The following is a 57,671-nucleotide window of genomic DNA, read 5'->3' as shown; positions in this document are numbered from 1 at the left end:
ACTTACCCCGTTCTCCGATACCGACCGCGCAATCGCCACGTCGATTGTGGATGCCGTTGACGACACCGGTTATCTCACCGTTTCGCTGGACGACATCCTCGAAAGCATGGGCAATGAAGAGGTCGGTCTTGATGAAGTCGAAGCCGTTCTCAAACGTATTCAGCGGTTTGATCCCGTAGGCGTGGCGGCAAAAGATCTGCGCGATTGCCTGCTGATCCAGCTCTCACAGTTCGACAAAGCGACCCCCTTCCTTGAAGAAGCCCGGTTGATCATCAGCGATCATCTCGATCTGCTGGCGAACCACGACTTCCGCACTCTGATGCGTGTCACACGTCTCAAAGAAGACGTGCTCAAAGAGGCGGTCAATCTGATTCAGTCACTCGATCCCCGCCCGGGTCAGTCGATCCAGACCGGCGAACCGGAATACGTGATCCCAGACGTGCTGGTACGTAAGCATAACGGTCACTGGACGGTTGAGCTCAACGGTGACAGCATTCCCCGCCTGCAGATCAATCAGCACTACGCCGCAATGTGCAACGGTGGGCGTAATGACGCCGACAGTCAGTACATCCGCAGTAATTTGCAGGATGCGAAGTGGTTGATTAAGAGTCTGGAAAGCCGCAACGATACCCTGCTGCGCGTCAGTCGTTGCATCGTTGAGCAGCAACAAGCCTTCTTTGAGCAAGGCGAAGAATTTATGAAACCGATGGTGCTGGCTGACATCGCCCAGGCCGTCGAGATGCACGAATCGACCATTTCTCGTGTGACGACGCAGAAGTATCTGCACAGTCCACGCGGCATTTTTGAACTGAAGTATTTTTTCTCCAGCCATGTGAATACCGAGGGAGGTGGCGAAGCGTCCTCCACGGCGATCCGCGCACTGGTGAAGAAGTTGATTGCGGCGGAAAACCCCGCGAAGCCCCTGAGCGACAGCAAGCTAACGTCGATGCTGTCAGAACAAGGCATCATGGTGGCGCGCCGCACCGTTGCGAAGTACCGAGAATCTTTATCCATTCCGCCGTCAAACCAGCGCAAACAACTGGTTTGACCCAACCGATAAGGAAGACACTATGCAGCTCAACATCACTGGAAACAACGTCGAGATCACAGAAGCCCTGCGTGATTTTGTGAATACCAAGTTCGCCAAACTCGAACAGTATTTTGACAGGATCAATCAGGTCTATATTGTGTTGAAAGTGGAGAAAGTCACCCACATCTCGGATGCAACACTGCATGTAAACGGTGGCGAAATTCACGCCAGCGCGGAAGGTCAGGACATGTACGCCGCCATTGATGGCTTAATTGACAAGCTGGCAAGACAGCTCACCAAACACAAAGATAAATTGAAACAACACTAATTGTCCGGGCAGTTAGCGGGTGCAGGACGGCCTGTTGTGCAGAACAACAGGCCATTTGTACAGTTAGCGCTCCGAATCCGCTCCGCTGTTGTGGGACGGATTCTTAGGTGAAATTATGATAAATAACGATACGACTCTACAACTGAGCAGTGTACTTAACCAGGAATGTACGCGCAGTGCCGTTCACTGCCAGAGCAAAAAACGCGCGCTGGAAATCATCAGTGAACTGGCTGCAAAACAACTCAGTCTACCGCCGCAGGTCGTTTTTGAAGCGATCCTGACGCGCGAAAAAATGGGCAGTACCGGCATCGGCAATGGGATCGCCATCCCGCACGGTAAGCTGGAAGAAGATACCCTGCGCGCCGTCGGCGTGTTTGTGCAACTGGAAACACCCATCGCCTTCGACGCGATTGATAATCAACCTGTTGATCTGCTTTTTGCCCTGCTGGTGCCTGCGGATCAAACCAAAACGCACCTGCATACGCTATCGCTGGTGGCTAAGCGTCTGGCGGATAAAACCATCTGCCGTCGACTGCGCGCCGCACAGAGCGATGAAGAGTTGTATCAAATCATCACTGACACCGAAGGCGGTCAGGATGAAGCGTAACTCCCCTTTTGTCGTGGTGAGGAGAAACAGTACATGGTACTGATGATCGTCAGCGGTCGTTCAGGGTCAGGTAAATCTGTCGCCCTGCGCGCGCTGGAAGATATGGGCTTTTACTGCGTGGATAACCTCCCCGTAGTATTGTTACCCGATCTGGCTCGCACGCTTGCCGAACGCCAGATTTCGGCTGCCGTCAGCATTGACGTACGCAATATGCCAGAGTCGCCGGAAATTTTTGAGCAGGCGATGAACAACCTGCCCGAGGCGTTCTCGCCGCAACTGCTGTTCCTCGATGCCGATCGCAACACGTTGATTCGTCGCTACAGCGATACGCGTCGTCTGCACCCCCTCTCCAGCAAGAACCTGTCGCTGGAAAGCGCCATTGATCAGGAAAGTGACCTGCTGGAACCGCTGCGTTCTCGCGCCGACCTGATCGTCGACACCTCAGAAATGTCGGTGCATGAACTGGCAGAAATGCTGCGGACACGCCTGTTGGGTAAACGCGAACGTGAACTGACGATGGTGTTTGAGTCCTTCGGCTTTAAGCACGGGATCCCCATCGATGCCGATTATGTTTTCGACGTCCGCTTTTTGCCAAACCCCCACTGGGACCCGAAACTGCGGCCGATGACCGGTCTCGACAAGCCCGTTGCTGCCTTCCTCGACAGACACACAGAAGTACACAATTTTATCTACCAGACTCGCAGCTATCTTGAGCTATGGTTACCCATGCTGGAGACCAACAACCGTAGCTATCTGACCGTTGCTATCGGTTGTACCGGCGGGAAACACCGTTCGGTGTATATTGCAGAACAGCTGGCAGACTACTTCCGCTCACGCGGTAAAAACGTACAGTCACGCCATCGTACGCTGGAAAAACGCAAAACATGACCGTGAAGCAAACTGTTGAAATCACGAACAAGCTGGGCATGCATGCCCGGCCAGCAATGAAGCTCTTTGAATTAATGCAGGGATTTGACGCGGAAGTCCTGCTACGAAATGATGAAGGCACCGAAGCGGAAGCCAACAGCGTCATCGCATTGCTGATGCTGGACTCCGCCAAAGGCCGACAGATTGAAGTTGAAGCCTCCGGCCCGCAAGAGGTTGAAGCGCTGGCGGCCGTCATCGCGCTTTTCAATTCGGGATTCGACGAAGACTGAGTTTTCTCGCGCCACGGATACCCTCACAGAAAACGCCATCTGGCGTTTTTTTCGTTTTTGCTCCCCTTAACTGTACAATTCGTGCGCTTTTTCACTTAAGAATTACCTTAAGAAAACCTTAAGATAAGTCGTTTAGGTTTCATTTAACCTGAGTGTTCATACTGGATTATTGTCAGTAAATATTTCCAGGATATCACTCATGATTCGTTTATCAGCAGAGACTCCCCTGGGCACCGGACGACATCGTAAGTGTTATGCGCATCCGGATGATGCCCAACGTTGTATTAAGATCGTTTACAACAGTGGCCAGGGCGGCGACAAAGAGACACAGCGTGAACTGAAGTACTATGCCCACCTCTCTCGCTACCTGAAAGACTGGAGCGGTATCCCGCGCTATTACGGCACGGTCGAGACCGACTGCGGAACGGGTTACGTTTACGATGTGATTGCCGATTACGACGGCAAGCCGTCCATCACTCTCACCGAATTTGCCAAACAATGTCGTTACGAAGACGACTTTGTCGTGCTACGTCATCTGCTGAAGACGCTAAAACGCTACCTGCGTGACAACCATATCGTCACCATGACGCTGAAACCACAAAACGTTCTTTGTCACCGTATCAGCGAATCGGAAGTGGTGCCGGTAGTGTGCGATAACATTGGTGAAGGGACGCTGATCCCGCTGGCGACCTGGTCAAAATGGTTCTGCCATCGTAAGCAGGAAAGACTGTGGCAGCGTTTTATCGCCCAACCGGTACTGGCCGTCGCGCTGGAAAAAGACGCCCATCCGAAAGAACGCAGCGGGCTGTCACTCTCTTCGCGCGAGGCGTAATGCAGATTTAATGCAGGTGGTGGCGGGTCATAAACGACTCCCCACCCAATTGTCGCATTTGACGCAGTATCCACGCCTGACGGCTACGCACATAGCCTGAAGGTGCTGCGGCCTTAAAGCGCAGAGGATTGGGTAATACCGCGGCAAGCAACGCCGCTTCTGACTGAGTCAATCGGCTGGCCGGTTTGCCAAAATAGCGCTGTGCGGCGGCTTCGACGCCAAATACGCCATCACCAAATTCCGCGATATTCAGGTAGACCGTCAGGATCCGCTTCTTGCTCCAGACAGTCTCTACACCGACGGTAAGTCCGGCTTCCAGCCCTTTCCGCAACCAGCTACGCCCATCCCAGAGAAAGAGATTTTTAACCGTTTGCTGTGACAATGTTGACGCGCCGCGAATGCGGTTTTCATTACGTTCGTTATGTGACAACGCTTTCTCGATAGCGGCGACGTCAAAACCCCAGTGATCCGGGAAGGTCTGATCTTCTGCGGCAATCACCGCGAGTCCCATCCACGGTGAGATTTCGTCCATGCTCACCCAGTCAGAATGGGCGACATAACCAAAATCGCCCTGAAGCCAGGCGCCAATCTGACGTTCAGCCATCACGGCGGAAAAAGGAACCGGCATCACGCTGAACAACGCGATGCCCCCGCCCCAGAATACAGCGAGCACCAGCACGACACGTAAAATTATCCGGCGCAGAAAGGCGGCGACTCCTTTTTTCATTCCGCCAGAACCAGCACGCGTGATACCAGTTTTTCGATCCCCATTGCCGCCTGAGCGATGTCCTGCGCCAACATATAGGCCGGCGTGGTGACGATTTTATTGTCTTCATCAACGACGATATCATCGACCGGGCACGGCACATGCTCCGCCCCCATCTCTTCCAGCACTTCCGCTGTATCAATATCGGTCCCGATTGTCAGACGCAGCGGAAAGTCGAAGATTTTCGGCAGCATGGCCGGCGCGATGCACATAAAACCCAGCGGCTTGCCCGACTGATGCATCGCCAGAGCGAGCCCGGCTAAATCCGGGTCAACCCGGCATTCACTGCCCTGACTGGCAAAGTTGCTCAAATTCTTGGCCGCGCCAAAACCACCGGGAACAATCAGCGCATCCAGATCTGCTGAGACTGCCTGAGAAAGCGGACGAATATTGCCGCGCGTAATACGGGCCGCTTCGATCAGCACATTGCGGGTTTCCGCCATCGGTTCGCCCGTCAGATGATTAATCACATCGGCCTGCGCTTTGTCAGGCGCAAAGCAGACGGCCTGCGCGCCGCTGCGGGCAATGGCCAGCAACGTCAGTACGGTTTCATGAATTTCAGCACCGTCATACACACCGCATCCACTGAGAACTACGCCAATTTTTTTCATTCAAATGTCCTTTTCACCACTGTCTGCAGCACATTAATAATTGTGATTAAAATGCTACGCTTCACACATTTAACTGATTCATGTAACAAAGCATTTAAGATTTGCTATCTTAACTGCGTGCGGCCCGAATTTGAGCGCTGCGCCTTTTAAATCACAATTATAACTTACGGCGCAGCCACGATTTCCCTGGTGTTGGCGCAGTATTCGCGCACCCCGGTCAAGCCGGGGTCATTTTTTTCCAGCGTTTGCCACCCAGGCCTTTAATACCGCAACGTCGTGTTGCCACTCCTGCTTCATCTCTTCAATCCATTCACCCACGTTATCTTCCCATGCCGGAAGATCGGGTGACTGGATCTGCTGCCCCAGCTGTTGCAGATGACGGAGGCCAACAGAACCCGCTGCTCCTTTAATTTTATGTCCTTCTTCAACCACGCCTTTTTTGTCTCGCGCGGTCAGATTGGATTCCAGAACGCTTAAATAACCTGGCATCATCTTCTCGAACACCGCCAGGCCATCGGTAATCAGTTTCGGCCCCACCAGCTCTATGTACTGTTCCAGCATCGGAATATCTAATAGCGCTTGCGATTTACTGCTCTCTTCAGATTTCACCGTGCACTCCTCCTCATCTTGGGTATCCCAGTACTTCTTAATCATGGCGGTTAACGCCGGTACCGACAGCGGCTTGCTCAGCACGTCATCCATACCGGCATCCAGATACTCTTTTTTATCTTTCAGGACGTTTGCCGTCAGCGCTACCAGCGGCGGCAGATCTTCACGCGCATAGCGCTGGGTCAGCTCGCGTGAAATATCGAGGCCAGTCATGTCCGGCAACTGAATATCCAGCAGCACCAGGTCGTATTCGCCCGGCGCGAACATCTCCAGCGCCGCTTTTCCGGTCATGGCGACATCCACGCTATTGCCGAGTTTTTCCAGCACCGAGCGCGCCACTATGACGTTCAGTTCGATATCTTCCACCAGCAGGACATTCAACGCCGGCAGCGGTAAATCGTCATCCTCAAATGCATCTTCAACTTCTTCTGCCACCGCTGGCGCATGGACGGTCAGGGTGAAGATCGAGCCTTTACCTGGCTGACTTGCCACGGTGATATCTCCACCCATGTTTTTCGCCAGACGACGCGAGACTGCCAGACCGATGCCTGTACCGGTCGCTGGTTTTCCGCCGTGACTGTCTTTCACCTGATAATACATGGCGAAGATTTTGTCCTGCTCATCCTGCGGAATGCCGATGCCGGAATCTTCTACTTCAAAGTGCAGAATGCTGCCTGCATCGTAACGCACGCGCACGGTCACCTGGCCCTGCTGGGTAAATTTCACCGCGTTGCTGATCAGGTTCCACAGGATCTGCCGCAGACGCGTGCCGTCGGTCACCACTTTATGCGGTAGCGGCAAGGTCGGGTCGAGCACAAAACGCAGTCCTTTCTGCTGTGCCTGCAGGCCGGAGAGATTCTCCAGATCGGCCATGAAGCTGGTGAAATCCACCGGCTGGTTATCCAGTTGAACCTTACGCCGCTCCATCTTATCCATATCAATGATATCGTTGAAGATATTCCCCAGCGTCACGGCGGAGACATGGATGGTTTTCAGGTATTTTTCCTGCTCGGTCGTCAGGTCAGTGTCCAGCAGAATGCGGCTCAGACCGACAATTCCGTTCAGCGGTGTGCGCAGTTCGTGGCTGATAGTGGAAATAAAGGTAGTTTTATCACGGCTGGCGCGCTCAAGCGCATCCTGATAGCGCTTGCGCTCGGTAATATCTCGACCAAAACCCATCAGACCATGACGTTTACCGACGCGATCGTAATAAGGCACTTTGCGGATTTCAAAACAGGCTTTGCGCCCGTCCGGATAATCGAGCCATTGCTCATAGGTCAGCGACACATTATGGCGAAAGACTTTTTCATCGGTCTCAATGACCTTTTCGGCCGCTTCCGGCGAGTACACATCAGCAGGCTTTAAATGCACCAGCTGTTTTTCGCTTTTGCCGGTGAGCAACTCCATCGCCCGGTTACAGCCGGAAAATTCTTTATCTTCGTTGCGATAAAAAACCAGATCCGGCGAGGCATCCAGAAAAGAACGTAAGAAGGAGGATTGCTGTTCAAGCTGGATCTGCGCCTCTTCGCGCTCTTTGATCTCAACTTTGAGCTGCTCAAACGTGGACTGGCGTTCCGCCTCTGCCTTTTCGCGGTCGGCAATCTCCTGATTCAACTGCGAAATATTATCTTTCAGTTGGACATTAAGCTTAAGGTCGCGCTCGCGCATCTCTTCCAGCTTTTGCACCAGTCGGGATAACCGCTGACGGGATTCTTCCAGTTGCTCCACCACCACCGACAAAAAATAGACCGCCCAGGGGGTGATTAACAGACCAAAGAAAATGGAGCGGATGACATCGATCTGTTCGACCCGTCCATGCAGCACCATGGTGACCGCCATCTGCACCACAATTGCCAGCACAACGAGCGCTAACGCCAACAACAGCGAAAAGCGCACCAGACCCAATTTCATCATCAGGTCCACATAGTACTGCGCCAGCATACGAATTTGCTTCATCAGGGATTTCCTTTACGACAACCTGGCACAATAATACTCAATTCTGGGCAAGACGTTGAAGAATGTGCAAGAAATGCGAATGCCCGTCATAGTTCAGGCGTCAGGCGGAACCCATGCCCGTCCGAGCGCAGAACCCTGTACGCCATGCGCATTCAGATAACGATCCAGTTCCACCATCCCGGTCCAGCGGTTTTCGCACCACAACGGCGCCAGCAGCGTGGGACGGCGCGCGCTGGCTGAAATACGATGATAAATCACCTCCGGCGGAGTATGACGGATCATCTCGCCTGCGGTTCGCGTGTAGTCATCCAGTTCAATCCCGTTCAGACGCCCTGCTTCCCACGCCCTGGCCATAATGCTGCCCTTCACGATGTGCAGCGGATGCAGTTTGATGCCATCCACTCCCGTCTCTACCACCCGCTCAAGCGTTTGCAGGCATTCCGTTTGCCCTTCTCCCGGCAGGCCGACAATAAGGTGCGAACAAACTTTCAGGCCGCGCTCACGGGCAAGGCGGGTCGTGCGCTGATAACAGGCAAAATCGTGACCACGATTAATACGGTGTAGCGTTTTGTCATGCGCGGTTTGCAGCCCCAGCTCCAGCCACATTTCATAGCCCTGGTCTTTATACTCACAGAGCAGATCGAGAACCGCCTCCGGTACGCAGTCGGGACGCGTTCCCACGCACAAGCCGACAATACTGACCTGACTGACCGCCTGCTGATACATCGAGCGCAACACCTGCACTTCAGCAAAGGTACTGGTATAGGCCTGGAAATAGGCCAGATAGCGTTTCGCGCGATTAACCAGATGCGCCTGGCGTGCGAGTTGTTCGGCGATCGAATGATGCTGCTGCGCTTCATCCGCAAAAGAGGCAACATTACAGAAAGTGCAGCCGCCGCGTCCGATGGTGCCATCGCGATTTGGGCAGCTAAATCCGCCGTGGAGCGTCAGTTTATGAACCTTTTGCCCATAACGCCGAGAAAGATCCCCACCAAACATATTGACTAATTTCTGTAACTGCATAATCTGATAGACCGCGCCTTGAAAAGAGGCCAAAGCCTGCCATTTTTAGCCCTTATCGGCGATGACCTGGATCAATCGCCCCGGCAGGCTTTTATCAATTGCATATCCAGTCAAAATAAACGATATTTCATTCACAACCCAGCCAATTACTTTTCCTTATCTCCGGCCATTTTTTTTATCTTCTGACGTCGATTGCGCAAAAACAGTATCATGAAATGCCATACCGCAACAAACCAGCATAAAACACTACATCTGACGACGAATAAAGCGGAGACATGAGCTAACAAGCGGTTATGACAGTGAGACAGATCACACTCCCCGTCTCGTTTCCAGTACGTTAATTCAATGTCAAAATGATATTATTCTTAATATTTTCATAAAGATATATGCTCTGTAGCACATTATTAGAGAAATAAGATTGCCATTTGACCTGTGTGTGGATTCCCGATAACGTGGAAATCCGCTGGAAGCTTTCTGGATGAGCGGTGTGCTCATCATATTTATGCAGTAATTGAGATTCCCTCTGACAGCAAGTCCTCAAACTTGTTTGACCTAAGCGAAATGGATAAAGAGGGCGAATGCGAGGTACGCGTATGACACGCAAACCCCGTCGCCATGCTCTTGGTGTGCCCGTGCGCAAACGGTATCGGAAGGGGGTCCCGCAGAGCCTGGGGAGGTTCACTGATATGTTGTACGATAAATCCCTTGAGAAGGATAACTGTGGTTTCGGCCTGATCGCCCACATAGAAGGCGAACCTAGCCACAAGGTAGTGCGTACCGCCATACACGCACTGGCCCGAATGCAGCACCGTGGCGCAATCCTCGCAGATGGTAAAACCGGCGATGGTTGTGGTCTGCTGCTGCAAAAACCTGACCGCTTTTTCCGCATCGTTGCCGAAGAGCGCGGCTGGCGTTTAGCCAAAAACTACGCGGTCGGCATGATCTTCCTGAACAAAGATCCTGAACTGGCCGCCGCATCTCGCCGTATTGTCGAAGAAGAGCTTCAGCAGGAAACCCTGTCGATTGTTGGCTGGCGCGATGTGCCGACCAACGAAGGTGTACTGGGTGAAATCGCCCTCTCCTCCCTGCCGCGTATTGAACAAATTTTTGTGAATGCCCCTGCGGGCTGGCGTCCGCGCGATATGGAACGTCGCCTGTTCATCGCCCGTCGCCGTATTGAAAAACGACTGCAGGAAGACAAAGACTTCTACGTCTGTAGCCTGTCAAACCTGGTCAACATCTATAAGGGTCTGTGTATGCCGGCGGATCTGCCGCGCTTCTACCTGGACCTCGCGGACCTGCGTCTGGAATCGGCCATCTGCCTGTTCCACCAGCGCTTTTCCACCAACACCGTGCCGCGCTGGCCACTGGCGCAGCCGTTCCGTTATCTGGCACACAACGGTGAGATCAACACCATTACCGGTAACCGCCAGTGGGCCCGCGCCCGTACCTATAAATTCCAGACCCCGTTGATCCCGGATCTGCACGACGCCGCGCCGTTCGTTAACGAAACCGGCTCCGACTCCAGTTCAATGGATAACATGCTGGAACTGCTGCTGGCGGGCGGGATGGACATCATCCGCGCCATGCGTCTGCTGGTACCGCCAGCCTGGCAGAACAACCCGGATATGGACCCGGATCTGCGCGCCTTCTTTGACTTCAACTCCATGCATATGGAGCCGTGGGACGGCCCGGCCGGTATCGTCATGTCTGACGGGCGTTTCGCCGCCTGCAACCTCGACCGTAACGGTCTGCGTCCGGCGCGCTATGTCATCACCAAAGACAAGCTGATCACCTGCGCGTCTGAAGTCGGGATCTGGGACTACCAGCCTGACGAAGTGGTCGAAAAGGGCCGTGTCGGCCCCGGCGAACTGATGGTTATCGACACCCGCGGCGGCTGCATTCTGCACTCCGCCGAAACGGACGACGACCTGAAAAGCCGCCATCCGTATAAAGAGTGGATGGAGAAAAACGTCCGCCGCCTGGTGCCGTTTGAAGATCTGGCTGACGATCAGGTGGGCCAGCGTGAACTGGACGACGATACGCTCGCCAGCTACCAGAAACAGTTTAACTACAGCGCCGAAGAACTGGATTCCGTTCTCCGCGTGCTCGGCGAAAACGGTCAGGAAGCGGTCGGTTCAATGGGGGACGATACCCCATTTGCCGTGCTTTCCAGCCAGCCGCGCATCATTTACGACTACTTCCGCCAGCAGTTTGCCCAGGTGACGAACCCACCGATCGATCCGCTGCGTGAAGCGCATGTCATGTCGCTGGCGACCAGCATCGGTCGCGAGATGAACGTCTTCTGCGAAGCGGAAGGCCAGGCACACCGGCTGAGCTTTAAATCACCGATTCTGCTGTACTCTGATTTCCAGCAGCTCACGACGATGAAAGAAGAGCACTATCGCGCCGACCGGCTCGATATCACCTTCGATGCGACGCAAACCACACTGGAAGAGACGGTCAAAGCGCTGTGCGATACCGCCGAGCAGATGGTACGCAGCGGCACCGTTCTGTTGGTGCTGACGGACCGCAATATCGGCAAGAATCGTCTGCCGGTACCGGCCCCGATGGCCGTCGGCGCAGTACAGACGCGCCTGGTAGAACAGAACCTGCGCTGCGACGCCAACATCATTGTCGAAACCGCAAGCGCGCGTGACCCGCACCACTTCGCCGTGCTGCTGGGCTTTGGCGCGACGGCCATCTACCCCTATCTCGCGTACGAAACGCTGGGCCGCCTGATCGACACGCAGGCGATCGCCAAAAACTACCGTACCGTGATGCTGAACTACCGTAACGGCATCAATAAAGGGCTGTACAAAATCATGTCCAAAATGGGCATCTCGACCATCGCCTCCTACCGCTGCTCCAAACTGTTTGAAGCGGTGGGCCTGCATGATGATGTCGTTGCGCTGTGCTTCCAGGGCGTGGTCAGTCGTATCGGCGGCGCGGGCTTTGCAGACTTCCAGCAGGATCTGCTGAACCTGTCCAAACGCGCCTGGCTGGCACGTAAACCCATTTCGCAGGGCGGCCTGCTGAAGTATGTGCATGGCGGCGAATACCACGCCTACAACCCGGACGTGGTACGTACCCTGCAACAGGCGGTACAGAGTGGGGAATACAGCGACTATCAGGAATACGCAAAACTGGTCAACGAGCGTCCCGCGACGACACTGCGCGATCTGCTGGCGATTAATCCTGGCGACGACGCGGTCAGCATCGAGGACGTCGAACCGGCGAGCGAACTGTTCAAACGTTTTGATACCGCAGCAATGTCGATCGGCGCACTGAGCCCGGAAGCACATGAAGCGCTGGCCGAAGCGATGAACAGCATCGGCGGTAATTCCAACTCCGGCGAAGGTGGCGAAGACCCGGCGCGCTACGGCACCAATAAAGTGTCACGCATTAAGCAGGTGGCCTCCGGTCGTTTCGGCGTCACCCCGGCATACCTGGTTAACGCCGACGTGATTCAGATTAAAGTCGCTCAGGGCGCAAAACCGGGAGAAGGCGGTCAGCTACCGGGTGATAAAGTGACCCCGTACATCGCCAAACTGCGCTACTCGGTACCGGGTGTGACGCTGATCTCCCCGCCGCCGCACCACGATATCTACTCTATCGAGGATTTAGCGCAGCTGATTTTCGACCTGAAGCAGGTGAACCCGAAAGCGATGATCTCCGTGAAGCTGGTGTCCGAACCTGGCGTCGGTACCATCGCCACCGGCGTGGCGAAAGCCTACGCTGACCTGATCACTATCGCCGGTTATGACGGCGGCACCGGTGCGAGCCCGCTCTCTTCGGTAAAATATGCGGGCTGTCCGTGGGAACTGGGCCTGGTGGAAACCCAGCAGGCACTGGTCGCCAACGGCCTGCGTCATAAGATCCGTTTGCAGGTCGATGGCGGTCTGAAAACCGGCGTGGATATCATCAAAGCGGCGATCCTCGGTGCAGAAAGCTTCGGCTTCGGTACCGGCCCGATGGTGGCGCTGGGCTGTAAATATCTGCGTATTTGCCATCTCAATAACTGTGCAACCGGTGTGGCAACCCAGGACGACAAACTACGTAAGAACCACTATCACGGTCTGCCGTTCAAAGTGACCAACTACTTTGAGTTTATCGCCCGTGAAGTGCGCGAGCTGATGGCAAGCCTGGGCGTAACCCGCCTGGTGGATCTGATTGGCCGTACCGACCTGCTGAAAGAGCTGGACGGATTTACCGCCAAACAGCAGAAACTGGCGCTGTCCCGACTGCTGGAAACCGCGGAGCCGCATCCCGGCAAAGCGTTGTACTGCACCGAAAACAACCCGCCGTTCGATAACGGTGTGCTGAACGCGCAGTTGCTGCAACAGGCGAAACCGTATGTCGATGAGCGCCAGAGCAAAACCTTCTGGTTCGATATTCGTAACACCGATCGTTCTGTTGGCGCATCGCTCTCGGGATATATTGCCCAGACCCACGGCGATCAGGGACTGGCCTCTGACCCAATCAAAGCGCACTTCAGCGGTACCGCAGGCCAGAGCTTCGGCGTCTGGAACGCGGGCGGCGTGGAACTGTACCTGACCGGCGATGCTAACGACTATGTCGGCAAAGGTATGGCAGGCGGTCTGCTGGCGGTGCGTCCTCCGGTCGGTTCCGCTTTCCGCAGCCATGAAGCGAGCATCATCGGCAACACCTGCCTGTATGGCGCGACCGGTGGTCGTCTGTATGCCGCAGGGCGTGCGGGTGAGCGTTTCGGGGTGCGTAACTCCGGCGCGATCACCGTGGTGGAAGGGATTGGCGACAACGGGTGTGAATACATGACTGGCGGGATTGTCTGTATCCTCGGCAAAACCGGGGTGAACTTCGGCGCGGGTATGACGGGCGGGTTCGCCTACGTGCTGGACGAAGATGGTGAGTTCCGTAAACGCGTAAACCCGGAACTGGTCGAAGTGTTGGGCGTTGACGAACTGGCTATCCACGAAGAGCATCTGCGTGGCCTGATCACCGAACACGTGCAGCATACCGGTTCACAGCGCGGAGAAGAGATTCTGGCTAACTGGTCAGCCTTCGCTAACAAATTCGCGCTGGTTAAACCGAAGTCCAGTGATGTGAAAGCACTGTTGGGTCACCGTAGTCGTAGCGCAGCAGAGCTGCGCGTGCAGGCGCAGTAAGGGGTAGCAGCAATGAGTCAGAACGTATACCAATTTATCGACCTGCAGCGTGTTGATCCGCCGAAGAAGCCGCTGAAGATCCGCAAAATCGAGTTTATTGAAATTTACGAACCGTTTTCAGAAGGTCAGGCAAAAGCGCAGGCGGACCGTTGTCTTTCCTGCGGCAACCCGTACTGTGAGTGGAAATGCCCGGTTCATAACTATATTCCGAACTGGCTGAAGCTCGCCAACGAAGGACGCATTTTTGAAGCAGCGGAACTGTCTCACCAGACCAACACGCTGCCGGAAGTGTGCGGGCGCGTATGCCCGCAGGATCGCCTTTGCGAAGGTTCCTGCACGCTAAACGATGAGTTTGGCGCCGTCACCATCGGCAACATCGAGCGTTATATCAATGATAAAGCGTTCGAAATGGGCTGGCGTCCGGATATGACCGGCGTTCGCCAGACTGACAAGCGAGTGGCAATCATCGGTGCTGGCCCGGCTGGCCTGGCCTGTGCCGACGTGTTGACCCGCAACGGCGTGAAGGCCGTGGTGTTTGACCGTCACCCGGAGATTGGCGGCCTGCTGACCTTTGGCATTCCTGCCTTCAAGCTGGAAAAAGAGGTGATGACTCGCCGCCGTGAAATTTTCACCGGTATGGGGATTGAGTTCAAACTGAATGTGGAAGTGGGGCGTGACGTACAGCTCGACGATCTGCTGAAAGAGTACGATGCGGTATTCCTCGGCGTCGGCACCTATCAGTCCATGCGCGGCGGGCTGGAAAACGAAGACGCCGATGGCGTATTTGACGCCCTGCCGTTCCTGATTGCCAACACCAAGCAGATCATGGGCTTTGGTGAAACCACCGACGAGCCGTACGTCAATATGGAAGGTAAACGCGTGGTGGTGCTGGGCGGCGGCGATACCGCTATGGACTGTGTGCGGACCTCTGTTCGTCAGGGCGCAACGCACGTCACCTGTGCCTACCGCCGTGATGAAGAGAACATGCCGGGCTCCCGCCGCGAAGTGAAAAACGCGCGCGAGGAAGGCGTCGAGTTCCAGTTCAACGTGCAACCACTGGGTGTGGAAGTGAACGCCAATGGCAAGGTCAGCGGCGTGAAAATGGCACGTACCGAAATGGGTGCGCCGGATGCGAAAGGCCGTCGCCGTGCGGAGATTGTTCCGGGTTCCGAGCACATCGTACCGGCAGATGCCGTGGTGATGGCGTTTGGTTTCCGTCCCCACAGCATGGAGTGGCTGGCAAAACACAGCGTAGAACTGGACTCACAGGGCCGTATCATCGCCCCTGAAGGTAGCGACAACGCCTTCCAGACCAGCAACCCGAAAATCTTCGCCGGTGGTGACATTGTGCGTGGTTCGGATCTGGTGGTGACCGCCATTGCCGAAGGTCGCAAAGCGGCTGACGGGATCATGAACTGGCTGGAAGTATAGTAAACCTTTCTGACTCCCCTGCCCCGAGTACTCGCTCAGGGATGGGGAGTCACCCTTGCTTTTCGCAATATCCCACCTTCATTCTTCGAAAGCGGCTCGCAAATTTCGCAGTAAGTGAATGTAATGGGCTGAGAAGAATTGACCGTATTTCCCTGTAAGTGTACTGATAGCGATATATTTTCACACCGTAACTATCATGCATATAAGGGATAATGTGATGGCAGATACATCAGCACAACACGCAGGCGACTATCAGCAAATCCATGACGGCATTATCCATCTGCTGGATTCTGCCAGAACAGAGACCGTCCGCAACATCAATGCGATCATGACGGCGACGTACTGGGAAATTGGCCGGCGCATTGTCGAGTTTGAGCAGGGCGGTGAAGCGCGGGCAGCTTATGGTACACAACTGATTGAGCAACTGTCCGTAGATTTAACCCGGCGCTATAAACGTGGATTCTCAACCGGAAACCTGCGGCAAATTAGAGCTTTTTATCTTTATTTTCAGCATATTGAAATTCACCAGACACTGTCTGGTGAATCTTTAAATCTCATACAACTCGCCAGGATATTCCCGCTTCCCTGGTCTGCTTATGTCCGTCTTCTGTCGGTTAAAAACCCCGATGCCCGCACTTTTTACGAGAAAGAGACATTACGCAACGGTTGGTCGGTACGACAACTCGATCGGCAAATCGCGTCTCAGTTTTACGAACGTACGCTACTGTCTCATGATAAATCCGCAGTGCTGCAACAGGCCGCCCCCACCGCGCCAGAAGTCTTACCAGAGCACGCGATACGCGATCCCTTTATTCTCGAATTCCTCGATCTGAAGGATGAGTATTCGGAATCTGATCTGGAAGAAGCGCTGATTAACCATCTGATGGAGTTTATGCTTGAACTCGGGGACGATTTTGCGTTTGTCAGCCGACAGCGGCGATTGCGCATTGACGACAGCTGGTTTCGCGTCGACCTGCTTTTCTTCCATCGTCGCTTGCGCTGTCTGTTAGTTGTTGACCTGAAAGTGGGTAAATTCAGCTATGCCGACGCAGGACAAATGAACATGTACCTGAACTACGCCAAAGAGCACTGGACAATGCCAGGGGAAAATCCGCCAGTTGGGTTAATCCTGTGTGCGGGAAAAGGGGCTGGAGAAGCACACTACGCACTGAACGGTTTGCCAAATACCGTGATGGCAAGCGAGTACAAAGTGCAATTACCTGACGAAAAATTACTGGCAGATGAACTCATTCGTTCGCAAATAGCACTGACAGCGCAGAAAGCTGAATCCTCAGAAACGTCGCTGACGGAATGATGAACGAACTGAATATGTAAAACGTGTATCCGGATGGTAATACCATCCGGTGTTTTTATGCGACTAACAGGCTGGCGCGAACCTTGACGACAACTTTCGTAATCGCTTTCGGTTCACCCACACTGCACCCCGGTTTGTGCGGCTCTCCGGGCATAAACACCGCGAACATACCTGGTTGTAGGGTAATGCTTTGACTGCCAGCAATCTCACGGCAAAGCTGATAATCCTCCTCAACATGCATCTCTTCGCACTGGCGTGCAGAATCCGCCACGCCGAACTGAATGCGTTCCTCTCCCGCCAGCAGTAGCTGGATATCGATGTACTGCTCGTGCAACTCTGCCTTTTTCTCCGTCGGCGATTGCGTGGCAAACTGCATCACATTCATAAAGACATCGTCCCCACGAAGCTCAACGCGGCCCGGGGTTTTCTCCTGCGGTCTGGCGGTTAACGCCAGCGTCAGTGCCTCTTCCAGCACAGGATGCAGACCGGCAGCAGACAACGTACGAACTTCACCCAATATCATCCTTTCTCTCCTTGTGCTAACAATGCCGCACCCAGCAGTCCCGCGTCGTGGCGGTAGTGCGCCGCGCTGAGTTCTACGTGATAGACCGGGGGCATCTGTTCGAGACAGGCACGGACCTGCGCCAGATACCCTTGCGCCAGTCCAACGCTGCCGCCGACAACCACCCGCCGGCAATCGGTGACCGCTTTCGTATCGGCAATCAGCCGCGCCAGTACCTGTGCGGAGTAAGCGACCAGTCGGCGGGCCTGTTCATCGCCCTCTGCCGCGCGGGAAAAAATGGTTTTTGCATCACATCCGGCAAGTGCGCCTTGCGCTGCGGCAGCAATACCGCGTCCCGACGCGACAGCCTCGACGCACCCCACCCGCCCACAGCCACACACTGGCCCATTAGGGTCCGCGAGGGTGTGGCCCAGGTGTCCGGCCAGACCGCCGGTACCGGTGACTAACTGACCATCGCTGACCACACCGCCGCCCACTCCGGTTGAAACGGTGATAAACACCATATCGCGCGTATCATCGGCAATCGCGTGATATTCCGCCCATGCGGCAGCCTGCGCATCATTGATCGCCAGCGTCGGCAATCCGGTGAGCGTTTCTAACGTCTGCACCAGCGGAAAGTGAAGCAATCCGCCCAGATTTCTCGGGTTAATCGCCAGCAGATTGCCTTCACGAATAATCCCCGTCGAGGCAATCGCCACCCGATGCGCCTGTGCCTGCAACGGTTGCACCAGCGTTTTCAGCGCGTCGCGTAGTGCCTGAGACGTTTTACTGGCGGGGGTGGGCAGCTCGCGACGTTCGCGAATCTGCATATCATCCTCCACCAGCGCGGCGGCGAGTTTAGTACCGCCAATATCAATTGCCAGCGTCGTCATAGCACTGCCCTTTTCAACGCCGTGTTATACCATTCGCAGATGTGCTCCAGCCGGGTAATCGCAGATCCTACCGTTACGGCCCAGGCGCCGTGGCGCATCGCTTCACCGGCCTGCGCCGGGGTGTTGTAACGACCTTCAGCAATCACCCGACACCCGGCCTCGCTCAGCGATCTCACCAGCGCCAGATCCGGTTCATCAGGGGTTTCTGCCGTGGTGTAACCCGAAAGCGTGGTGCCAATAATATCTGCACCGAGTGCCTGACAGGTCAGGCCGTCCTCCTGCGAGGAGCAATCGGCCATTGCCAGCACCTGGTGGTGATGGATACGCGCCAGCAGCGCCGCAACCGGCACCGGACGCACGCGGTCAGTCCCGTCAATCGCGATAATGTCCGCGCCGGCCTGCGCCAGCGCATCCACATCCTCCAGAAACGCGGTGATGCGCACCGGAGAATCCGCAAGATCGCGCTTGAGAATGCCGATGATCGGCACGGAAACCACCGCGCGCGTCGCCTTCAGATTCTCAATCCCTTCAATACGTAACGCGACGGCCCCTGCCTGCTCTGCCGCCAGCGCCATCGCTGCCACAATCTCAGGTTTATCCAGCGGGCTGCCGGGAACCGGCTGGCAGGAGACAATCAAACCACCACGCGCGGCAATGTTTTTATCCAGTTGTGCAAGTAATGACATACTTCTTCCCTTACGAGTATTGCCCGGCGCAGGACCGGGCAAGTGGATTAACTTTTGCTTTTGACTAAGGGGCTTTTATCACCGCCGAACGGGATGGCGCCGCTGAACGGTTTACCGTCGATAGCGTCATGGGTACGCAGCGCCTCCGGTCGTAACCAGCGCTGGACGCGGGATGGCATATCCAGACCAATCAGCAGAATCACCACAAAGGTCAGGCTAAAAGAGAGCGAGCCCAGCGCGGTGCCCAGATCCAGGCGTTGGGCAATCAGCGCCCCCAGAATCGGTGCCAGCGCCCCGCCGAGCGCCCCGACGTTATAGGTGAAGCCCAAACCCGCCGCACGCTGGTCGGTATCGAAATAGCCGCCGATCAGTTTCGGTAAGATTCCTGAGATCCCCTGGCCCAGCATCTGCTGGAAAAACAGCAGGAAACCGAGGACCCAGACGTTTGTCCCACCTATAGCAAACACCGGAATGATCAACACCTGCGAGGCCAGCAGGCTGCACACATAAGCTTTGCGGGTCCCCAGCCAGTCACCGAGGAAACCGCCCACGCAGCAACCGACCGCGGCGCCAAAGCCGCTGAAGAAGAGTACGCGCGCCACGGTGGAAGGATCGTACGCCAGTTCCGTTTTCAGATACGTCGGCAACAGCGCCTGAATCGGCCACGAGTAGAGGAAAGCAAACAGGACGACAATCATGAGCATCACGCCCGTCGGCCAGCGCTTGCCGCTGCTTTGCACCATGAAGCTGATAAAGATCACCGCGCACAGCAAACCCAGTACCGCGACAATCGCCGCATTTTGCAGATCACCGGCAAAACAGAACCACAATGCCGTCGCCGCCGCGATCGTCATCAGAATGTTGACGATGCGGTGCTCACCCCGATAGAGAATATCGACCATCGTACGTACTGGCGCTTTGCCTGCATGTTTCTCTTTCCAGTCTTCAGCTTCAGGTATGTTTTTCCGCAGCCAGAGGGCAAAAATAATCGGCAGAATGCCAATGAAGAACAGCGCGCGCCAGCCCCAGACCGGCACCACCAGGCTGTAGACCTGAGCCGCAATCACAGCGCCAACAGAGAAACCCGAGATCAGAAAACCACTGGCTTTATTACGCAGATGTTTCGGCCAGCTTTCAATAACATAGGTCGCACTGGAACCGTATTCTCCCGCCATTCCCATGCCAATCACCAGTCGGGCGATAAACATGGTGGTGTAACCCGGCGCGAAACCACAGGCCAGCGTCCCCATTGAGAACAGAATAATACTGGTGACCATCGCCAGACGGCGTCCATAGCGGTCACCCATTGCGCCCAGCATTAACCCGCCAAACCAGCGGGAAATAAAGGCTGCCGAAATCAGGCTCGCCGCCTGAACCGTCGTCAGCCCGAATTCTCCCTGCACTTCCGTCAGCACAAGGGCAATCAACACAAAATCAAAACCATCCAGTAAATATCCCAACCATGCAGCGGAGAATGCCCGCCATTGCGCGCGGTTGAGATGGCGATACCACGGGATGCTTTGGGTAGAAGTACTCATTTTACTCTCCCGACGATTTTTGTTGTTGTGCCGGATGACGACTTTGCCTTATCCGGCACACGATTCTTTTTGTCGGCCGGGTAAGCGCAGCGCCCCCCGGCACTACGTTACGTGGTTACGCCTTCTCTGCCATTAACTGCTGCGCCAACGCCTTCAGTGCCGGCAGATATTTTTCATCCACGGGGGCAAACGGCTTACGACACAGCGGGACAGAAACCACGTCCATATAGTGCAGAACCGTTTTCAGCCCGCGGAACACGCCGGTCTTAATGAGGAGATCGATAACCTTATTGCACTCTGTTTGCAGCTTTTGCGCAGTCCGGATGTCCCCTTCTTTGAGCGCTTTCACAATTCCCAGATATCGCCAGCCCATGATGTTGTAAGTACTGCCGATACCGCCGTCCGCTCCGGCCAGCAGGCCAGAAGCGAAAATTTCGTCATAACCGTTGTAAAGCACCAGATCCGGATGCGCACGACGGATCTGCTCCATCTGAAACAGATCGCCTGACGTTTGTTTCAGTGCGCCAACGCCTGGCAACGTCACCAGCGTGTTGATGTGATCCAGCGTTAACTTCACGCCGCTTAACGCCGGAATGTTATAGACCACCATCGGCAGGCCATCCGCCGAATCAATGATGGCCCGGTAATGATCGCAGTGCTCTTCAAAGCTGAACGGATAGTAGAACGGCGTCACCGCGGAGACAGCGTCAAAGCCGTAACGATGCGCTGCACGGGCTAGCTGCTGGCTCTCATGGGTGCTGACCGTCCCAACGTGCGCGATCAGCGTGACTTTGCCCTTCGCCTCTTCCGCAACCACTTCCAGCACCTGCTCCCTTTCCGCGCAGCTCTGCACAAAGGCTTCGCCGGTGGAACCGCCTACGTACAACCCGTCGATCCCCTGAGCGATGTTAAAACGCACCAACCGGCGCAGGCTCTCAATATCCAGCTTTTGTTGGTTATCGAAAGGGGTTAACAACGCTGGCATTACGCCTCGTAAATCTTTTGCCATAACGACCTCTGTCATGATTAGTGTTATCTAACTGCATACCTTTATACCTGTTATACCAGAACAACGAAGCAGCGATATAATGCAGAACGCTTATAGTGCGATCTGCTTCACTAAACGATCGTCAGGATCGCGATCACTTACGCATTTTTGAATTTTTACCGAGGGCGTGCCAGGTGGCGGAAACGCTGTTGAGATGAGATTGCAATGCGCGATCGGCCTCATCCGGATCGCGTCGGCGAATCGCGTCCACGATGGCGATATGCTGCTGATAACTCACATTATTATGTTCGTAAAGTTCACGATCCGGCACGGTCGGGCGAGCGGCGATCAGCCAGTCCAGCAGCGCAACGTGGATCGCCATAAAGATCGGATTGCCGGGAATTTCCGCCAGCACGCGATGAAAATCGACATCTGAACGAATGAACAGCGCATTGTCATCCAGCGACTGACTGTTGATCTCGAGCGCTTTTGCCAGTAGATCGATCTGTTCTTCTGTCGCATTCTCCGCGGCATAACGCACGAGGCTGGACTCAAAGAACAGGCGCAGCTGCTCAAAGTGAGCAATACCGCCAGGATGTGCGAGGAAATCTTTCGCCATTCCGGACAGTTCACCAATGATGGTGTCCGCCGAAGGGCGCGAAACGCGGGCGCGTTCGCCATTATTGATTTGCACCAGACCTTTACGCTTCAGCGCTGCCAGCGCCTCACGCACAGAGGGACGACCGACGTTGAAAAAGGCCATCAGTTCCCGTTCGGACGGCAACTGTTCCCCCTCACCGAACTCACGGCGACGGATCATCTGCTCTAACTCTTCCTCGACCATTTCCGACAGCTTTTTACGCGCCAGCGGACGACGGCGAAGGCTACGCCCAATAGTGGCTGGAGAATCTTCTGCTTGAGAATCGAATGCGTTCATAAGACCTATTTGCGAGTCACGGTGACAAACAACAGCAGGCTCATCGTAACACAGGATCGGAAGGAGGGGGAAACCACGGCCGGCGCGATCAAAAACAGGCCCAGCGGGCCTGTTTTCATCTATTTAACAACACGTAATGCCGGTCGCCCACCACGCGGCGGCGGCGGATCGTCATCCGGATTGTTGTCATCGTCATGATCCGGTTTATCACCATCAATGACTGACATAACGGTTTCGCTCTCTGCACCAGGTGTCGCATCATCATCATTGAGACTGGCAACATCTTCATCATAAGCCGCTTCCGGTTCAAACATCGTTCCGGCACCGTTTTCACGCGCATAAATAGCCAGCACTGCCGCTAACGGCACAGAAACCTGACGCGGAACGCCGCCGAAACGCGCGTTAAAACGCACTTCGTCGTTAGCCAGTTCCAGATTCCCCACCGCGCGCGGTGCAATGTTCAGGACAATCTGTCCGTCGCGGGCATATTCCATCGGAACATGCACACCCGGCAACGTCACATCCACCACCAGGTGCGGCGTGAGCTGGTTGTCCAGCAACCACTCATAGAAAGCACGCAGCAGATACGGACGACGTGGTGTTAGCTGTGACAAATCCATCAGTATTAACCCCGGCCAAGACGCATTTCGCGTTCAGCTTCGGTTAAGGACGCCAGGAAAGAATCACGCTCAAAGACGCGGGTCATGTAACCTTTCAGCTCTTTCGCGCCCGCACCGCTGAACTCAATACCCAGCTGCGGCAGACGCCACAACAGCGGTGCCAGGTAGCAATCCACCAGGCTGAATTCATCGCTCAGGAAATACGGTTTCTGACCGAATACCGGCGCAATCGCCTGCAGTTCTTCACGCAGTTGTTTGCGGGCAACGTCAGCTTCTGAAGCAGACCCGTTAACGATGACGTTCATCAGCGTATACCAGTCTTTTTCGATACGGTGCATGTACAGGCGGCTTTCACCACGTGCCACCGGGTAAACCGGCATTAATGGCGGATGCGGGAAACGCTCATCCAGGTATTCCATAATGATGCGAGATTCCCACAGGGTCAGCTCACGATCCACCAGTGTCGGGACGCTCTGATTCGGGTTGAGGTCAATCAGATCCTGAGGTGGATTGTCCTTTTCCACGTGCTCGATCTCGAAACTTACACCTTTCTCAGCCAGCACAATGCGGACCTGATGGCTATAGATGTCAGTAGGACCAGAAAACAGCGTCATTACCGAACGTTTGTTGGCAGCGACAGCCATGAAAACCTCCAGGTATATTCAGAATTTTTACTGCTACCAGCCATCGCATGGCTAGTCAGAAGTGATGTCACCCACGTCGGAAACGTCATCATCGTTCAAAAAGCAAACAAAAAATGAGCAATACCCGATATTTGGGCAGAAAATTGGATGATAGTTTACCAGATTTTGTGACCTTTGTGGTGAGTCGATTCTGGAAATGGGGAAAAAGAGGGTTTTGTCAGAGGATTACGCCAGATTTATCCATAAAAAAACCCGCCGAAGCGGGTTTTTTCGCCAACCGTAATCTGCCAAAGGCAGAAAACAATTAACGTTTGGAGAACTGCGGACGACGACGTGCTTTACGCAGGCCGACTTTCTTACGTTCAACCTGACGAGCATCACGAGTTACGAAGCCAGCTTTACGCAGTTCGGAACGCAGGGACTCGTCGTACTCCATCAGAGCGCGGGTGATACCGTGACGGATCGCACCAGCCTGACCAGAGATACCACCACCTTTAACAGTGATGTACAGATCCAGTTTCTCAACCATGTCGACCAGTTCCAGCGGCTGACGAACTACCATGCGGGCAGTTTCACGACCGAAGTACTGTTCCAGAGAACGTTGGTTGATAACGATTTTGCCGTTGCCCGGTTTGATGAAAACGCGAGCTGCGGAACTTTTGCGGCGACCAGTGCCGTAGTATTGATTTTCAGCCATTGCCTATAATCCCGATTAGATGTCAAGAACTTGCGGTTGCTGTGCCGCGTGGTTGTGCTCGTTGCCAGCGTAAACTTTCAGTTTACGGAACATAGCACGACCCAGCGGGCCTTTTGGCAGCATGCCTTTAACCGCGATTTCAATCACACGCTCAGGACGGCGAGCAATCATCTCTTCAAAGGTCGCTTCTTTGATACCACCGATGTGGCCGGTGTGGTGATAGTACACTTTGTCAGTACGCTTGTTGCCGGTTACAGCAACTTTGTCAGCGTTCAGAACGATGATGTAATCACCGGTATCTACGTGCGGAGTGTATTCCGCTTTATGCTTACCGCGCAGGCGACGAGCCAGTTCAGTAGCCAGACGGCCCAGAGTTTTACCGGTCGCGTCAACAACGTACCAGTCGCGTTTTACGGTTTCTGGTTTAGCTGTAAAAGTTTTCATTAAAAGCTTACCCAATAAATAAGTTACACGTTGGTGAACACCCAAACGTTATGTCAGTTGAGGTTCACACGACAAAGTCCGGCAAACCTACCCCTTCGAATAGCCAATGCCAGCACACAAAAAGTTTTGGGAAAAAAACTTTCTTGTAACGTGGGGTCGCAAGATTATAGAGAAGTCGGGGTCAAAGATCGACCCCTAAATGTGATTTGCTCAACAGTTTATTGCCAGCCGTCAGGGCATGTGCTCTCGCTTCAGATACTCTTCACTCTGCATCTCCTGTAAACGCGACAGGCAGCGCTGGAATTCGAACTTCAGTCGTTCGCCCTGATACACCTCATATAAAGGCACGGCGGCGCTCACCACCAGCTTGACGTGCCGCTCGTAAAATTCATCCACCAGCGCGATAAACCGACGCGCTTCGCTTTCCATTAACGGCGTCATTATTGGCACGTCAAACAGCATCACCGTATGGTAGAGGCGTGACAGCGCAATGTAGTCATGTTGGCTACGGGCATCGACGCACAGGGTGTGAAATGATACCGCCAGCGTCTGATTTTCCATGCCCAGCGTCGGCAATGGGCGATGATTAATCTCCAGAACCGGTCCTTGCTGTTCACGTCTGGCGCCCGCCAGCGCCAGCCAGAGGTTGTCCATCTGCTGCTGCGTTTCATTATTCAGCGGTGAGAGCCACAAATGCGCCTGGGTCAATGTCCGCAAACGATAATCCACGCCTGCGTCTACGTTCATGATGTCGCAATGCTGCTTAATCGCATCGATGGCGGGAAGAAAACGCGTGCGCTGTAACCCGTTACGGTACAGCTCATCTGGCGGAATATTCGAGGTTGCCACCAGCGTAATACCGCGCGCAAACAGCGCCTTCATCAGGCCGCCGAGCAGCATGGCGTCGGTAATATCAGAAACAAAAAACTCATCAAAACACAGCACATCCGTTTCGGCCTTAAAGCGGTCGGCCAGGATTTCCAGCGGATCGGTTTGTCCCTGCAGCGCGGTTAACTCCTCATGGACGCGCAGCATGAAGCGATGGAAGTGCAGACGCTGCTTACGAACGCCTGGCAGGCTATGGTAGAACAGATCCATCAGCCAGGTTTTTCCGCGCCCTACGCCCCCCCACATATATAAGCCACGCACCGGCGCGCGGTGTACCTCTTCTTTTTTTCCCAGCAGTTTACCCACGCGGGCCATAAACCCTTTTGCTTCGGGAACCGCAGATGTGTTCGCCGTTAACGCCTGGTAAATGTTCTCCAGACGATTGACCGCTTCTCTCTGCACGTCGTCGGGCTGGTGAGTACCTTCGTTAATGGCTTTCAGGTAACGCGATGTGGGGGTAAAGCTCTGCATGATGTTATTGTTATTCCTTGAAAATCGGTGTGCCGTCGTTCACGGTTGACGAAAAAAAGGCCGTTCTACACTACGCGATATAAAGACGGGATTCCACTTCTGTGGGATTAGCGGTTATAGTGGCAGTATCAGGCGCAGGCATGGAGCCTAAAGCCAACACCCTACGGAAACAAAAGACAACGGGAGATGTTCATGACCTGGGAATATGCGCTAATTGGGTTAGTCGTCGGCATCATCGTCGGTGCTGTAGCCATGCGTTTTGGTAACCGGAAATTACGCCAGCAACAGGCGTTGCAGTACGAACTGGAAAAGAATAAAGCTGAGCTGGAAGAGTACCGCGAAGAGCTGGTCAGCCATTTTGCCCGCAGCGCCGAGTTGCTGGACACCATGGCCCACGATTACCGTCAGCTGTATCAGCACATGGCGAAAAGCTCCAGCAGCCTGCTACCGGAACTGTCTGCGGAATCTAACCCGTTCCGTAACCGTCTGGCCGAGTCTGAAGCCGGCAACGACCAGGCTCCGGTACAAATGCCGCGTGACTACTCCGAAGGCGCATCCGGCCTGCTGCGTAGTGGCGCAAAACGCGACTGACCGCACAGCGATAATATTTTTCCTGGGCGCAGCGATTGCGCCCACCGCTTCTCTCCCGTCCCGACTATCATTTAATCATTATCCGCATTGTTAGCAGATTGAAAATTCAATAACATCAAACTGTTTTGAATCGTCTTTCCCTTTACTCAAGGTACGAGAGCAGGATCAATGAAAATACAAACCCAGCTGTTGAGTGCATTAGCGTTAAGTGTCGGGTTAACTCTCTCGGCGCCGTTTCAGGCCATTGCGTCGATTCCAGGCCAGGTTCCCGGCCAGCCCGCGCTTCCCAGTCTTGCCCCGATGCTCGAAAAAGTGCTGCCTGCCGTCGTTAGCGTGAAGGTTGAAGGCACCGCGACTCAAACGCAGAAAGTCCCGGAAGAGTTTAAAAAATTCTTTGGCGATGATCTGCCCGATCAGCAGGCGCAGCCGTTTGAAGGACTGGGTTCCGGGGTCATTATCGATGCCGCAAAAGGCTATGTCCTGACCAACAATCATGTGATTAATCAGGCGCAGAAGATCAGCGTTCAGTTGAATGACGGGCGTGAATTCGAGGCCAAACTGATTGGCAGCGACGATCAAAGCGACATCGCCCTGCTGCAAATTCAAAACGCCAGCAAGCTGACGCAAATCGCCATCGCCGACTCGGATAAACTGCGCGTGGGCGATTTTGCCGTGGCGGTCGGTAACCCGTTTGGTCTGGGGCAAACCGCCACCTCCGGTATCGTCTCAGCGCTGGGACGCAGTGGGTTGAACCTGGAAGGTCTGGAAAACTTTATCCAAACCGATGCTTCAATCAACCGCGGGAACTCCGGCGGCGCGCTGCTTAACCTGAACGGCGAGCTGATCGGTATTAACACCGCTATTCTTGCGCCTGGCGGCGGCAGCGTCGGGATTGGTTTTGCCATCCCCAGCAATATGGCCCGCATCCTGGCGCAGCAGCTGATACAGTTTGGTGAAATCAAGCGGGGTCTCTTGGGGATTAAAGGGACCGAAATGACCGCCGACATCGCCAAAGCCTTCAAGATAGACGTGCAACGCGGCGCCTTTGTCAGCGAAGTACTGCCGAACTCCGGTTCAGCCAAAGCGGGTATTAAGTCCGGCGATGTGATTACCAGTCTCAACGGCAAACCGCTCAACAGTTTTGCTGAGCTGCGTTCCCGGATTGCCACCACAGAACCCGGCACTAAAGTGAAGCTGGGCTTGTTGCGTAACGGCAAACCGCAGGAAGTGGAAGTGACGCTTGATACCAGCACCTCGTCGTCTGCCAGCGCGGAGATGATTGCCCCGGCATTACAGGGCGCGACGCTGAGCGATGGTCAGCTCAAAGACGGTAATAAAGGCATCAAAATTGACAGCGTTGAAAAGAGCAGTCCCGCCGCACAGGCTGGTTTGCAGAAGGATGATGTGATCATCGGGGTCAACCGTGACCGCGTGAATTCTATCGCCGAGATGCGCAAAGTGCTGGAAGCCAAACCGTCCATTATTGCGCTACAGATCGTCCGTGGTAACGAGAGCATTTATCTGCTCCTGCGTTAAATCCAGACGACCGGGCATCAGCCTCGCGTGTGATGTCCGGTTAACTCGTGATATGCTGCTGCCGTTCCCTTTATTAATGACGCCTCCATCATGTTAGTGAAGCTCTTACGTTCGGTCGCAATTGGTTTGATTGTTGGCGCCATTCTTCTGGCCGCCATGCCTTCGCTACGCAAAATCAACACCCTTTCTGCGCCGCAATATGACAGTGCCGACGAGACGCCCGCCAGCTATAACTCTGCGGTACGTCGCGCGGCTCCCGCTGTGGTCAACGTCTATAACCGCAGTATGAACAGCACCGCGCATAATCAACTGGAAATTCGCACCCTGGGTTCAGGCGTGATTATGGATCAGCGCGGCTACATCATTACCAACAAGCATGTGATCAACGATGCCGATCAGATCATCGTCGCTTTGCAGGATGGGCGTGTGTTTGAAGCGCTGCTGGTTGGCTCCGATACGCTAACCGATCTGGCGGTACTGAAAATCAATGCCACCAGCGGTCTGCCGACGATTCCGATCAACGCCGGGCGTTCACCGCATATCGGCGACGTAGTACTGGCGATCGGTAACCCTTATAACCTCGGACAAACCATCACCCAGGGCATTATCAGCGCCACGGGGCGTATTGGTCTGAACCCGACCGGACGGCAGAACTTCCTGCAAACGGATGCCTCGATCAACCACGGTAACTCCGGTGGGGCGCTGGTGAACTCGCTGGGCGAGCTCATGGGCATCAACACCCTGTCGTTTGATAAAAGCAACGACGGCGAAACGCCGGAAGGGATCGGCTTTGCCATTCCGTTCCAGCTGGCAACCAAAATTATGGATAAGCTGATCCGCGATGGCCGTGTTATCCGTGGCTACATTGGGATTGGCGGTCGTGAAATTGCCCCACTGCACACGCAGGGCGGCGGTATGGACCAAATCCAGGGGATCGTCGTGAACGAAGTGGCGCCGGATGGCCCGGCGGCGCAGGCCGGTATTCAGGTTAACGACCTGATTATCTCCGTGAACAGCAGACCTGCGGTCTCCGCACTGGAAACCATGGACCAGGTAGCAGAGATTCGCCCAGGTTCGGTCATTCCGGTGATTGTCATGCGTGATGATAAGAAGCTGACGCTACAGGTCACTATTCAGGAATACCCGGCAACCAATTAGTTACCGGCAATCAGGCAATAAAAAACCGGAGACATATATTCGCTCCGGTTTTTTTATGGCTTCGCGGTTCGATTACTTGTTAACGAACTCTTCACCCAGTTGAATATCTTTCTTCAGGGTATCCAGCATGCCTTCCAGCGCGTTCTGCTCGAATGCGCTCAGTTTGCCGATAGACTGGCGCTCTTCTACGCCATTTTTACCCAGCAGCAGCGGCTGCGAGAAGAAACGTGCATACTGGCCATCGCCTTCAACGTAGGCACATTCAACAACGCCTTTTTCGCCCTGCAGCGCGCGAACCAGAGAAAGACCGAAACGAGCGGCCGCCTGGCCCATAGACAGGGTTGCCGATCCGCCACCTGCCTTCGCTTCAACCACTTCGGTACCTGCGTTCTGAATACGCTTGGTCAGGTCAGCGACTTCCTGGTCAGTGAAGCTCACGCCCGGGATCTGCGACAGCAGTGGCAGAATGGTCACGCCAGAGTGTCCGCCGATAACCGGAACTTCAACTTCAGTTGGCAACTTACCTTTCAGTTCCGCCACAAAAGTGTTGGAGCGGATGATGTCCAGCGTGGTCACGCCAAACAGTTTATTTTTGTCGTAAACGCCTGCTTTTTTCAGTACTTCAGCTGCAATAGCGACAGTGGTGTTCACCGGATTGGTGATGATACCGATGCAGGCTTTCGGACAGGTCGTCGCGATCTGCTGTACCAGGTTCTTCACGATGCCCGCATTGACGTTAAACAGGTCGGAACGATCCATGCCCGGTTTACGCGCCACACCTGCGGAGATCAGCACCACGTCAGCACCGTGCAGTGCCGGGGTCGCATCTTCACCGGAGAAGCCTTTGATTTTCACAGCAGTTGGGATATGGCTAAGATCTACAGCCACACCGGGAGTCACTGGAGCGATGTCGTACAGGGAGAGTTCTGAACCTGAAGGCAGTTGGGTTTTTAACAGTAGTGCAAGCGCCTGGCCGATACCGCCGGCAGCGCCGAGGACTGCGACTTTCATCCTAAACTCCTTATTATATTGATAAACTAGTGTTTGTTGCTCCGCGGCGGCGACGTTAAACCACAAATTCGATGAATACAATCACCCGTATTCAATTCTGTGTTGTCACGCGAATTTAGCTTTTATGCATTTAATTGACGTAATCCGAAGATGTCTGTGCAGTAGAGCAACTTTCCAACAGGTGGTGACAATATACCCTACTGCCAGCCCAAAACAACATCAATTTGATAACAATTAATTTACTTTTAAGCTTATTTGCGAGGCGTGACACAGGCATGTTTCTTGATAACAATATTTGATAAAATTCCGCTCTTTCATAACATTATTTCAGCCTTCATTTGGGCAGACCATTTGCATAAAAATTCATCTGTATGCATAATAATGTTGTTTCCACTCTCATACTACGGGTGACTTATGCGAAGCTCAGCTAAGCAAGAAGAATTAGTTAAAGCGTTTAAAGCGCTACTTAAAGAAGAAAAATTCAGCTCTCAGGGTGAAATTGTCCTCGCCTTGCAGGATCAGGGCTTTGATAACATCAACCAGTCCAAAGTATCACGCATGCTGACAAAGTTTGGTGCGGTGCGTACCCGCAATGCGAAAATGGAGATGGTGTACTGCCTCCCGGCGGAACTGGGCGTACCCACCACCTCCAGCCCGCTGAAAAACCTGGTGCTTGATATCGATTTTAACGATGCAGTGGTGGTGATCCACACAAGTCCTGGCGCGGCGCAGTTGATCGCCCGCCTGCTGGACTCACTGGGTAAAGCGGAAGGCATTCTGGGCACTATCGCCGGGGATGACACCATCTTTACCACCCCGGCGAATGGCTTTACGGTAAAAGATCTCTACGAAGCCATTCTGGAGCTGTTCGAACAAGAGCTCTGACCCTCTCTCCCCCGTCGCCTGAGGCGGCGGGGTAAAAACCTGCATTAACGCCCACTTCCCGTTAATTTATCTGCCTGTTATTTAGCAAATAGTGCGTTTATCTGCCCAAAATCATTCACGCAGTGAATATGCAAACTCAAAACCGCACAAATCGCAAAATTTCACATCTATATGATTTTATTAGATATAAATAAAAGACCATCACTTTTTAATTCCAGATAAGCATAAAAAAAGAAATTTTCATTACTTACGTACCAATGAAACAATTAGCGTGGTATTAATTTATCACGTGATTAGTGTATACTTGATTTTGTGATGAGGGTCACGAAACGAAGACCCCCAATAATAAATTCGACGAGGTACTTATCATGAAAATCAAAACAACTGTTGCTGCGTTAAGCGTTCTCTCTGTTCTTTCTTTCGGCGCATTCGCCGCAGATTCTATCAGCGCAGAACAAGCACAAAATCGCGAAGCGATTGGCTCTGTCTCCGTAAGTGCAATCGGCTCTAGCCCAATGGACATGCATGAAATGCTGAACAAAAAAGCCCAGGAAAAAGGCGCATCAGCGTATCAGATCACCGAAGCCCGTAGCGGTGACACCTGGCATGCCACTGCCGAATTGTACAAATAAACCCTCGTCGTCTAGTCCGACGACCTTGCCCCCGACTGTCGGGGGCTTTTTTATTTTTCAATGACGCACATTAAAACGCAACTGACCTTCCAGTTCTTCTTCCGCTTCATCAAACAACAAAATCAATGCGCCATAACGTCGGCGTGACTTCTCGGGTAGATGTACAAACTCGATCTCCAGCGGTAACGGCAGCGCTTCACTCATGATGATGTCCCACAGAGAGTCGAGATCGCTCACTTTCTCTTTGGCCAGGCCAAACATCCGCGCAAACTCGCGGTAAAAGTCGTCCTGATCCTCAATTTCATCAAAATCAAATGTATAGATATTCATCTATCGCCACCTTCCCGATATCGGTCTGACTACAGCCCGCCAATATGCAGGGTTTTCACTTCCAGAAATTCGTCTAACCCCAGCACCGATCCTTCACGCCCCAGCCCGGACTCTTTCACCCCGCCAAACGGTCCCAGTTCGGTGGAAACCGCACATTCGTTTATCCCGATCATGCCGCTCTCAATAGCCTGAGAGACACGGAACACCCGTTGTAGGTTTTGCGTATAGAAGTAAGCGGCCAGGCCAAACGGCGTGTTGTTCGCGCGCTCAATCACCTCTTCTTCGCCGGTAAAGCGGAAGCAAGCGGCAACCGGACCAAACGTCTCTTCGCTCGCCAGTTTCATGTCGTCACGACACTCACCCAATACCGTAGGTTGCCAGAAGTTGCCGCCGAGCGCGTGCGCTTTCCCGCCCGCCAGCACTTTGGCTCCTTTCGCGACAGCATCTTCAACATGCTCACGCACTTTATCGACCGCAGACGGTTCGATCAGCGGCCCGACGACGACGCCGTCATCCAGACCATTCCCCACCTGCAATGCCTGAACCGCATCGGCCAGTTTGTGGGTGAATTCGTCGTAGACACTCTCCTGGATATAAAAGCGGTTCACACTGACACAAACCTGCCCGGCATTACGGAACTTATTCGCAATAGCGCCTTTTACCGCCGCATCGATGTCCGCATCGTCGAACACGATATAGGGAGCATTGCCACCGAGTTCCATCGACACTTTTTTCATGGTTTCCGCTGCGTTACGTACCAGCGTTTTACCGACAGCCGTTGAACCGGTGAACGAAATTTTGCGCACCGCATGGCTTGCCATGATGGCATCGCTGATTTCCGGCGTATTGCCCGCTACGGCGTTGAGTACGCCATCAGGCACCCCCGCTTTCTTCGCCAGCGTAAGCAGCGCAAAGGCACTCAGCGGCGTGTTATTGGCCGGTTTTATCACCCCGGTGCAGCCCGCCGCCAGCGCCGGGCCGAGCTTACGGGTCAACATCGCCATCGGGAAATTCCACGGCGTGATTGCCGCCACGACACCAATCGGTTCACGGGTCGCCAGGATGCGGGAGCCGGGTTTGATCGGCGGGATGATTTCACCGTTGGCACGCTTCGCCTGTTCGGCAAACCATTGGATAAAACTGGCTGCGTACTCGACCTCGCCCTCGGCTTCTTTCAGCGGTTTCCCCTGTTCGGTGGTCATCAGCCGTCCCAGCCAGCTTTTGTTTTCGATAATCAATTCATACCAGCGGTACAAAATTGCCGAGCGCTCTTTTGCCGTTTTTGCCCGCCAGGCAGGAAATGCCTTACTGGCCGCCGCAATAGCCTCCTCGGTCTGCTGTTTTCCTGCTTTCGCCACCTTCGCGATCGTTTCGCCGGTCGCCGGATTGAGCACGTCAAAGGTGGTATCAAGCGTTTTCCACCGTCCATCAACCAAATATCCCGTCTGAAAAAGTTCGTTGTCCTGAAGCGTTTGCATGATGTTTTCTCCTTCTGATGTCCTGCGTTGCGCACATCGAATAAGTATAGCCATAAAAAAACCGACGCTTTTGGCATCGGTTTCTGAGGGTTAGCTGTCGGTCAGCGCATGCTGGTACTTGTGCAACATGCCGGTCAGTCGTTTCACCGGTTCGGTGACCTGCGGCGGCGCTTCCCAGACTCGCAGTTTTTCCTGGTACACGTCCAGCTCATCCAGTAGCTGACCAAAATAGCGTCGGCGCTTGTCGTCATTCACGGCTGAAATGACATGATCCGCCGTACGACGCAACTGTTGATGAAATGCGGAAAGATCGTCGTTGACCGGAATCGGCGCATCTCGCAGACGCTGGTGCGCAATGATCATCGTCAGCGCCAGGCGGAACTTCGGCAAATCACCGGGGAATTTATTCATTAACAGAAACAACTGCTGATAAAGCGCGGGAAGATGGTTTTCTTTGCGCCGGACCACGTTAGTGGTCATCGCTGACACCGCCGCAGAAACAAACTGGTTGAGCAGCACACGACCCGTACGATCGCGAGAATTATCGCGCACAATCACAATGACCAGAAAGGCCAGTACGCAGCCCACAATCTGCCCTAACGCACTGTCCAGGAACTGACTGAAGTGGAAGGTCATCGGGTTATCCAGCACGATAATGTTAATGGTACTGGCCAGCGCGCCCATCGACCCCAGTCGCCGCTTCTGTACTTCGATCCCCAGAAAGAACCCCAGCACTGCGAGGCTCAGACAGAGCAACAGCATGCTCTGCTGGGTATTGGGGAGGATCACCAGAAAATAGAGCGCCCCCAGCGGCAGCGCGGCAAGCGTACCGTAGATAAAGTCGATAGCGACCATGCGTGGGTTCGGCAGACGCATCGCCAGCGAAGTCACTACCGCAATCATCACCATCGCGCCGTTACCAGAAGTCCAGCCGGTCCACAGCCAGAACAGCGTTCCCAGCACACAAGAGAGCGTGGTGCGCCAGAAGTTCACCATGGCATGGTGACGTTCCGCGGACTCGACTTTCACCACCGGTTCTCCCTGCAACACCTCCTCTTCCGTAGCGCTGATTTTGGTATTGCTGATCACGCCGCGCTTTAGCAGCAGATAACGCGTTGCCGCCCCAGCCCAGGTATACAGCGTGACGGGCGTTTCACGCTCGCCGGTCCAGGCAATCACCCGGCGCAGGCGCTTAAGCTGTTTATGCACATCCTGCGCGGTTTCAACCGGCATGGCGAAAAACTCGCGAAAGGTATCGGTGATCAGCTCAGGACGCGTGTTCTGGATCAGATAAGTTTCACAGGATTGCGTAATCATGGTCAGCGACAGGGTATTGATCGCCTTCAGGCGGCGATTCGCCCGCGCCCAGCGGGAGGATTCCATGTTCAGGTTGCTGCGCATTCCTTCCAGCGCCGTGGCCCGGCGCACCAGATCGCCCCAGGCCTTGTCCACTTCTTCACTATCGCCATGTTTAATGCACAACTGCATCAGTTGGTACTGCGCCACCAGCAGGCTATCCAGCTCACGATCGACCTCTTGCTTGATCGATCGTGGAGAAAAGAGCAGATCCGCAATGATGGCGCAGACAATCCCGATGACAATCTCGCTACAGCGTTCTACGGCAAATTGCGGCGTTAACAGCGGTTCGGTTTGAATAGTGATGACAATAATCAGCGCGGTGTAGCCCGATAACCCCCACGCATAGGAGTTCTCAATGCGCACCAGTGAAGAGAGCCAGGTACAAAACCCCGCCCAGATACAGCACACCAGAATCATCAGCAGCGGTGCGCGGATCATCGCAATGATGATCACCAGCGCCGCAATACAACCCATAAAGGTGCCGACAATGCGCAACATCCCGCGATAACGAATCGCGCCAGAATACGGTTCGCCGCCGGCGGCAAAGGCCGGACCCGCCGCAACAATCGCCGCCGTCAGCACCGCCCAGCGTGGTGTTTCAAGCTGAAAGTGAAAACCGACAAACAGCGCAAGGACAATCGCGCAGGCCAGTTTGACCGCAAAGCGAATGTGCTGATTGGCGATGGAAAAAATGCCCATCGCGATTAACCAAATTCGCGCAGACGGTGCGCCATTTTACGGAAGAACGAGTCATTGTTTTCGTCACGATCCTGCTTACCGGTGATCACGACAGTCGCGGTGGTACCGGCTGGCCACAGGTTTTCCTGTTGATCGTCAAGCTGGATACGCACCGGAACGCGCTGTGCGAGGCGTACCCATTCCAGATTGGAATCGATCGTCGCCATGCCTTTGTCATCGCGTGTGCTGCTGGCATTGGTGACCCCTGCCGCGATGCTATCGACTCTCCCTTTTAACACCTTATTGCTACCCAACGGGGTAATTTCGGCACGATAACCCGGACGGACGCCCTCCAGCTTGGTCTCTTCCATATAGGCCAGCACATAAAAGGAGTTCTGTTTCACCAGCGCCACGGCGGTTGAACCTCGGGTAATAAACTCACCGGTATAGACGTTCAGGTTGGTCACCCAGCCATCCGCAGGCGCGCGAATGACGGTACGTTCGAGATCTAACCTGGCGAGGTCGCGAGTCGCCTGCGCTTTGGCAAGCTGATGTAATACGGTTTGCAGAACGTTGTTGGCCTGATCAATCTCTTCACGGGACATGGCCTGGACGCCAAGACGGTTACGGCGTCCGGCTTCCTGGCGTTTCTCTTGCGCCAGCACCTGATAATAGGCAACGTCGGCTTCGGCCTCTTCCAGCGCTTTTTGGTAGCGTGGTTGATCGATGGTGAACAGCACCTGATCTTTCTTCACCAGTTGATTATCATGCACCTTAACGGTAGTGATGAGTCCGGCAACGTCCGGCGCGATGGCAACCACGTCTGCGCTGAAGCGGGCATCACGCGTCCACGGTGATTCGGTGTAATAGACCCAGGCGCGGAAAATAGCGATGAACGCCAGGATGACCAGAACGAGGGTAATGGCCGTACGGGAGATTTTTCTTGTCAGCGTTTTCACTTCAACCTCAAACGAACAGGCGCGATATCAAGTAAAAGAGACAGCAATACAGCGCAGTATTAAACAGAGCCGGATGCCAGACAAAATCATAGATGCCCGTAGGCACCAGCACCCGGCGCACCAGCCAGAAAATCGCCAGTGACAGAAGCAATTCAAAGAATATCGGTGGGAAGGACAGACCAAACACCACGATAACGGGAAACAGACTCATGTTGACCTTGATATTGTAGAGAGTGCAGGCGATACCGTTTTCAGCGAATGTCGACGCGGAGAAGGGCAAGGAAAGCCAGGCGAGAGCGACATAGCCTTTATTTGAATAATAATATATTACCGTAACTGTTATGCTGTTATCTATAATATGTGATCTAAATCACTTTTAAGCCAGAGTGAATAATGGAACGATTAAAGCGCATGTCGGTGTTCGCGAAAGTGGTGGAATTTGGTTCTTTCACGGCCGCCGCCAGACAGCTACAAATGAGTGTTTCGTCAATCAGCCAGACGGTAGCAAAACTGGAAGATGAACTTCAGGTCAAGCTGCTGAACCGCAGCACGCGCAGCATTGGGCTTACCGAAGCCGGGAAAATTTATTATCAGGGCTGTCGGCGTATGCTGCATGAAGTGCAGGATGTTCACGAACAGCTTTATGCCTTTAACAACACGCCGATTGGTACGCTGCGCATTGGTTGTTCTTCAACCATGGCACAAAATGTCCTCGCGGGGATCACCGCCAAAATGCTCAAAGAGCACCCTGGCCTGACGGTCAATCTGGTCACCGGCATTCCGGCACCCGACCTGATTGCCGACGGTCTGGATGTGGTTATCCGCGTGGGCGCCCTCCAGGATTCCAGTCTGTTTTCCCGCCGCCTGGGCGCAATGCCGATGGTGTTATGCGCGGCGAAAAGCTATCTCGCCCAGTACGGGATACCGGAAAAACCGGCCGACCTCACCAACCACTCCTGGCTGGAATACAGCGTGCGTCCGGATAATGAGTTTGAGCTGATCGCACCGGAAGGGATCTCCACGCGACTGATCCCACAGGGACGGTTTGTGACCAACGATCCAATGACCCTCAACCGCTGGCTGACCGCCGGTGCGGGGGTCGCCTACGTCCCGCTGATGTGGGTGATCAACGAGATCAACCGGGGCGAACTTGAGATCTTACTGCCGCGCTACCAGTCCGATCCGCGCCCGGTCTATGCGCTATATACCGAAAAAGACAAACTGCCGCTGAAGGTACAGGTAGTGATCAACTATCTGACCGACTATTTCGTCGACGTGTCGCAGATTTTTCAGGGTATGTACGGTCGGGGAAAAGAGAAATAGGCATCTTCTTGAGGCAAGACAATAGCGGATAACGGCCAAAAAGCCCCGTTATCCGCCAGCAACACGCCATCCGTCTGACTACGCCTCATCCACCCAAATCCGCATCTCCCCTTCGCCGCGGTTGGCCCAGCTAAACCATGGGATAAATGTCAGTGTTTGAGCCTGACACGCGCCAGGGGCGGTGTCATAGTGCCACAGCGACTGTTCACCCGGCTGCGTCGGGCATTTTCGCGCTCCTTGCGCCTGGAGCAATATCTTGTGGGCGAAAACGCCTTTCCCTTCGATAAGGGTAAACACGCTCTCTTTCGGCAAGCTCAGATTATGCAGCAACGCGCCGTTGTCGGCCTCTTCCAGACAGTACACCAACGGCCCACGCTGTAGCGCAACTTTTCCCGCCACGTGGCGCACCTGCGGGTTGCCGTAAACACGGCGTACCGGCATCGGCAGCGTTAACGTGAGGATGTCGCCCGCCCTCCAGTCACGGCGGAGATGCAGATAGCCCTTGCGTACCTCACCCTCGACAGGCAAACCGTTGAGCAGTACCTGTGGATTATTGCACCAGTCCGGCAGTCGCAGTGCCAGCGTATGCGCCACCGGCTGTGGGGATTCAATACTTATCTCCACCCGTTCCTGCCAGGGGAAATTACCTCTAATCTTCAGGCCCAGCTCGCCGCCATTAACCGGAACCGTTACGCTGTTGCCAATATACAGGTTGATGTAAAGCGCTTCCGGGCGCGGCGTATAAATATAGTGACCAATAGAGGTCAGCGTTCGCGCGATGTTCGGCGGGCAGCAGGCACAGCCAAACCAGCGCTGACGAACAGGTTTAATGTGATCGTAAATATGGTTGAATTTCAGTACGTTTGGCTGCACTTCCAGCGGATTCACATAGAAGAAATGCTTGCCGTCCAGCGCCATGCCGCCCAGCACGGTGTTGTAGAGCGCGCGCTCCATCACATCGGCGTACTGGCTGTCGGCTTCCATTTCCAGCATCCGGCGCGCGAACATCATCAGGCCGATGGAGGCGCAGCTTTCAGCGTATACCGTATCGTTCGGCAAATCGTAATCGCAACTGAACGCTTCGCCGCGCCCCTGCGAGCCGATGCCGCCGGTGATGTACAGCTGGCGTTGCGCCATGTTTTTCCACAGCCGCAGGCAGATCTGGCGCTTCTCTTCGTCCTGACTCAAGCGCGCCAGATGCGCCACGCCGGTCATCAGGTAGACAAAACGCACCGCGTGACCGATGGCCGTCTGTTGCTCCGTTAACGGTAAATGCGCCTGGCTGTAGTCTTTATCGTGCGTCATCCAGCCCGCGCCGTAAATCAGCCAGTGCGACGTGCCGCCGCGTTTTTCAAACTCAATGTCGTAATAGTGCGGCTGCGTACCGCGCGCTTCAACAAAATAGCGCGACAGATTCAGATAGCGCGATTCCTGTGTCACTTCATACAGCCGCATCAGCGCCAGTTCCACTTCCGGATGGCCGGGATATCCGTGCAGCTTGTGCTCTTCTTTGCCGAACACGCTGTCGATATAGTCAGCAAAGCGGCACACCACGTTCAGCAGGCTACGCTTGCCGGTGGCCTGAAAGAAGGCGACGCCCGCTTCAATCATGTGTCCGGCGCAGTAAAGCTCGTGGCATTCGGCCAGATTGCTCCAGCGTTTGTCCGGCGCTTTGGCGGTGAAATACGTATTCAGATAACCGTCTTCACACTGGGCGGCGGCAATCAGCTCGATCACCTCATCGGCGGTTTTCTCAAGTTCTGCATCTGGCTTCTGGCACAGTGACCACGCCACCGCCTCCAGCCATTTCGCCACGTCGCTGTCCTGGAACACCATGCCGTAAAACTCCCCTTGCTGCCGCCCGGCGGCAATGCGGAAGTTTTCAATCGCATGGCTGGGGTCCGCTTCCGGAATACGATCGTTCAACGCATCCCACTGATAAGGGATGACCACATCGCGCACCAGTTGCTGGTACTGGCCGAAAAACGGATCGCTGACCTTAAGCCGGTGGAGATCCACTTCCATGATTTCAGGTTTCATTTTTTGCTCCTACAGGGCCCGGGCGTGACGCTGGCGTAAATCATCGGAAATACGGGCCATCATCGGGTTATTGAGTTTACAGGCGCGGATGGACAGCGCCAGCAGCAGGTGGAACAGTGCAGGCAGCAGACTTTCCATGGAGAAAATCCCCTGCAATGACGCGGGCGTCTGGTTTTCCGCCCCCGCCTTGTAGGCGACGGCAATAAACACCAGGCTGATAATCCCGGCGCTGGAGGCCCACGCCAGCTTGATAAAAAACAGGTTGAAGGCGAAATTCATGCCGGAGGATCGCACGCCGGTTTTCCACTCGCCGTAGTCGTCGGCAAAGGCCATCAGTGAAAAGTGCAGTGGTAGAGTAAAGCCAAGGATAATGCCGTTACCGAGGATCACGACCAGCCATAATGTCTGCCAGTCAGGACTGGCGGGCAGAAACCACATAATGACCGCAAGTAAAGCTAACACCAGGTTGGTGTAATAGTAGAGTTTGACCGTATCAACGCGGCGCGACAGCAGGTTAACCATCACCGAACCGATAATGGAAGCGAACGTTACCATGGTAAAAAACAACGACGTATAGGCGGTGCTGCCCTGCAACACGTAAGTGATGAAGTACATGTAGCCGCCGCCGCGAATATTGAACACGTTAATCAGCAGAAATGACATCAACAGCATCAGCAGTAACTGGTCGTTTTTGCGCAGGCCCGCCAGATGTTCGCGCAGGGAAAAGTGCCCCATCATGTTGAGCGACACCCGCTCACGCACCCAGAAGAAGCAGCACAGGAACATCACCACCGCGACGGCGCACAATACGCCGACGCCAAGCTGATAACCCTGCGCGGTGTTGCCATCACCAAGCGTCTCCACCAGCCACGGCAACCCAACGGAGACCAGAAAGCCCGCGACGCCGCACAGAACAAAGCGCCAGGACTGGCAGGCGATCACTTCAGAGTGACGCGTCGTCATGGTATTGATTAGCGCGCAGTAGGGAACGTTGATCGCGGTATAGCTCACCGAAAGCAACAAATACGTGCCAAAGGCCCAGGCGATTTTGATCCCCATTGATGCATCCGGGACGGTAAAGGTCAGCACCCCAATAACGCCGATGGGCACGGCTATCCACAGTTGCCATGGGCGGAAACGCCCCCAGCGGCTGCGGGTACGGTCAGCAACCACGCCCATAATCGGATCGGAAATAGCGTCAAAAACACGCAGTACTAAAAACAAGGTGCCAACCAGCGCGGGGGTCAACCCGAAGACATCAGTATAGAAAAAGGTTAAAAAGTTCATGATCAGGCAGGTGATCACTGTGCCACCTGCATCGCCCAGCCCGTAGCCGATCTTTTCGCGTATCGACAATTTTTCGTCGGGATGACTTCCGGCAATATCCGTTTCCGTCAGTGAAGTAGAGGTCATATAAAGGTTCCTCGTCTGAAGCAGATTTATCCCGATAAATTCACAGGATTCCGGTTTTAATAAGAAAATTCAGATGTAATTTTGCCCGGAATTACCGTGTCAACAAGGCGATAAACAGGTATAAAAAGATGACGATTCCGACCTGCTGGCAAAACTGTGAGGCCGATCGGTGAATATCAAATAACTTTTTATTAATCATAGAGAAAGGTTATTTTTATCTAAAAAAACGCGAGAAATTACATATCCATGCTTGATTTATCCATAGCGCTTCCGATTAGGGTACAAAACGGCGGTTTGTTTATCTCGCGCGGCGTAGGTAGCCACCCGGCACGCAGGCTGGAATCCTGGGAGTTGATTTTTGTACAGCAGGGGACGCTGACAATCAGAGAAAACGACGTCCTGTTTGAGGTTAAGGCCGGAGAAAGTTTGTTGCTATGGCCCCGGCGCCGCCACGTCGGGATAGGGGATTTCCCGCCGGATCTCACATTTTACTGGGTGCATTTTGACGTGCTGCCAGCGACCACCAATCCGACGCAGTTACTATCGCTACCGCAGCATATCAGCGTCAGCAGCCCACAGTATGTCATGTCGCTGTTTCGTCAGTTTTTAAGTGAACAGGAAAACAGACGTCACGGTCCGGCACTGGAATTTATTCTGTTGCTGATTTTGCAACAAATCGCCTCTGCGGTGGGGAGTGAAACCCACGGTGATAACGCCGGTGTGGCGCTGGCCTATAAGGCGCGTAAACATATTCGCACACAATATCACCTGCCAATCTCGACGTCGCAACTTGCCCGGGAGTTGCACTGCAATGCCGATTATCTCGGGCGAGTCTACCGACGGATATTTCACATGACGATGACAGAAGCCATTCATCGCCAGCGCGTCAGCGCCGCAGAGAAGCTATTGATTAGCGATTCGCTGGCATTAAGCGAGGTGGCACAGAAGTGTGGATTTAATGACGTCGGCTATTTTCGGCAGATTTTTCGTAAACACACTGGACTGACGCCAGCTGCGTGGAAACGCCGGTATTGTAAGGAACATATCAACTCAGACTGAAGCCAGAAATGGCCGGATGGGGCGTTTATCCCCATCCGGAAAATGGCGTTACGCGGTGCCCCCCACCGTCAGGTTATCGACCTTCAGCGTCGGCTGACCAACGCCAACCGGCAGGCTCTGACCTTCTTTGCCACAGACGCCGACGCCGTTATCCAGCTTCAGGTCGTTCCCGACCATCGAAATCTGCTGCATCGCTTCGATACCCGAACCAATCAACGTGGCCCCTTTCACCGGCTTCGTCACTTTGCCGTTCTCAATCAGATACGCTTCTGAGGTAGAGAAGACGAACTTACCGGAGGTGATGTCCACCTGACCGCCGCCAAAGTTTGGCGCATAGATCCCGTACTCTACGGACTCAATGATCTCTTGCGGCGTGGATTTACCCGGCAGCATATAGGTGTTGGTCATGCGCGGCATCGGCAGATGCGCGTAAGACTCGCGGCGGCCGTTTCCGGTCGGCGCAACGCCCATCAGGCGCGCATTCAGTTTGTCCTGCATATAACCTTTCAGAATGCCGTTTTCGATCAGAACGTTGTACTGACCCGGCGTGCCTTCGTCATCAATGGCCACCGACCCGCGACGATCCGCCATCGTTCCATCGTCCACCACAGTGCACAGTTCAGAGGCGACCAGTTCGCCCATATGACCGCTGAATACCGAGGTGCCGCGACGGTTAAAGTCCCCTTCCAGACCATGCCCCACCGCTTCATGCAGCAGTACGCCCGGCCAGCCGGCACCCAATACGACGGGCAACGTCCCGGCAGGTGCGGCAACCGCGGACAGGTTCACCAGCGCCATGCGCACGGCCTCTTTCGCCCACGCGTCGGCGCGGACATCGCCATCCAGATCGGCGAGGAAATAATCGTAGCCAAAACGCCCACCGCCACCGCTGGCGCCGCGCTCACGTTTACCGTCTTCTTCCACCTGCACGCTGACCGACAAACGCACCAGTGGACGCACATCGGCGGCCAGCGTCCCGTCCGTGGCGGCAACGAGGATCAATTCATACACGCCGGTCAGGCTGGCCGAGACTTCCTGTACTCGCTTATCCGCTTCGCGGGCGACTTTATCGACGCGGCGCAGAATATCGAGCTTCTCTTCACGGCTCATGCTTTGCAGCGGATCGACAGAGGTGTACAGCGCCGGATACTCCACGGCACCGAGAGTCTTCACTTTCCCGTCGCCATTGTCACGCACGATGGTACGCGCGGCGCGCGCACTCTGTTCCAGCGCCTGCAGACTGATCTGGTCAGCATAGGCAAACCCGGTTTTTTCACCGCTCACTGCGCGAACGCCAACGCCCTGATCGATATTGTAAGAACCATCTTTAATGATGCGGTCTTCTAAAACCCAGGATTCGTGATAGCTCGACTGAAAATAGAGATCGCCGTAATCAAGACGACGTTCGGCCAGTTGGCCCAGAATGGCGAACAGATCCTGATGTTTCAGGCCGTTCGCCGCTAGCAATTGTTCACTTACCAGGTTCAGACTCATCGTTATTGCTACTCGTTAGTGACTGCAGATAGAGGATCTATGTACTGAGAGTGGGGCAATTCCTTGCCCCCGTCAAATCATTGCGAATTTTCTTTCCGCGGCTGGCGCAGGACTTCGTTGATCTGTGGTTTATCGAGTGGACCGGTGATCCGATAGCGCAGAATCGAGACTTTACTCCACAGCGGTCCAAGCACTTTACTGGCGGCAAAGACTGCCGCGCCAACGATCGGGTTCACCGCAAACGCGGCGGCGACCCCCACCGTGGCGGAGATTTCCGGTGCCACCACCGCTTCAACATCCAGCTCGCGGCGCACCAGGTTGACCGAGCCTTTCATGGCGATATCCGCTTCCAGTCCGTCCACCAGCGTGTCGTCGGTATGCAATATGCCGTCTTTGATCCAGGCGGTGCTGCGAATGGAGTCGAAGTAAAATCCTTCATTGAAGGTATCGCTAAAATCGAAACGCAGTTTACGCAGCAGGGCGTCAAAGCTCAGCAGGCGCAGCAACTGCCCCGCGTGACCGGTGCTTAGCTCGGTGATCTCCCCTTTGCCCAGGCGGGTGCGGATAATGCCGTTCAGCGAGGCTTCCTCCGGCTTCCACGGCGGGTTGCGCCAGTGCAGATCGTAATCCACATTAAACGAGGCGTTGCGAATCGGTGTCGAAACGCCAAAGAATCCGGCCGCCGCATCAATCTTGTTACCCCGTAGTTTCCCTTTTAAAGAGGTACGCTCGCTGCCAGGGGTGTTCACCCACTGTCCGTCCGCCGTCAGTCGGGTGAAGCCGGTATCCAGCAGGCCGTTACTCAGGTTCAGGGTGTCGCCCTGAATGGCCACATCCGCATCGATGCGTCCGTATTTCTGTCCCCACATCCAGCACTCTTCACAGCGCAACTGCACGTCAGGCCAGCCGCGGAAACTAAAGCGTTCTACGGATGCAAATGGCGAAGCCGGCGCGTCGCTGTTATCCGTTTTAGCCACGGAGGGGTTGTAATAGAGGTATTTGATGTTTGCCAGCCACGGCGCGTTATTGCGCATTGCCAGCGTTGCGTTGATCTCACGCCCCTGCGCCTCGACTTTAGTGCCATTCGACGCCGGTTCAGAAACGAGGCTCAGATTGTTCCACTGTTGTCCCCCCAGCGTTAACGCTGGCGTGCGCAGCGTAATATGTTGCGGGAAATTCGCGTTGGCTCCGACGTTGTCCGCCGCACCTTTCTGGAACAGGGCCAGCCACTGTGCGCCATCCATCGCGGGTAGATTCAGCTCAATACCTTCCTGTTCAGGCAAAGGCGGTGCCGTCCGGCTTTCGGCCGTCCAGATCGCGCGATCCAGCGTCAGCTTCTGATTCAGCAACCAGCGGCTGTTAAAATGATTTTCCTGTCCGGCGCTACCGGTCAGCGTAAAGCTACGCAGGTCGCCGGTTGCTTTAATTTTGACGGGTAACGCCTCACCGGCTTTTTTATCCAGCGGAGAAGGTAAGTGACTACTTACATTCCTGAGATCGCCGTTCAGTTCAATGTTGTACGTTGTCCCGGAATGATACGGCAGGTCGATACCCACTTTACCGTCCCACGCCAGGCTGCCGCTGAGCGCGTCATTGACCTGCGATGGCAATACGCCGGTACGAGCGGGCTGCCAGTTGCCGTTGAGATTCACCGCGACCTGATAGGCTTTCGTTCCTTCCGTGGTGGTGAAATCAACGTTCACCGGCTGATTAAACCAGTTCGCCGTCATCGACTCGCTTTTCAGATTGCCATTGGTAAAGCTGAATTTGCCGCTGAGGTTTTTCAGGGTGCTGTCGAGCGGTTTGATAAACAGGCTATTATCGCGCAGCGACACATCACCTTTTGCGGTAACCATTTCGCCGTCCAGCGGGATATCCAGATGTAAGCGAGCATTCACATCACCGTCGATCTGCAACTGCTCAAGCGTGGCGCCCAGCGACGACTTCAACGGCGTGTCATCAAAATACGGCCCCACCGCCTTGCCCGGCCCCTGAATATCGGCGTCAATCAGCAGCTTCTCTTTGGCGTAGTCCGGGATGATCGCCGTCAGATTCGTGGCCTTCACGCCGCCTAAATTGACGCCATCGGTTTTCATCCACAGGCCGTCGTTAAGGAAATCCAGCTCGATATTCAGATCGGTCAGCGCAGGCCAGTCCGGCTGAAAGGCAAATTTCGCATTGCGCAGTGGGACCAGCACTTCAAACTGGCCTTCGTTGTGCTTGTACGGGAACAAATGCGGATTACCGCCGTACACCAGCGTCGCGTTATCCGCTTCTCCCCCCTGAATCGCGCCGCCGAGATAGTCCACCAGCGCCTTGCCCATCAGATTTTCCGGGAAGTAACGCCAGGCCTGAGAGCCGTCATCGGTGCTGATACCCGCCAGAATCCCCAGCCAGGGGTCATCGCCTGTCGGCTGCAGATAGCGGAAGCCGCCGCGCGCGTGGACCGCTTTCGCTTTCACATCGATATTACGTCCGTCCAGCTGAAAACCGTTGTCATTCTTCAGCCAGTTCAGCGTGGCAACGCCGTCTTCAATTTCTAATGGCGCACGGAAGACCGTTTCGTAGGGCATTTTTGCCTGTTTCATCGACGCGGTCAGCGCGCCATTTTCCACGCTCCCGGAGAGCGTTCCGGAGAAGTTCTCCGCCCCCGGCAATAGCTTCCACTGTTTCCACGCCAGATCGCGCCATGAGGCCTGAAAACGTGTCTTTTCCGTGGCCTGAAGCGGGATATCCAGCGCCAGGGTATCGATATTTCCACTCGGTTGGGTGGCAAGCCAGATATCACCCAGCGCGGGCGAAAGCTTAGACACCATCGGGCGCAGCCCCTCAAGTCCGGCCAACTCCAGATGGCTGGCGCGGATGCGCAGTTCGTCACTGCGCTTGCCGTCTGCGCCGCCGACTTCCTGCTCGGGGATCCAGGCGAGCTGTAGCGCTCCGCGCGGCCAGGCCTTACCGTCCATCGTGATGCGGGTATCGGGAATAGAAAACTGCCAGCCCGGCTGTTCACGACTGATATGCGCCGTCAGATTATCGACAGAGAGCATATGGAGGTTATTGTCGCCTTTCCAGCTCGCGCCCCCCTGTTTCAGCCAGACGTCGCCACCGGCGATCTCTCCTTTGCTGATGGTCATCCAGCCTTCGAGGCTAAAGCGCGCAGTCTCCAGCGCCACGTTATCCTGCATCCATTTGCCCAGCCACGGTTTCACGTCGATATCGTCGGCCTGCAGCCAGACCCGACCATTATTCAGCAGCCCTTCATCATCACGCAGATCCATGCGCACCTGCATGACGCCGTGCTGACCGGTCAGACTGGAGAGGCTGACTTGTCCCTCCGCGCGGTGGCGATTTTTACCATTAACCCAGGTGAGTTGCGGAATCGCCAGTTCGGCGCGCTGCCCGGAGAGCGTCAGAAAGCTGATTTGACTGTCACGGAGATCGAAGTGATCGAACTGGCGCAGGAAAAGATCGTTGATTCGGCTGGCCTCCAGCCCGTCACCGCTTTCGCTACGTTCAATCGGCGTGTTGGTACGGAAATTCAGTTGCCAGAAAGTAAGATCGCGAAATTGCCAGCGCATGTGCAGCAAGCTCTGCCAGACATCCAGCGCCAGGGTAACGCGTTTTACCGAGAATTCGCCGCCGTCTTTCAGCTCCGCGCGAATATCACGTGCTTCGAGGGTGGGACCAAAATTTTGCCAGTTGGCAGAGATCTGGCTGGCCTTAACCGGCAGCCCCGTCGCAGACTCAATTTTGCTGAGGATCGTCGGACGCCAACTGTCGAGATGCGGTAATGCCAGGCGCAAACCACTGACCAACAGCGCTACGACAACGACGAGCGCGGCTCCAGTGAGCAATAATATCCCCGGCAATCGCCTCACGCGTCTCTCCTTGTCTGCCTGAAAATGCGCCGCCCGTCACGCGGCACCGTATCGGTTTACATCATTACGACGTCAAACTGCTCCTGGTTATAGAGCGGTTCAATTTGGACTTTCACCTGTTTGCCGACAAAAATCTCAACTTCCGCCAGCGCGTGCGACTCTTCCCCTTTCAGGGTTTCTGCCACTGCCGGAGAAGCATAGACCAGGAAGCGGTCGGAGTCGTAGGCGTGGTGCACACGAACGATCTCACGCATGATCTCATAGCAGACGGTTTCCACCGTCTTCACCGTGCCGCGTCCGTGACAGGTCGGACACTCGTTGCACAACACATGCTCCACGCTCTCACGCGTGCGCTTGCGCGTCATCTCCACCAGACCCAACTGCGAAAAACCGTTAATGCTGGTTTTCACCCGATCTTTACTCAGCGCCTGCTCAAGCGAATGCAGTACCCGGCGACGGTGATCCTCATTATTCATGTCGATAAAATCGATAATAATGATGCCGCCGAGATTACGCAGTCGCAACTGACGGGCAATCGCCTGGGTCGCTTCAATATTGGTGTTGAAGATGGTGTCATCAAGATTACGATGGCCGACAAACGCGCCTGTGTTGATATCGACGGTGGTCATCGCTTCAGTTTGATCGATAATCAGATAGCCGCCGGATTTCAGTTCAACTTTTCGCTCCAGCGCACGCTGGATCTCATTCTCAACGTCAAAGAGATCGAAAATCGGCTGGCGTCCGCTGTAATGCTCCAGCTTGCTGGTCATTTCCGGGATGTACTCCGCAGTAAACTCCAGCAGGGCTTCATAGGTCAGACGGGAATCCACGCGAATGCGGTCTAACTGTGCGTCAGCAAAATCACGCAGCACACGTTGCGCCAGCGCCAGCTCGCCATACATCTGGTAACGCGTCTGCGGGCGCTTTTTGCGCTCCATCACCTTGGTCCAGACGCGCTTGAGATACGCGGCATCTGAGGCCAGATCGTCTTCACAAACGCCTTCTGCCGCTGTGCGGATGATAAACCCGCCCTGCTCATCGCAGTACTCAGCGACCACTTTCTTCAGACGCTCACGCTCGGCTTCACTTTCGATACGCTGAGAAACGCCCACGTGCGAAGCGCCGGGCATAAAGACCAGATAACGAGACGGCAAAGTGATGTCGGTGGTCAGACGCGCGCCTTTGGTGCCTAACGGATCTTTCACCACCTGCACCATCAGATCTTGCCCCTGACGCACCAGCTCCGAAATATCGCGAACGGTGAACTGCTTCTGCTCTTCACCCGCCACGCATTCGGTGTGCGGCATAATATCGGAAGCGTGAAGAAACGCGGCTTTATCCAGCCCAATATCTACAAAAGCCGCCTGCATACCCGGAAGTACGCGACTGACCCGACCTTTGTAGATATTGCCTACAATCCCGCGTCGCGCTTCGCGCTCAATATGAATTTCTTGCAGAATACCGCCATCAATGTACGCCACGCGTGTTTCCGATGGCGTTACGTTTACCAACAATTCAGCCGTCATGTTTATCCCTTTTCTCACGCAGTGAGTTAAAATTGCTCAGCAACTCATACGTTTCAACCAGCGGTAAGCCGACCACGGCGTGATAGCTGCCATTTATCTTCCTGACAAAACAGCCACCCCGCCCCTGAATACCGTATGCACCTGCTTTATCCATCGGTTCACCGCTGGCGATATAGTCAGCGATATCCGCATCCGTCAACGCTCTGAACGTCACCTCGGTCATCACCAGGCAATCGAGCACATACTGGCTATCCGCCAACGCAACGGCCGTCATCACCTGATGCGTTTGGCCGGACAACTTGCGCAACATCAGCGCCGCATGGTGTGCGTCACGCGGTTTCTCTAACACTTCACCGTTGAGGATAACGATGGTATCCGCCCCCAGCACAGGGAGATCGCGCGGCGTCTGCGCCACGCCGGCCTGGGCTTTTTCCCGCGCCAGACGCGACACATATTGCTGTGCGCTTTCTCCCTCGCCACGCGTTTCTTCGATTCCCGTAACAATACGCTCGAAAGAAACACCTAACTGCGTGAGCAGTTCCTGACGACGCGGCGAACCGGAAGCTAAGTATAGAGATGTCATAGAAACCTTTATTGCACTGCAAATTGCTGGCGGACTTTACGCATCAGCAAGAAAAGCCACGGCCAGAGCACACCGTTGACTACACTACTCCAGAACACTTCAGGTCTGAAAGAGACGTTGATCACTAAAAACTCTGACCAGAAAACAATAATATCCACCACCAGCGAAAGCAACATCACCACCAGCGCCTGCTGCCAAAGCGCCAGATTGCGAAAGAGCTGAAATTTCAGCGCAACCAGGTAAGCGATGATGCTCATCGACAATGCCCGCACGCCGAGCGTGGAACCACTAATGAGATCCAGTATGGCACCCATCACGAAACCTGTGCCCACATTGACGCGATGCGGCAGGGCGAGGATCCAGTAGAGTAAAATGAGCAGCACCCAGTTTGGCCGAAAGACAATGATCTCATCCGGCCAGGGCATCACTTGCAGTAACAGTGCGATAAAGAACGAGAGCCAGATAACCCAGCGACCCTGGCTACGATAGCTTGCCACTACTGGCCTCCCGGCGCACGCGCTGGAGGCGGCGTCGCACCCGCTGGCGGAGCGGCAGGTGATGACGTGATACCGGTCGCTGGCGCAGGCACGGGCGGCGGCGGCCCCATCATATCCGGAGACGGCAACACTTGCGGCATCATCTGCATCAGACGTTCATTCGCCACACGATGCACCTCTTCCGGCGTCATCGGGTTGGCACCGTTACGGTCGGCCCCCCACAGCAGCAGCAGATAGCGCAGACGCTGTAAGCCCGCGGTAGGACGCGCCTGAATCACGGTGTAAGCACGTTGAGTATCCAGCTTAACGGAAGAGACCACCGCAACCGGATAGCCTTCCGGGAAACGACCGCCCAGACCAGACGTTACCAGCACATCGCCAACGCGAATATCGGTATTGGCTGGCAGGTGTTCGAGTTGCAGATCGTCGGTGCAGCCGTTACCAGCCGCGATCACCCGGATGTCGTTGCGCAACACCTGAATGGGCAACGCATGAGTAGCATCGCAAATCAGCAGGACGCGGCTGGTCAGCTTCGCCACCGCGACGACCTGACCGACAACGCCTTTATCGCTGATTACCGGCTGGCCTTCGTAAACCCCGTTCACGCTGCCTTTGTCGATAACCACCTGGTCGCTGTAGGGATCGTTAACCGTGGAGATGACCTGCGTCACCATCTTTTGTTCATCCTGACGCAGCGGCGAACCCAGCAGCTCGCGCAGCCGCGCGTTCTCCTGTTTGTACTGCCCCAGCATCAGCAATTCACTGTTTTTCAGCAGCAGTTCCTGGCGCAGCGCCCGGTTTTCAAGCTCAAGCTGGTCGCGTGATGCGAGCGTTTGCGAGACGCCATCAAGCAGTTCACGGGGACCATTGGAAATAAAGTAGAAAGGACTGACGGCGGTATCCATGTACGTACGGATCTGACTGAACGTACCCAGGCGGCTGTCGGCAATAATAACGCCGAGCGCCACCAACACCGCCAGAATAAGGCGAATCTGTAGCGAGGGGCCACGGCTAAAAATTGGCTTCATAAGTTTGCGTATTCTCGTATCAGAGTCGGCAGGACAGCGTGACGCTCTCCTGCCGGCACCCGATTACTCTTCGCTGAACAGGTCGCCGCCGTGCATGTCGATCATTTCCAGCGCTTTGCCGCCGCCACGCGCCACACAGGTCAGCGGGTCTTCAGCGACAACAACTGGAATACCGGTTTCTTCCATTAACAGACGATCAAGGTTACGCAGCAGCGCGCCACCGCCAGTGAGCACCATTCCGCGCTCGGAGATATCAGACGCCAGTTCCGGCGGGCACTGTTCCAGTGCAACCATCACCGCGCTAACAATACCGGTCAGCGGCTCCTGCAGGGCTTCCAGAATCTCGTTAGAGTTCAGGGTGAAGCCGCGAGGAACACCTTCTGCCAGGTTACGACCGCGCACTTCGATTTCACGCACTTCGTCGCCCGGATAGGCAGAACCGATTTCATGCTTGATACGTTCTGCGGTGGCTTCACCGATCAGGGAACCGTAGTTACGGCGCACATAATTAATGATGGCTTCATCGAAGCGATCGCCGCCGATACGGACAGAAGAAGAATAGACCACACCGTTCAGGGAGATAACGGCGACTTCCGTCGTACCGCCACCGATGTCCACAACCATCGAGCCGGTTGCCTCAGAAACAGGCAGACCCGCACCGATTGCCGCCGCCATCGGCTCTTCAATCAGGAAGACTTCACGGGCGCCAGCGCCCTGTGCGGATTCACGAATAGCACGACGCTCAACCTGAGTGGCACCAACCGGTACACACACCAGCACGCGCGGGCTTGGACGCATAAAGCTGTTGCTGTGCACTTGTTTGATAAAGTGCTGGAGCATTTTTTCAGTCACGAAGAAGTCGGCAATAACACCGTCTTTCATTGGGCGAATAGCAGCAATGTTGCCCGGCGTACGACCCAGCATCTGCTTCGCATCATGACCTACTGCAGCCACGCTTTTCGGTGAACCGGCACGATCCTGACGAATGGCCACAACGGAAGGCTCATTCAATACGATGCCTTGTCCTTTTACATAAATGAGGGTATTCGCGGTACCCAGGTCAATGGACAAGTCATTGGAAAACATGCCACGAAATTTTTTCAACATACTAAGGGATAATCCTGAAAGCTGGGGCGGAAAACAAAATCCGCTTACTTTACCAACCACACGCAGCAGCGACAAGGCGCAAAAATCATCTGCTACGGTGAAAATTAGTGCAGTTCGTTTCCTTTGTTACAAATCTCTACCTGAGTCCCTCAGGGCTGAGCACTTCAGCAGCAATCCTCGCCCTCATTTGCAACCGATTTAAGGTCATTCACCTGCATGTGTGCTGTTACAAAATGGCGAGCAGACAAGCACACCCCCATGAAGGCACAGCGCGCGTTATTCTACGTGAAAACTGAACAAACGGCAGGTTAAACCGAGTATCTTTGAGAATATTTTTTCACATTGGTATCCAGCGGCTGGGAGGCGGCAAAAAAATCCCCCTGTCCACCGGAAACACCACGCGCTGTCAGCGTCTGCCACTCACCGCGCGAACGTACGCCCGTTGCGTAAACCTGGGTGCGAGTGCCTGAGCACGCCTCCACCAGGCTTTGAACCAGCAACTGGTTTTCCGTTCGCTTCTCAATGTTTCTGACCAGGCTCGGATGGAGCTTGATCAATTCCACATTGAGTTCTTTAATCCAGCTGGTGCTCACCAGCGTTAAACCCGCCTGCGTGACGGCAACCCGAACGCCCAATGCATTCACTAAACGGATAACGGGCTGCAACCGGCTGATGTGTTGACCTACATCCGCCTCCGCAAGTTCAATAATTATGCGTTTTCGTTGCGATTTTTCACACTGCATCAAGGTATCGCGCAACCAACGCTGAAAACGCGGGCGAATCAGTGACTCTACCGTCACCTGCATCGCCAGATTCTCTTCAGGCCAGTAGTTCAACAGCGGGATGACGCGGCTTATTTGTAAGCGGTCATACTCTTCTGATAAACCGAACTGTAAAACCATCGGCATGTATTCCGCCGTGCTGACCTCTTCATTACCATCAAAGATGCGGCACATCAGTTCCCGATGATGCACGTGTCCGTCGCGGCTGACGGCCGGTTTCTGATAAATTCGCGGGCCGCCACGGCTGAGCATCTGCTCAATCAGCGTCCGCCAGCGCACGTTGCCACGCCCTTTTTCCGGCAGAGAGTCGTCATACACCGCCCAGCTATTTCCGCCCTGCAACACGGCATTGCGGGTTGCCGCCTCCGCATGTTCCATCACCTGCTCAGTCGACTGCCCGCTACGCCAGGCGCAAATGCCGATATGTACCATATCGTCACGATCGAGCATTTTATTAGTCGGAAGTGCATCGACCGCTTTTAAAAGTTGTCCGGCTACGCTTTCCGCCTCTTTCAAAGTGCGGTGCGGCAGCAGAACGGCAAAGTCGCTGCGATGGTAGCGCGCCAGTAGCGACCCCGGATAACGCATCATAAAGGTGGACAATAAATTGATCAGACTAAACAGTTCTTCTTCGGCGAGGTTACGTCCCCAACTGTCGCGCAACAGGTTAAAGTCCGGCAGGCGAATCATCATCACCACGCCATGCGCGCCGACCTTCTCCTGATCGTCCAGCAGCGTCGCCAGTTGGTTGTCAAAAAAGAGCCGATTGCTGAGGCCGGTTTTGGTGTCCTGGGCGGCGTAAGAGCGAATCAGTGTATCAAGACGGCTCCGCTGCTCCTGGGCGCTCTGGATTTCGGACAGCAGCATATCCAGCGCGCTACTGGTGCGCGCCGGCCATTCATAGACCGTACCCCGTACACTGGCTCCACGTTCTCCATTCAAAATTCGCGTCGAACGTATCTCCAGCAGTTCCTGACCGGAAAGTTGACGCTGAAGCCAACGTACCGACAGAAACAGCATCAGCACAATAAAGCCAATGGCCAGCGTGAGCGGTGCCGTCGTCATCAGTGAATGAAAATAGTTACCCATCGGATCCTGATAGACCAGATCCATCGTCATTCCTGGATGCTTCATCAGCGGAACCGAGAGCTCGCGAAAGAGATTGCTGGTGCCAACCGGGCGATAGCTGCTGTTACGGGTTTGGCTATAAATGACCTTTTCGCCCTGCAACAGATCGACGCGTACGACGTCGGCTGACACCATCAGTTCGTCGATTTGCGACGTTAACTGTTTGAAATCGCGCGAAACAAGATGCGTGTCAATGGCTGTCGCCACCGCCTGGACACGATGGGTCATCTTGTACTGGATGGCGTTGTAAAAGCTCAGCGAGCAGCCGATCAGGGTGACAAAGATCGTTAACCCGGTGAGCAGCGTGACAAAAGCTGAGAATTTCGTCGTTAATCGCATCCTTGAGTTAACTCCGACGGTTGAATTGCGACACGAAACTGCTTAACCAAACGCAAAATTCGTCCGGTTGCGCAAAGAGTGAGTGCATACTACCAAATCAGGTGTATCTGGCAATTTATTGCGTTGCATCGGATTCACGTTTCAATTAGCGAGTATAGTCTTCAGACGTCATTTTCCAATCCACCATGCAGAATTGAGGACAGGTTATGCAGGCTTTGATCTTAGAACAGCAGGACGGTAAAACCCTTGCTTCCGTGCAGACTCTCGAAGAAAGTCGGCTGCCGGAAGGCGATGTCACAGTGGATGTTCACTGGTCCAGTCTGAACTATAAAGATGCGCTCGCCATCACCGGAAAAGGAAAAATCATCCGCAACTTTCCGATGATTCCTGGCATTGATTTCGCCGGTACCGTTCGGACCAGCGAAGATCCTCGTTTTCATGCGGGCCAGGACGTGTTGCTGACCGGCTGGGGCGTTGGCGAAAATCATTGGGGTGGTCTGGCGGAACAGGCACGTGTGAAAGCAGACTGGCTGGTTGCGCTGCCACAAGGACTGGACAGTCGTAAAGCAATGGTGATCGGCACCGCCGGGTTTACTGCCATGCTGTGCGTGATGGCGCTTGAAGACGCGGGTATTCGTCCGCAAGACGGTGAAATCGTAGTCACCGGTGCCAGCGGCGGCGTCGGCAGTACCGCGGTCGCGCTGCTGCATAAACTGGGCTATCAGGTCGTTGCGGTGTCCGGACGCGAAAGCACCCATGATTATCTCCGCCAGTTGGGCGCAAGCCGTATTCTGGGCCGTGATGAGTTCGCCGAATCTCGTCCGCTGGAAAAACAGTTGTGGGCCGGGGCAATTGATACCGTGGGCGATAAAGTACTGGCGAAAGTGCTTGCGCAAATGAACTACGGCGGCTGTGTCGCAGCCTGTGGCCTGGCGGGCGGTTTTGCCCTGCCAACGACGGTGATGCCGTTTATTTTGCGCAACGTTCGCCTGCAAGGGGTGGATTCGGTAATGACGCCACCAGCACGCCGCGCTCAGGCCTGGCAGCGTCTGGTGAATGACTTACCGGAATCATTCTATGCACAGGCGGCGACAGAAATTTCGCTGGCCGATGCGCCAACGTTCGCCGAGGCCATCATTAATAACCAGGTACAAGGCCGTACGCTGGTTAAAGTGAAGTAAACGCGGACGCCGCAGAAATTTACACTTAATTAACGAAATTTCGCTGCGCACTGACAGACTCCCTGCCATAGTAACTACGCATTATGTGTACGCCGGGAGTCTGTTATGAAAAAATTACGTCCACTCACAGAAGCCGATGTCACCGCCGAATCGGCTTTCTTTATGCATCGCCGCCAGGTGCTGAAAGCGCTGGGGATCGGGGCTGCCGCGCTGTCGCTGCCGATATCCGCGCAGGCGGATCTGTTGAGCTGGTTCAAAGGCAACGATCGCCCACCCGCGCCCGCCGGCAAACCGCTGGAATTCAGCAAACCCGCCGCATGGCAAAACACGCTGCCTTTAACGCCAGAAGATAAAGTCACTGGCTACAACAATTTTTACGAGTTTGGTCTGGATAAGGCCGATCCTGCCGCCAATGCGGGCAGCATGAAAACCGATCCCTGGACGTTGAAAATCAGTGGTGAAGTGGCCAAACCATTAACCCTGGATCACGATGCGCTCACCACGCGCTTTCCTTTAGAGGAACGGATTTACCGAATGCGCTGTGTCGAAGCCTGGTCGATGGTGGTGCCGTGGATTGGCTTTCCTTTACATAAGCTGCTGGCGCTCGTCGAACCCACCAGCAATGCAAAATATGTCGCGTTCGAGACGCTTTATGCGCCGGACGATATGCCGGGACAAAAAGATCGCTTCATTGGCGGCGGATTGAAATATCCCTATGTCGAAGGACTGCGCCTGGACGAGGCGATGCATCCCCTGACGCTGCTGACCGTTGGCGTATACGGTAAAGCATTACCGCCGCAAAACGGCGCGCCTGTACGCCTGACGGTGCCATGGAAATATGGCTTTAAAGGCATTAAATCGATCGTCAGCATTAAACTGACTCGCGAACGGCCACCCACCACCTGGAATCTTGCTGCTGCCGATGAGTACGGCTTTTACGCCAATGTGAATCCGCATGTTGATCACCCGCGCTGGTCGCAGGCAACGGAACGATTTATTGGCGCAGGCGGGATTCTGGATGTCCAACGGCAACCCACCCTACTGTTTAACGGCTATGCCGATGAAGTGGCCTCGCTCTATCGCGGCCTGAATTTGCGGGAGAATTTCTAAGTGCGGCTGAGTGCAAAACAGATAACCTGGCTGAAAGTGGCGCTTCATCTGGCGGGATTGCTGCCGTTTCTCTGGCTGTTCTGGGCCATTAACAACGGCGGGCTCAGCGCCGATCCGGTAAAGGACATCCAGCACTTTACCGGTAGGACGGCTCTGAAATTTTTGCTCGCCGCCTTGCTGGTCACGCCGCTCGCACGCTACGCTAAACAGCCATTATTGATACGCACCCGTCGTCTGCTGGGGTTATGGTGTTTCGCCTGGGCCACGCTGCATCTGACCAGTTACGCGCTGCTGGAGTTAGGTATCCATAATCTCGGATTGTTGGGACGAGAACTGATTACGCGTCCGTATTTAACGCTTGGGATCATCAGTTGGCTCATCCTGCTCGCGCTGACGCTAACATCAACACAGGCGGCACAACGAAAATTGGGTAAGCGCTGGCAACT

At 54.7% G+C, this 57,671-nt stretch carries 51 protein-coding genes (2 of these 51 running past the window's edge); 20 read left to right on the top strand and 31 right to left on the bottom strand.

The features are described from left to right. The 6 genes from rpoN to yrbL all read left to right on the top strand — a co-directional run. Positions 1-1,048, top strand: the 3' portion of a protein-coding gene (gene rpoN, locus AL479_RS11700; RefSeq protein WP_061076171.1) for an RNA polymerase factor sigma-54. 386 nt of this gene lie to the left of the window's left edge; 1,048 of the gene's 1,434 nt are visible here — the last part of the coding sequence; the start codon falls outside the window, past its left edge; it ends in the stop codon at positions 1,046-1,048. A 22-nt stretch (positions 1,049-1,070) separates the two neighbouring features. Then, positions 1,071-1,358 (top strand): ribosome hibernation promoting factor, encoded by a 288-nt coding sequence (gene hpf / locus AL479_RS11695; RefSeq protein WP_003025078.1) that lies wholly within the window; start codon positions 1,071-1,073, stop codon positions 1,356-1,358. A 115-nt stretch (positions 1,359-1,473) separates the two neighbouring features. Continuing rightward, entirely contained in the window at positions 1,474-1,965 is a 492-nt protein-coding gene (gene ptsN, locus AL479_RS11690) for a PTS IIA-like nitrogen regulatory protein PtsN (protein WP_042325036.1), read from the top strand. A gap of 33 nt (positions 1,966-1,998) precedes the next feature. Beyond that, complete coding sequence (gene rapZ, locus AL479_RS11685) at positions 1,999-2,853, top strand: RNase adapter RapZ (RefSeq protein WP_012908509.1); 855 nt, start codon at positions 1,999-2,001, stop codon at positions 2,851-2,853. After that, the gene (gene npr / locus AL479_RS11680) at positions 2,850-3,122 is read left to right on the top strand and encodes a PTS phosphocarrier protein NPr (RefSeq protein ID WP_042998307.1); all 273 of its coding nucleotides are present in this window, start codon (positions 2,850-2,852) and stop codon (positions 3,120-3,122) included. The genes rapZ and npr overlap by 4 nt, the downstream gene beginning before the upstream one ends. Positions 3,123-3,321: 199 nt before the next feature. Beyond that, entirely contained in the window at positions 3,322-3,954 is a 633-nt protein-coding gene (yrbL, locus tag AL479_RS11675) for a PhoP regulatory network protein YrbL (protein WP_061076170.1), read from the top strand. A 7-nt stretch (positions 3,955-3,961) separates the two neighbouring features. Here yrbL and mtgA read toward each other — a convergent pair whose 3' ends face one another. The 4 genes from mtgA to AL479_RS11655 all read right to left on the bottom strand — a co-directional run bounded on the left by mtgA (position 3,962) and on the right by AL479_RS11655 (position 8,919). Continuing rightward, positions 3,962-4,681 carry a monofunctional biosynthetic peptidoglycan transglycosylase gene (gene mtgA, locus AL479_RS11670; protein ID WP_061076169.1) on the bottom strand — a complete coding sequence of 240 codons (720 nt, stop codon included), beginning with the start codon at positions 4,679-4,681 and terminating at the stop codon, positions 3,962-3,964. Next, positions 4,678-5,331, bottom strand: coding sequence for an isoprenoid biosynthesis glyoxalase ElbB (gene elbB / locus AL479_RS11665; protein WP_061076168.1), 654 nt, complete (start codon positions 5,329-5,331; stop codon positions 4,678-4,680). Before elbB ends, mtgA begins: the two co-directional genes overlap by 4 nt. A 228-nt stretch (positions 5,332-5,559) precedes the next feature. Beyond that, positions 5,560-7,896 (bottom strand): aerobic respiration two-component sensor histidine kinase ArcB, encoded by a 2,337-nt coding sequence (gene arcB, locus AL479_RS11660; protein ID WP_061076167.1) that lies wholly within the window; start codon positions 7,894-7,896, stop codon positions 5,560-5,562. Positions 7,897-7,989: 93 nt separating this feature from the next. Further along, complete coding sequence (locus tag AL479_RS11655) at positions 7,990-8,919, bottom strand: TIGR01212 family radical SAM protein (RefSeq protein ID WP_061077967.1); 930 nt, start codon at positions 8,917-8,919, stop codon at positions 7,990-7,992. Positions 8,920-9,605: 686 nt separating this feature from the next. On the opposite strand from AL479_RS11655, the gene gltB reads away from it, so the two are divergent. From gltB to AL479_RS11635, 3 genes are all read left to right on the top strand, one after another. Beyond that, positions 9,606-14,066 carry a glutamate synthase large subunit gene (gene gltB, locus AL479_RS11645; RefSeq protein WP_061076166.1) on the top strand — a complete coding sequence of 1,487 codons (4,461 nt, stop codon included), beginning with the start codon at positions 9,606-9,608 and terminating at the stop codon, positions 14,064-14,066. Between the two features lie 12 nt (positions 14,067-14,078). Continuing rightward, the gene (gltD, locus tag AL479_RS11640) at positions 14,079-15,497 is read left to right on the top strand and encodes a glutamate synthase subunit GltD (RefSeq protein WP_061076165.1); all 1,419 of its coding nucleotides are present in this window, start codon (positions 14,079-14,081) and stop codon (positions 15,495-15,497) included. 217 nt (positions 15,498-15,714) lie between these two features. Continuing rightward, on the top strand, positions 15,715-16,812 hold the full coding sequence (locus tag AL479_RS11635; protein ID WP_061076164.1) for a PDDEXK nuclease domain-containing protein: 1,098 nt from the start codon (positions 15,715-15,717) through the stop codon (positions 16,810-16,812). Positions 16,813-16,867: 55 nt separating this feature from the next. Here AL479_RS11635 and nanQ read toward each other — a convergent pair whose 3' ends face one another. The 8 genes from nanQ to sspA all read right to left on the bottom strand — a co-directional run bounded on the left by nanQ (position 16,868) and on the right by sspA (position 23,620). Next, entirely contained in the window at positions 16,868-17,335 is a 468-nt protein-coding gene (nanQ, locus tag AL479_RS11630) for an N-acetylneuraminate anomerase (RefSeq protein WP_061076163.1), read from the bottom strand. Next, positions 17,332-18,207 carry an N-acetylmannosamine kinase gene (gene nanK / locus AL479_RS11625; protein ID WP_061076162.1) on the bottom strand — a complete coding sequence of 292 codons (876 nt, stop codon included), beginning with the start codon at positions 18,205-18,207 and terminating at the stop codon, positions 17,332-17,334. The genes nanQ and nanK overlap by 4 nt, the downstream gene beginning before the upstream one ends. After that, positions 18,204-18,893, bottom strand: coding sequence for an N-acetylmannosamine-6-phosphate 2-epimerase (locus AL479_RS11620; protein ID WP_061076161.1), 690 nt, complete (start codon positions 18,891-18,893; stop codon positions 18,204-18,206). The genes nanK and AL479_RS11620 overlap by 4 nt, the downstream gene beginning before the upstream one ends. A gap of 47 nt (positions 18,894-18,940) precedes the next feature. Further along, entirely contained in the window at positions 18,941-20,431 is a 1,491-nt protein-coding gene (nanT, locus tag AL479_RS11615) for a sialic acid transporter NanT (RefSeq protein WP_061076160.1), read from the bottom strand. Positions 20,432-20,546: 115 nt separating this feature from the next. Beyond that, positions 20,547-21,440: an N-acetylneuraminate lyase gene (gene nanA, locus AL479_RS11610; RefSeq protein ID WP_061076159.1), complete on the bottom strand. Its 894-nt coding sequence runs from the start codon at positions 21,438-21,440 to the stop codon at positions 20,547-20,549. Between the two features lie 133 nt (positions 21,441-21,573). After that, positions 21,574-22,365, bottom strand: a complete 792-nt coding sequence (gene nanR / locus AL479_RS11605; RefSeq protein WP_081093659.1) for a transcriptional regulator NanR — start codon at positions 22,363-22,365, stop codon at positions 21,574-21,576. 110 nt (positions 22,366-22,475) lie between these two features. Next, the gene (gene sspB / locus AL479_RS11600) at positions 22,476-22,976 is read right to left on the bottom strand and encodes a ClpXP protease specificity-enhancing factor (protein ID WP_061076157.1); all 501 of its coding nucleotides are present in this window, start codon (positions 22,974-22,976) and stop codon (positions 22,476-22,478) included. Positions 22,977-22,981: 5 nt separating this feature from the next. Next, positions 22,982-23,620: a stringent starvation protein SspA gene (sspA, locus tag AL479_RS11595; RefSeq protein WP_042998321.1), complete on the bottom strand. Its 639-nt coding sequence runs from the start codon at positions 23,618-23,620 to the stop codon at positions 22,982-22,984. Between the two features lie 113 nt (positions 23,621-23,733). Between sspA and AL479_RS23945 the strand changes: the two genes are divergently transcribed. After that, positions 23,734-23,928 (top strand): hypothetical protein, encoded by a 195-nt coding sequence (locus AL479_RS23945; protein WP_099433685.1) that lies wholly within the window; start codon positions 23,734-23,736, stop codon positions 23,926-23,928. On the opposite strand, the gene rpsI is transcribed toward AL479_RS23945, so the two are convergent. The 3 genes from rpsI to zapE form a co-directional block, all read right to left on the bottom strand. Further along, positions 23,925-24,317 carry a 30S ribosomal protein S9 gene (gene rpsI, locus AL479_RS11580; protein WP_000829818.1) on the bottom strand — a complete coding sequence of 131 codons (393 nt, stop codon included), beginning with the start codon at positions 24,315-24,317 and terminating at the stop codon, positions 23,925-23,927. The genes AL479_RS23945 and rpsI overlap by 4 nt on opposite strands. Before the next feature lie 15 nt (positions 24,318-24,332). Next, positions 24,333-24,761, bottom strand: coding sequence for a 50S ribosomal protein L13 (rplM, locus tag AL479_RS11575; protein ID WP_042325003.1), 429 nt, complete (start codon positions 24,759-24,761; stop codon positions 24,333-24,335). A 231-nt stretch (positions 24,762-24,992) separates the two neighbouring features. After that, on the bottom strand, positions 24,993-26,120 hold the full coding sequence (gene zapE, locus AL479_RS11565) for a cell division protein ZapE (RefSeq protein WP_061076156.1): 1,128 nt from the start codon (positions 26,118-26,120) through the stop codon (positions 24,993-24,995). 192 nt (positions 26,121-26,312) lie between these two features. On the opposite strand from zapE, the gene zapG reads away from it, so the two are divergent. The 3 genes from zapG (at position 26,313) to degS (ending at position 29,405) form a co-directional block, all read left to right on the top strand. Next, positions 26,313-26,711, top strand: a complete 399-nt coding sequence (gene zapG, locus AL479_RS11560; RefSeq protein ID WP_043001761.1) for a Z-ring associated protein ZapG — start codon at positions 26,313-26,315, stop codon at positions 26,709-26,711. A 168-nt stretch (positions 26,712-26,879) separates the two neighbouring features. Continuing rightward, positions 26,880-28,247 (top strand): serine endoprotease DegQ, encoded by a 1,368-nt coding sequence (gene degQ, locus AL479_RS11555; RefSeq protein WP_061076155.1) that lies wholly within the window; start codon positions 26,880-26,882, stop codon positions 28,245-28,247. A gap of 90 nt (positions 28,248-28,337) precedes the next feature. After that, positions 28,338-29,405: an outer membrane-stress sensor serine endopeptidase DegS gene (gene degS / locus AL479_RS11550; RefSeq protein ID WP_061076154.1), complete on the top strand. Its 1,068-nt coding sequence runs from the start codon at positions 28,338-28,340 to the stop codon at positions 29,403-29,405. A gap of 72 nt (positions 29,406-29,477) precedes the next feature. Here degS and mdh read toward each other — a convergent pair whose 3' ends face one another. Continuing rightward, entirely contained in the window at positions 29,478-30,416 is a 939-nt protein-coding gene (mdh, locus tag AL479_RS11545; RefSeq protein ID WP_042998326.1) for a malate dehydrogenase, read from the bottom strand. A gap of 414 nt (positions 30,417-30,830) precedes the next feature. On the opposite strand from mdh, the gene argR reads away from it, so the two are divergent. Both argR and yhcN read left to right on the top strand, forming a co-directional pair. After that, on the top strand, positions 30,831-31,301 hold the full coding sequence (gene argR, locus AL479_RS11540) for a transcriptional regulator ArgR (RefSeq protein ID WP_042324992.1): 471 nt from the start codon (positions 30,831-30,833) through the stop codon (positions 31,299-31,301). Between the two features lie 368 nt (positions 31,302-31,669). Beyond that, on the top strand, positions 31,670-31,933 hold the full coding sequence (gene yhcN, locus AL479_RS11535) for a peroxide/acid stress response protein YhcN (protein WP_042324990.1): 264 nt from the start codon (positions 31,670-31,672) through the stop codon (positions 31,931-31,933). Between the two features lie 57 nt (positions 31,934-31,990). Here the strand turns inward: yhcN and AL479_RS11530 are convergent, their stop codons facing one another. The 5 genes from AL479_RS11530 to aaeX all read right to left on the bottom strand — a co-directional run bounded on the left by AL479_RS11530 (position 31,991) and on the right by aaeX (position 36,948). Beyond that, positions 31,991-32,263 carry a barstar family protein gene (locus AL479_RS11530; RefSeq protein ID WP_042324989.1) on the bottom strand — a complete coding sequence of 91 codons (273 nt, stop codon included), beginning with the start codon at positions 32,261-32,263 and terminating at the stop codon, positions 31,991-31,993. Positions 32,264-32,292: 29 nt separating this feature from the next. Continuing rightward, positions 32,293-33,741, bottom strand: a complete 1,449-nt coding sequence (locus tag AL479_RS11525) for an NAD-dependent succinate-semialdehyde dehydrogenase (RefSeq protein ID WP_061076153.1) — start codon at positions 33,739-33,741, stop codon at positions 32,293-32,295. A gap of 90 nt (positions 33,742-33,831) precedes the next feature. Beyond that, entirely contained in the window at positions 33,832-35,799 is a 1,968-nt protein-coding gene (aaeB, locus tag AL479_RS11520; RefSeq protein ID WP_061076152.1) for a p-hydroxybenzoic acid efflux pump subunit AaeB, read from the bottom strand. Positions 35,800-35,804: 5 nt separating this feature from the next. Then, a complete protein-coding gene (gene aaeA, locus AL479_RS11515) occupies positions 35,805-36,737 on the bottom strand; it encodes a p-hydroxybenzoic acid efflux pump subunit AaeA (protein ID WP_061076151.1) in 933 nt (310 codons plus the stop codon). 7 nt (positions 36,738-36,744) lie between these two features. Beyond that, positions 36,745-36,948, bottom strand: coding sequence for a p-hydroxybenzoic acid efflux pump operon protein AaeX (gene aaeX / locus AL479_RS11510; protein ID WP_000051841.1), 204 nt, complete (start codon positions 36,946-36,948; stop codon positions 36,745-36,747). Between the two features lie 182 nt (positions 36,949-37,130). On the opposite strand from aaeX, the gene aaeR reads away from it, so the two are divergent. Next, positions 37,131-38,060, top strand: a complete 930-nt coding sequence (aaeR, locus tag AL479_RS11505) for an HTH-type transcriptional activator AaeR (protein WP_061076150.1) — start codon at positions 37,131-37,133, stop codon at positions 38,058-38,060. Positions 38,061-38,138: 78 nt separating this feature from the next. On the opposite strand, the gene AL479_RS11500 is transcribed toward aaeR, so the two are convergent. Further along, on the bottom strand, positions 38,139-40,100 hold the full coding sequence (locus AL479_RS11500) for a glycoside hydrolase family 127 protein (RefSeq protein ID WP_061076149.1): 1,962 nt from the start codon (positions 40,098-40,100) through the stop codon (positions 38,139-38,141). A 9-nt stretch (positions 40,101-40,109) separates the two neighbouring features. Continuing rightward, the gene (locus tag AL479_RS11495; RefSeq protein WP_105291749.1) at positions 40,110-41,513 is read right to left on the bottom strand and encodes an MFS transporter; all 1,404 of its coding nucleotides are present in this window, start codon (positions 41,511-41,513) and stop codon (positions 40,110-40,112) included. Positions 41,514-41,759: 246 nt separating this feature from the next. On the opposite strand from AL479_RS11495, the gene AL479_RS11490 reads away from it, so the two are divergent. After that, the gene (locus AL479_RS11490; RefSeq protein ID WP_061076148.1) at positions 41,760-42,572 is read left to right on the top strand and encodes a helix-turn-helix domain-containing protein; all 813 of its coding nucleotides are present in this window, start codon (positions 41,760-41,762) and stop codon (positions 42,570-42,572) included. Positions 42,573-42,620: 48 nt separating this feature from the next. Here the strand turns inward: AL479_RS11490 and tldD are convergent, their stop codons facing one another. The 8 genes from tldD to csrD form a co-directional block, all read right to left on the bottom strand. After that, positions 42,621-44,066 carry a metalloprotease TldD gene (gene tldD / locus AL479_RS11485; RefSeq protein WP_061069296.1) on the bottom strand — a complete coding sequence of 482 codons (1,446 nt, stop codon included), beginning with the start codon at positions 44,064-44,066 and terminating at the stop codon, positions 42,621-42,623. A gap of 77 nt (positions 44,067-44,143) precedes the next feature. After that, on the bottom strand, positions 44,144-47,944 hold the full coding sequence (gene yhdP, locus AL479_RS11480; protein ID WP_061076147.1) for an AsmA2 domain-containing protein YhdP: 3,801 nt from the start codon (positions 47,942-47,944) through the stop codon (positions 44,144-44,146). Between the two features lie 56 nt (positions 47,945-48,000). Next, positions 48,001-49,470 carry a ribonuclease G gene (gene rng, locus AL479_RS11475; RefSeq protein ID WP_042998334.1) on the bottom strand — a complete coding sequence of 490 codons (1,470 nt, stop codon included), beginning with the start codon at positions 49,468-49,470 and terminating at the stop codon, positions 48,001-48,003. Continuing rightward, a complete protein-coding gene (locus AL479_RS11470) occupies positions 49,460-50,053 on the bottom strand; it encodes a Maf family protein (RefSeq protein WP_061076146.1) in 594 nt (197 codons plus the stop codon). The genes rng and AL479_RS11470 overlap by 11 nt, the downstream gene beginning before the upstream one ends. An 8-nt stretch (positions 50,054-50,061) precedes the next feature. Then, positions 50,062-50,550 carry a rod shape-determining protein MreD gene (mreD, locus tag AL479_RS11465; protein ID WP_042998336.1) on the bottom strand — a complete coding sequence of 163 codons (489 nt, stop codon included), beginning with the start codon at positions 50,548-50,550 and terminating at the stop codon, positions 50,062-50,064. After that, entirely contained in the window at positions 50,550-51,578 is a 1,029-nt protein-coding gene (gene mreC, locus AL479_RS11460; RefSeq protein ID WP_061076145.1) for a rod shape-determining protein MreC, read from the bottom strand. Before mreC ends, mreD begins: the two co-directional genes overlap by 1 nt. 63 nt (positions 51,579-51,641) lie before the next feature. Beyond that, positions 51,642-52,685: a rod shape-determining protein MreB gene (gene mreB / locus AL479_RS11455; protein ID WP_000913396.1), complete on the bottom strand. Its 1,044-nt coding sequence runs from the start codon at positions 52,683-52,685 to the stop codon at positions 51,642-51,644. A gap of 308 nt (positions 52,686-52,993) precedes the next feature. Continuing rightward, positions 52,994-54,934 (bottom strand): RNase E specificity factor CsrD, encoded by a 1,941-nt coding sequence (gene csrD / locus AL479_RS11440; RefSeq protein WP_061076144.1) that lies wholly within the window; start codon positions 54,932-54,934, stop codon positions 52,994-52,996. Between the two features lie 206 nt (positions 54,935-55,140). Here csrD and AL479_RS11435 point away from each other — a divergent pair, with 206 nt between their 5' ends. From AL479_RS11435 to msrQ, 3 genes are all read left to right on the top strand, one after another. Further along, positions 55,141-56,115, top strand: coding sequence for an MDR family oxidoreductase (locus AL479_RS11435; protein WP_061076143.1), 975 nt, complete (start codon positions 55,141-55,143; stop codon positions 56,113-56,115). Positions 56,116-56,220: 105 nt separating this feature from the next. Then, a complete protein-coding gene (gene msrP / locus AL479_RS11430; protein ID WP_061076142.1) occupies positions 56,221-57,225 on the top strand; it encodes a protein-methionine-sulfoxide reductase catalytic subunit MsrP in 1,005 nt (334 codons plus the stop codon). Then, positions 57,226-57,671, top strand: partial view of a protein-methionine-sulfoxide reductase heme-binding subunit MsrQ gene (msrQ, locus tag AL479_RS11425; RefSeq protein ID WP_061076141.1) — the 5' portion only. Its footprint extends 154 nt past the window's final position; 446 of the gene's 600 nt are visible here — the first part of the coding sequence; its start codon is at positions 57,226-57,228; the stop codon falls past the right edge of the window. It begins immediately after the preceding gene.

Source organism: Citrobacter amalonaticus (assembly GCF_001559075.2).
Lineage (GTDB): Bacteria > Pseudomonadota > Gammaproteobacteria > Enterobacterales > Enterobacteriaceae > Citrobacter_A > Citrobacter_A amalonaticus_F.
This window is presented reverse-complemented; position numbering and strand designations above follow the sequence as displayed.

Coding starts and splice junctions, on each gene's coding strand:
- hpf (WP_003025078.1), top strand. CDS start 1,071: ATGCAGCTCAACATCACTGGAAACAACGTCGAGATCACAGAAGCCCTG.
- ptsN (WP_042325036.1), top strand. CDS start 1,474: ATGATAAATAACGATACGACTCTACAACTGAGCAGTGTACTTAACCAG.
- rapZ (WP_012908509.1), top strand. CDS start 1,999: ATGGTACTGATGATCGTCAGCGGTCGTTCAGGGTCAGGTAAATCTGTC.
- npr (WP_042998307.1), top strand. CDS start 2,850: ATGACCGTGAAGCAAACTGTTGAAATCACGAACAAGCTGGGCATGCAT.
- yrbL (WP_061076170.1), top strand. CDS start 3,322: ATGATTCGTTTATCAGCAGAGACTCCCCTGGGCACCGGACGACATCGT.
- mtgA (WP_061076169.1), bottom strand. CDS start 4,681: ATGAAAAAAGGAGTCGCCGCCTTTCTGCGCCGGATAATTTTACGTGTC.
- elbB (WP_061076168.1), bottom strand. CDS start 5,331: ATGAAAAAAATTGGCGTAGTTCTCAGTGGATGCGGTGTGTATGACGGT.
- arcB (WP_061076167.1), bottom strand. CDS start 7,896: ATGAAGCAAATTCGTATGCTGGCGCAGTACTATGTGGACCTGATGATG.
- AL479_RS11655 (WP_061077967.1), bottom strand. CDS start 8,919: ATGCAGTTACAGAAATTAGTCAATATGTTTGGTGGGGATCTTTCTCGG.
- gltB (WP_061076166.1), top strand. CDS start 9,606: ATGTTGTACGATAAATCCCTTGAGAAGGATAACTGTGGTTTCGGCCTG.
- gltD (WP_061076165.1), top strand. CDS start 14,079: ATGAGTCAGAACGTATACCAATTTATCGACCTGCAGCGTGTTGATCCG.
- AL479_RS11635 (WP_061076164.1), top strand. CDS start 15,715: ATGGCAGATACATCAGCACAACACGCAGGCGACTATCAGCAAATCCAT.
- nanQ (WP_061076163.1), bottom strand. CDS start 17,335: ATGATATTGGGTGAAGTTCGTACGTTGTCTGCTGCCGGTCTGCATCCT.
- nanK (WP_061076162.1), bottom strand. CDS start 18,207: ATGACGACGCTGGCAATTGATATTGGCGGTACTAAACTCGCCGCCGCG.
- AL479_RS11620 (WP_061076161.1), bottom strand. CDS start 18,893: ATGTCATTACTTGCACAACTGGATAAAAACATTGCCGCGCGTGGTGGT.
- nanT (WP_061076160.1), bottom strand. CDS start 20,431: ATGAGTACTTCTACCCAAAGCATCCCGTGGTATCGCCATCTCAACCGC.
- nanA (WP_061076159.1), bottom strand. CDS start 21,440: ATGGCAAAAGATTTACGAGGCGTAATGCCAGCGTTGTTAACCCCTTTC.
- sspB (WP_061076157.1), bottom strand. CDS start 22,976: ATGGATTTGTCACAGCTAACACCACGTCGTCCGTATCTGCTGCGTGCT.
- sspA (WP_042998321.1), bottom strand. CDS start 23,620: ATGGCTGTCGCTGCCAACAAACGTTCGGTAATGACGCTGTTTTCTGGT.
- AL479_RS23945 (WP_099433685.1), top strand. CDS start 23,734: ATGAGCAATACCCGATATTTGGGCAGAAAATTGGATGATAGTTTACCA.
- rpsI (WP_000829818.1), bottom strand. CDS start 24,317: ATGGCTGAAAATCAATACTACGGCACTGGTCGCCGCAAAAGTTCCGCA.
- rplM (WP_042325003.1), bottom strand. CDS start 24,761: ATGAAAACTTTTACAGCTAAACCAGAAACCGTAAAACGCGACTGGTAC.
- zapE (WP_061076156.1), bottom strand. CDS start 26,120: ATGCAGAGCTTTACCCCCACATCGCGTTACCTGAAAGCCATTAACGAA.
- zapG (WP_043001761.1), top strand. CDS start 26,313: ATGACCTGGGAATATGCGCTAATTGGGTTAGTCGTCGGCATCATCGTC.
- degQ (WP_061076155.1), top strand. CDS start 26,880: ATGAAAATACAAACCCAGCTGTTGAGTGCATTAGCGTTAAGTGTCGGG.
- degS (WP_061076154.1), top strand. CDS start 28,338: ATGTTAGTGAAGCTCTTACGTTCGGTCGCAATTGGTTTGATTGTTGGC.
- mdh (WP_042998326.1), bottom strand. CDS start 30,416: ATGAAAGTCGCAGTCCTCGGCGCTGCCGGCGGTATCGGCCAGGCGCTT.
- argR (WP_042324992.1), top strand. CDS start 30,831: ATGCGAAGCTCAGCTAAGCAAGAAGAATTAGTTAAAGCGTTTAAAGCG.
- yhcN (WP_042324990.1), top strand. CDS start 31,670: ATGAAAATCAAAACAACTGTTGCTGCGTTAAGCGTTCTCTCTGTTCTT.
- AL479_RS11530 (WP_042324989.1), bottom strand. CDS start 32,263: ATGAATATCTATACATTTGATTTTGATGAAATTGAGGATCAGGACGAC.
- AL479_RS11525 (WP_061076153.1), bottom strand. CDS start 33,741: ATGCAAACGCTTCAGGACAACGAACTTTTTCAGACGGGATATTTGGTT.
- aaeB (WP_061076152.1), bottom strand. CDS start 35,799: ATGGGCATTTTTTCCATCGCCAATCAGCACATTCGCTTTGCGGTCAAA.
- aaeX (WP_000051841.1), bottom strand. CDS start 36,948: ATGAGTCTGTTTCCCGTTATCGTGGTGTTTGGTCTGTCCTTCCCACCG.
- aaeR (WP_061076150.1), top strand. CDS start 37,131: ATGGAACGATTAAAGCGCATGTCGGTGTTCGCGAAAGTGGTGGAATTT.
- AL479_RS11500 (WP_061076149.1), bottom strand. CDS start 40,100: ATGAAACCTGAAATCATGGAAGTGGATCTCCACCGGCTTAAGGTCAGC.
- AL479_RS11495 (WP_105291749.1), bottom strand. CDS start 41,513: ATGACCTCTACTTCACTGACGGAAACGGATATTGCCGGAAGTCATCCC.
- AL479_RS11490 (WP_061076148.1), top strand. CDS start 41,760: ATGCTTGATTTATCCATAGCGCTTCCGATTAGGGTACAAAACGGCGGT.
- tldD (WP_061069296.1), bottom strand. CDS start 44,066: ATGAGTCTGAACCTGGTAAGTGAACAATTGCTAGCGGCGAACGGCCTG.
- rng (WP_042998334.1), bottom strand. CDS start 49,470: ATGACGGCTGAATTGTTGGTAAACGTAACGCCATCGGAAACACGCGTG.
- AL479_RS11470 (WP_061076146.1), bottom strand. CDS start 50,053: ATGACATCTCTATACTTAGCTTCCGGTTCGCCGCGTCGTCAGGAACTG.
- mreC (WP_061076145.1), bottom strand. CDS start 51,578: ATGAAGCCAATTTTTAGCCGTGGCCCCTCGCTACAGATTCGCCTTATT.
- mreB (WP_000913396.1), bottom strand. CDS start 52,685: ATGTTGAAAAAATTTCGTGGCATGTTTTCCAATGACTTGTCCATTGAC.
- csrD (WP_061076144.1), bottom strand. CDS start 54,934: ATGCGATTAACGACGAAATTCTCAGCTTTTGTCACGCTGCTCACCGGG.
- AL479_RS11435 (WP_061076143.1), top strand. CDS start 55,141: ATGCAGGCTTTGATCTTAGAACAGCAGGACGGTAAAACCCTTGCTTCC.
- msrP (WP_061076142.1), top strand. CDS start 56,221: ATGAAAAAATTACGTCCACTCACAGAAGCCGATGTCACCGCCGAATCG.